The organism is Streptosporangium sp. NPDC006930, from assembly GCF_040635605.1.
Lineage (GTDB): Bacteria > Actinomycetota > Actinomycetes > Streptosporangiales > Streptosporangiaceae > Streptosporangium.
The window spans coordinates 169,672-211,169 of record NZ_JBEYID010000010.1 but is presented as its reverse complement, the minus strand read 5'-3'; the positions used below and the strand labels follow the sequence as shown (position 1 = coordinate 211,169).

Sequence of the window (41,498 nt, the reverse complement as noted above, 5' to 3'; positions counted from 1 at the left end):
CCCCTTGCCCGGGTGGGGGGGGGGGGGGGGGGCCCCCCCCCCCCCCCGCCGCGGGGGGCGCGGGGGGGGCCCCCCCCCGCCCGCACCCCCGCGACCGGACCGCCCGCCGGGCGGTGGAGGGCACGGAGGCCGAAGGCCGGACTCGCGGCCCCCGGCGGACCCACCGGGCTCGCCGGGTTTCCGGCGGCGGTGGAGGCCGGGTGTTCTGGACCACGCGCCGCCGCGACAACCTGGTCGGATACCTGCTCGTCGCCCCGCAGCTCCTCGGCAGCCTGCTGTTCGTGCTCCTGCCGCTCGGACTCGTCCTGTGGTACAGCCTGCACGAGTGGAACGTGCTCGCCGGGACCTTCGAGTTCGTCGGCGGGGAGAACTACGACAGGCTGCTCGCCGACGCGAACCTGCGCGAGGTCCTCGCGGGGACCGCGCTGTTCTCCGTCGGGCTGGTCGTGCTCAACCTCGGCCTCGCCCTCCTCCTCGCGATCCTGCTCAACCAGCGGCTGCGCGGGACCACCTTCTTCCGCACGCTGTTCTTCTCGCCCGTGGTGGTCTCGCTCGTCGCCTGGACGATCGTGTGGCAGTTTCTCCTGCAGGACGACGGCGGACTCAACGGCCTGCTCGCCGTCGCCGGGGCCGACGGCCCCAACTGGCTGCGCGGCGAGGGCACCGCGATGCTCTCGGTGATCGTCGTACAGGTCCTCAAGAACGTCGGCCTCAACATGGTGCTGTTCCTCGCCGCCCTCCAAGGGGTGCCGGCCCAGTTGTACGAGGCCGCCGAACTGGACGGCGCCGGGGCGTGGACCCGCTTCCTGCGGATCACCGTCCCCCTGATCAGCCCGACCATCCTGCTCACCTCGATCATCACCGTGGTGGGGTCGCTGCAGGTGTTCGCGCAGATCGCGGTGCTCACCCAGGGCGGCCCGGGAATGTCGACGACCGTCCTCGTCTACTACCTGTACCAGCAGGCGTTCCAGTTCCATCACTTCGGATACGGCGCGACGCTGTCGGTCCTGCTGTTCGTGATCGTGGCGCTGCTCACCGTCGTGCAGTGGCGGATGCGCAGGAGGTGGGTCTTCAATGAGACGTGAGATACCGGTACGGCTGAAGACGCTCCTGTACGGCGTGCTGTGCGTGTTGTGCGTGCCGTTCGTCTTCCCGACCTGGTGGATGGTCACCTCGTCCCTCAAACCGGTCAGCGAGATCTTCGCCTTCCCGCCGAGGCTGCTGCCCGCCGACTGGGACTTCTCGGCCTACGGGCAGGTCTTCCGGCTCCAGCCCTTCGCAGGCCAGTATTTCAACAGCCTCTACATCGCCCTGGTCGTCACGGCGGGCACGATGGCGGTGGCCGCGATGGCCGGGTACGCCTTCGCGCGCATCCGCTTCCCCGGCCAGAACGTCCTCTTCGTCGTCGTACTGCTCGGGCTGCTCATCCCGAGCGAGGTCACGATCGTCCCGCTGTTCCAGATGTTCCACGGGCTCGGGCTGACCGACACCCACTGGCCGCTCATCCTGGTGCCGATCCTCGGCGCGCCCGGCGTGCTGGCCACCTTCATCATGAGGCAGTTCTTCATCAGCCTGCCCGGTGAGCTGGAGGAGGCCGCCCGGGTGGACGGGCTCGGCCGGTTCGGCACCTTCTACCGGGTCGCGCTGCCGCTGGCCCGCCCCGCGCTCGGTGCCGTCGCGATCTTCACGTTCCTGCACAGCTGGAACCTCTACCTCGAACCCATCGTGTACCTCTCCTCGCCGGAGAAGTTCACCCTCCCGCAGGCGCTGACCCAGTTCGTCGACGCCTACGGCGGGCCGATGTGGAACGTCCAGCTCGCCGCCGCCTCGATGACCGCCCTGCCGGTGCTCGTGGTGTTCGTGCTCGCGCAACGACAGTTCATCGAGGGCCTGGCCCACACCGGCCTGAAGGGCTGAGAAGGGCAGGTCAGGCCCGGGGGTCGACGTGGATCTTGGGGCCGGGACCGGAGCCCGCGGGGCGGGAACCGGAGAGGATCTCGCCCACCTCGTCGAGCCCGACGACGGCCGCCACGAGCGGCCGGGGGTCCACCGAGCCGGAGGCGTAGTGCTCGATCGCCCCGGCCAGGCCGGGCGAGGCGCTCAGAATGCCGACGGCCGTGATGTCCTTGAGCACCAGCAGGCGGGTGTCGACGGCGCTGGGGGTCGACGCCAGGCCGATGTAGACCACCCGCTTGCCGGGCTCCACCAGATCGACGGCGAGGGAGGGCAGGCCGGGGGCGTTGGAGGCGTCGATGACGGCGTCGAACGGGAGCCCGGGAAGCCGGTCGGCGGTCCACGCCCCGTGCACCCCGAGGGTGCGGGCGAACTCCAGCGACGGCTCCGACAGGCCCATGATGTGCACCTCCGCCCCGTGTGCCAGGGCGAACCCGGCGGCGAGCAGGCCGATCGTCCCCGGCCCCAGCACCAGCAACCGGTCGCCGGGGGCGAGGGCCGCGGCCTCGACGGCCCGCAACGCGTTGCCGCCCGGCTCGACCATGGCCCCGGCCACCGCGTCGACCGCGTCCGGCAGGGCGTGCAGCGCCGTGACCGGCACGGGCAGGCGCTCGGCGAGGGCGCCGGGCCAGCCGCCCCGGATGCCGATCTCGAAGCGGTCCTCGCACACGTGCTGCAGCCCGCCCAGGCAGCGGCGGCACCTGCCGCAGCCGAGCATGGTGTCGCCCGTGACGCGGGTGCCGATCCAGCCGCCGTCGACGCCCTCGCCGACCGAGGAGACCGTCCCGCACCACTCGTGGCCGAGCCGCATGGGATAGCGGGCGTGGTCCTCTTCGAGATAGGCCATGTCGCCGCTGAAGAACTCCATGTCGGTGCCGCACACCCCGGCCCGCTCCACGTCGACGACGACCTGTCCGGGGCCGGGAACCGGCGGATCGACGTCCAGCACGGCGAAGCGGCGGGGCCCGGTCACAACGAACGCTCTCACGGTTGGAACCTTCCAGACGGCACCGCCGGGCGGGGACAGAGGTAACAGAGGTACAAGAATCGGGCTCCGTAGACTACCGTTCGGCAAATGGGGCTGAAAACGTGACGGCGGAACGACGTAGCTCGCAGTGGTACGCGGGAAACGATCGCAACGCCTACATCCATCGAGCCTGGATGCGGCGAGGGTTGCCCTCGCACGCCTTCGACGGCCGTCCGCACATCGCCATCGCCAACACCGCCTCCGATCTCACACCGTGCAACTCCCATTTCGACGAGGTGGCCGAGGGCGTCAAACGGGGCGTCTGGGAGGCCGGCGGCGTCCCGATGAACCTGCCGGTCGTCTCGCTGGGCGAGACGCTGGTGAGGCCCACCGCGATGCTGTGGCGCAACATGGCCGCGATGGCGATCGAGGAGATGCTGCGGGCCAACCCGATCGACGGTGTGGTGCTGCTGGGCGGTTGCGACAAGAGCATCCCGTCCCTGCTGATGGCCGCGGCCTCGGTCGACCTGCCCGCGGTGGTGCTTCCCGGGGGGCCCATGCTCACCGGCACCTTCCGCGGAGCGCAGCTGGGCTGCGGCACGGACGTGTGGAGGCTCAGCGAGGAGGTCCGCGCGGGCACCCTGAGCGAGCAGGCGTTCCTGCGCTCGGAGTCGTCGATGATCCGCAGCAGGGGCCACTGCAACACCATGGGCACCGCCTCCACCATGGCCTGCGTCGCCGAGGCGCTCGGCACCACCATCCCCGGCATCGCGGGCACGCCCGCCCCCGACAGCCGTCTGCTGGAGGGCGCTCATGAGACGGGGCGGCTCGCCGTCGAACTCGTCGAGCGGGATCTGCGTCCCAGCGCCCTGCTGACCAGGGGATCGTTCCTCAACGCGATCGTGGCGCTGGCCGCCGTCGGCGGATCCACCAACGCGGTGGTGCACCTGCTGGCCATCGCGGGCCGGCTCGGCATAGAGCTCTCTCTCGACGACTTCGACCGCGCCGGCGCCGGGGTGCCGCTCCTGGCCGACCTGCAGCCGGCCGGCCGGCACCTGATGGAGGACCTCCACCGTGCGGGCGGGCTGCTGGCCGTGCTGCGCGAGGTGCGCGACCTGCTGGACCCGGAGGCGCTGACGGTGACGGGCAGGCCGCTCGCCGACCACCTGGACGAGGCGCGGATCTGGGACGAGACCGTCATCCGCCCGCGTGACCGGCCGCTGCAGGAGGCCGCGGGCATCGCCGTGCTGTACGGCGACCTGGCGCCGTCCGGAGCCGTCATCAAGCCCGCGGCGGCCTCGCCCGAGCTGATGCGCCACCGGGGCCGTGCCCTGGTCTTCGACAGCGTCGAGGACATGCACGCGCGGATCGACGATCCCGATCTCGACGTGGACCCCTCCACGGTGCTCGTGCTGCGCGGGTGCGGCCCCAAAGGCTACCCGGGGATGCCCGAGGTGGCCAACCTGCCCCTGCCGGCCAAGCTCCTGGAGCGCGGGGTGCGTGACATGGTGCGGATCTGCGACGGCAGGATGAGCGGCACGGCGTACGGGACGGTGGTCCTGCACGTGGCGCCCGAGGCCGCGGCGGGCGGCCCGCTCGGCCTGGTGCAGACCGGTGACCCGATCGTCCTGGACGTCGAGGCCAGGCGCCTGGACATCGACATCCCGCCGGAGGACCTGGCCAGGCGCCTGCCCTCGGAGACCATGCGGGAGGCGTTCGCCGCGCCCTCACGGGGCTGGGAACGCCTCTACGTCGACCACGTGATGCAGGCCAACCGGGGAGCCGATCTCGACTTCCTCGTCGGCTCCAGCGGTGACGCGGTCGCCCGCGAGTCCCACTGACGTCGCTGTCGCCGGTGACGTCACCGGCGGTGCCGACGCCGCGTGACGGGCCGGGCGCATCCGGTACCCGGCGGCCGGCCCGTGCTCCGTGCCGTTCCAGCCTCCCTCGGTCCCTGTCAGCCGCCGGTAGCGGGAGTAGGCGATCTCGTACGGTTCCCGCTGCCCCGAGGGAGAGAACGGCCGGGGTCTGAACGAGCGGCGGACCACCTCGCGCAACTCGGTGAGGGAGCCGATACGGCCCTCGGCCATCGCCTGGACCAGCAGGTTGCCCACGGCGGTCGCCTCCACGGGGCCCGCGAGCACCGGCCGTCCGGCGAAGTCGGCGACGAGCCGGCAGAGAGTGTCGCTGGAGGCCGCGCTCCCCACCAGGTGCACGGCCTCCACCCGCCGGTCGCTGAGGAACTCGGCCTGCTCCAGGGCCCACCGGTAGGAGCAGGCGAGGCTCTCCAGGACGCAGCGCACCGTCTGCGCGCGGTCGGCGGGCGGTGCCTGGCCGGTCGAGCGGCAGTAGGCCCCGATCCTGGCCGGCATGTCACCGGGTTCGAGGAACCACGGATGGCCGGGGTCGATCAGGGGACCGAAGGCGGGTGCCGCCGCGGCCTCGGCGACCAGATCCGCGTACGAGGTGCGCACCCCCCAGGCCCTGCGGCACTCCTGAAGCAGCAGCAGGCCGTTGAGGGTTCGGGTGAAGCGCACGGTCCCCATGACACCGCCCTCGTTGGTGAAGCCCGCCAGTCTCGCCTCCCGGCTCGTGACCGGCGCGTCGAGCTCCAGCCCGGCCAGCGAGCGGGGGCCGAAAGAGACATAGCCCACCGATCCGGACGAGACGGGAAGCGCCGCCGCCGCGGATGCGGCGTCGTGGCCCGCCACCGCGACGACCATGGGCGCGGCGCGGCCTCTCCCGTTCCGGTCGCCACCCCTCCTGCCGCTCCCACCGTTTCCTCCGCTCTCGCCGCGCAGCGGGCCGACGACCGTGCCGGGCTCGGTGAGCCGGTCGGCGAGCAGGTGGCGGGGCAGGCCCAGGCGGGTGACGATGCTGTTCGCCCAGCGGCCGGTCCTGACGTCCAGCAGCTGGCTGGTGCTCGCGATCGTCCGCTCGGTGAGCATCTCGCCGCTCAGCCAGAGCGTGAACAGGTCCGGCACCATCGTCAGGTGGTCGGCCGCGTCCAGGAGCGGGGAACCGGCGTGCGCCAGCAGCTGGCAGGCCGTGGTGCCGGGACCCGGATGGACACCGGTCAGCTCGTAGTGGTCCTGCCAGGAGACGAGTCCCGCCAGTCCGGAGGTGTAGGGGTCGCGATGGTGGCGAGGGTTGGCCAGCAGCCGCCCGTCGCGGTCGAGGAGCGCGAAGTCGCCGCCCCAGGCGGTCACGCCCACGCTGGTGAGGCGGTCGCGGGCGGCGGCCAGCGCGATGCCCCCGCGAGCCTGGGTGAGAAGTCCGAGCACGTCCCAGTACAGGCCGTCGAGAACGCGGACGGGCCGGTTGGCGAAACGGTGCACTTCACGCACCGAGAGCCGTTCACCATCGAATTCGCCGGTCAATACCCGGCCGTTCTCAGGTCCGAGATCCACGGCCACGTACACGGGCACGGGTGCAAGGATAACCGGAGAGACTTTACTGATACGGGAGATATATCAGAAACGGTAGGTGAGGCAGCTCACAGGTTCGTCTTTCTCCCCGGGTTCGGCCGCGAGGGTCTTTCCTGGAACCCTTCCCCGACGGTTTCACCCGGTGTGGTCAAGCGGTCCCCACCACTCGGGCGCGTACCGTCACCATTCCCGTCTGGCTCGATCTCGGTCGGCGTGGGCGAGAACGGCGGTGGCGGCGGGTCCGGCCACGGTGAGGACCGCAGTGACGATGTCGCGACGTTTACGCGACATGACGGTGATCCTCGTCTGATCCCTGTCCGATCCCTGTCCGATCCCTGTCCGATCCGTGAACCACTGATCCCCTCCTTATCTGGGCGGCCATTCGGCATACCGTCCGGGGCATTGTCCTTACATCCGTTTCCGGTACGGAGCCGCGGCGCCCACATGGGCCTCCGAGACGGCGGCAAAGGCCCATAATTCCTGCGATTTACCAGCATCGACAAAGACATCCCGGATTTCCGGACCGAGGTGACCGGGCACGATTGACAGCCGGCGAAGGACGGCCATCCGCCGCACCGTTTATCTCGGCCGCGAGGGGTAGTCGGGGGGCCACACACATCGTGACAAGGAGAGAGCCCGCACATGACGAGCGAAGGTCTGTGGAGCTATCGCGAGGGCGTCTACGGTCCCGACGAGACGATGAGCGTCATCGGCTTCGACGTGGAGGCCGTCGACGGCAAGGTCGGCCGAGTGGAGGAGGAGAGCAACATGACCGATGACAGCTACATCGTGGCCGACATCGGCTCCTGGCTCTCCGGCAGGAAGGTCGTGCTCCCGGCCAGCACGGTGACCGGGATCGACAAGGACGAGCGCAAGGTGCACATCTCGCAGACCAGGCAGGAGATCGAGGACGCGCCGGAGTACGACCCGGCGACCTACCGGCAGAGCGTCCACCGCCAGGAGTTGGGCGGTCACCACGCGTCCTCCCCGCCACGCGACCGGCTCACCGCCGACCTCAGCTGAAGCGGCCGACCGTCCAGCCGGATGATGCCGCGGGAGGCGGCGACCGTCACCGCGGCGGTGCGGTCGTCCACGCCAAGCTTGGCGAAGATGTGCAGCAGGTGGGTCTTGACGGTGGCCTCGCTGATGCACAGGTGGGCGGCGATGGCCTTGTTGCTCATCCCCTGGGCGACCGCACCGAGGACCTCGGCCTCCCGGCCACTGAGGGCATCGGGGGCGTCGGCCCGCGCCCACGACAGCACCCGGCTCGCGATCGTCGGCGACAGGGCGCTCTCCCCTCGCGCCGCCACCCGGATCGCGTCGAACAACTGCTCACGGCCGACGTCCTTGAGGAGATAGCCGATGGCTCCCGCGTCGATGGCGCGTGAGATGTCGCCGTCGGTGTCGTAGGCGGTCAAGACGATCACCTTGGCTCCCGGGTCGTCCTCGCGGATCCTGCTGATCGCGGTCGCGCCGTCGATCCCGGGCAGCTGCAGGTCCATCAGGGTGACGTCGGGCCTCAATTCGCGCGCCAGACGCACCGCGTCCGTGCCGGAGACCGCCTCGCCGACCACCTCCAGATCGTCCTGGGTGCCCAGGACCGCCCGGATGCCGTCGCGGACCAACGGGTGGTCGTCGGCGATCAGGACCCGGACGGTCATCGCGACCCGCTCAGCGCCACCGCGGAAAGGCTGGCCACCACCGTGGCGCCCGCCCCCGGGGCACTTTCCACGAGCAGCGTGCCGCCGAGTTGCTCCATCCTCTCCCGCATGATCGAAAGGCCGTGTCCCGAGGCGGCCCTGTCGGGAGCGAAACCGTCGCCGTCGTCGTGGACGTCAAGCACGACCAGGTCCTCCATGTACGACAGGGTCAGCGTGACCTGCTCGGCGCGGGCATGGCGGCGAACGTTGGCGACCGCCTCCTGTGCCACGCGCAGCAGCTCCGCCTGGACCCGTGCCTCGAGCGGCCGGAGCCTGCCGGTGATCACGGTGTGCGCGTGGACGCCGGTCTCGTCCGACAGCCTGCCGGACAGCCGCCGCAGGGCCTCCGGCAGGCCGCACTCGTCGAGTTGGCCGGGGCGCAGTGCTCTCACCACCCTGCGGCTTTCCGCCAGATTCTCCCGTGCCACCCGCAGCGCCTGGGTCAGGTGCTTGTTGTCCGGCAGGGTCTCCTGGGCCGCCTCGAGCAACATCGTCACGCTGGCGAACCCCTGGGTCAGGCTGTCGTGGATGTCACGGGCGAGCCGTTGCCGCTCGGCCGCCACGCCCGCCTGCCGTTCGGCCGCAGCCCGCGCCTCCTGCGCGACCTGCAGCCGGTCGAGGAGTCGCTTGCGCTCGGCACTCTGCCGGGACACCGAGCCGAAGTACCCGACCGCGGCGGCCGTGCTGGTCGCGATCAGCGCGGCGATGACGATCTCGGCCCAGGTGATCGACCCGGTCGCGTGGAAACGATGCCACAGCCAGCCCCCGGCGCACGACACCACCGCGACCAGCCCGACCCGCACGGCGTCCATGCAGTAGGGCACGAGGACGCTCAACGCGACCACCAGGAAGGAGGAGTCGATCGCGAACAGCCCCAGCCAGAGCAGTCCACCGCCGAGCACGTACGGCGTGGGCACGTCGTCCGGGGGCGGCGTGCGCAGCACGAACCACACCGCGTACCAGGCGGCCAGCCCGGCCACCAGCACCACCGGGAGCACCTGGCCCGCCTCCGTCAGAGGGCCGGCCGAGGTGAGCACCAGCCATGAGGCGAAGAAGGCGTGCTGCCACCGGCGTCGCGACCGCTCCCAGGACTCCACACCGCCGACGATAATCAACCTCCCGTCCGTTCGGCATCAACCGGTCGACTGATCACATGATCGGCGTTGCGATCGATGCGGGCGCCGCCCCGGCTGAACCAGACTCGACGCCGTGACCGCCATCCCCAGCCCGACCCAAGCCGTCTGGCACCTCGGCCCGTTCCCGATCCGCGCCTACGCCCTGCTGATGCTGCTCGCCGTCCTCGTCGGCATCTGGGTGACCCGGCGCCGCTGGGTCGCTCGCGGCGGCGAGCCCGGCGCGGTCGAGGACATCGCGACCTGGGCCGTGCCGCTAGGCCTGGTCGGCGCCCGGATCTACCACGTGGCCACCGACTGGCAGCAGTACTTCGGCCCCGGCGACGACCCGCTGCGCGCGTTCGCGATCTGGGAGGGCGGGATCAGCATCTGGGGCGCCGTCGCGGGCGGCGCGGTGGGCGCGTGGCTCGCCTGCCGTCGGCGCGGCATCGCGCTGCGCGACTTCGCCGACGCCGTCGCGCCGGGGATCGCGCTCGGGCAGGCGATCGCCCGATGGGGCAACTGGTTCAACCAGGAGCTGTACGGCGGGCCGACGACCCTGCCCTGGGCGCTGGAGATCGACCCCGCCCATCGGCCACCGGGTATGGAGTCCACCGCCACCTACCACCCGACCTTCCTTTACGAGTCGCTGTGGAACCTGGGCGTGGCCGGGTTCGTCATCTGGGCCGAACGACGGTTCCGGCTCGACCGCGGCCGGACATTCGCGCTCTACGCCGCCGCCTACAGTGCGGGTCGCGCCTGGATCGAGTGGCTCCGCATCGATCCCGCCCCCCACATCCTCGGTCTGCGCCTCAACAACTGGACCGCCCTGCTCGTCTGCACGGCCGCGGTCGCATACCTCGCCGCCACCGGAAAGGCCGCTCCGGCGGATCGGTAGGAGGTGGCCGATGCGTCGGCGGCCGCTCCACGGCCGGATCGGCTCCAAGAGGCCCCAGAATGTGATCTGGCGTCCGCGGAACCGAACTTCCGGAAAGGGAAACCTGATGAAGATTGTCCTCGACGACCTCTCCGGTCCGGAGATCGCCGGTTTTCTCGACGAGCACGTCCAGGAGATGCGAGCCGTCACACCCCTGAAGAGCAAGCACGCCCTCGATCTGGACGGGCTTCGCCGGCCCGAGGTCACCTTCTGGTCGGTCATGGACGGTGACAACCTGGTGGGCTGCGGCGCGATCAAGAGACTGGACGCGGGGCACGCCGAGGTGAAGTCGATGCGCACCGCGCCGGCACGCAAGCGCAGCGGGACGGCGTCCCTGCTGCTGGAGCACATCATCGCCGAGGCCGGACGCATGGGATTCACCCGGCTGAGCCTTGAGACCGGGGCGAGCGAGTTCTTCCTGCCAGCACGGAGGCTGTACGAGAAGTTCGGCTTCGAGTACTGCGAGCCGTTCGCGGACTACGAGTACGACCCGTACAGCGTGTTCATGACGAAGAAGCTCTGAAAATCCCGAGTCACGGGTCGTGGTGATCGATTGTTCCTGCCGGCGCGGCCCGGATTCCCGAGAGTCGCCCGAGCCTGGGGCGCGCCCCGCTGAACCAGCCCGTATCCAGGTGCGTAGCTGGGGGTGTCAGAGGCGTGAACATCCGTCAGCAGGAGGCCCCAGTTGGCCGGTTCCACCCACCGCCGAGCGCACAGTGCCGCGCACAGCCCGTCGTACTTCTCGCTCATCCGGGCCGCGCCGGAGCGGGCGGAGGAGTTGGTCGACTTCTGCATCCCCTGCAATCCGTACTTCCCGACCCCGGAGGCCTTCGGTGTCCTGGAGCGCAACCTCGGTACGATCCTGAAGTTCTATCCCAGCGACGCCGACACGATCACCGCCGAGCTCTGCGGGGTGCTGGGCCTGAACCCGCAGACCGTCGTGATGGGCAACGGGTCGACGGAACTCCTCACCTGGATCGACCACCTGCTGGTCAGGGAGAGTCTCGCGGTGCCGATCCCCACGTTCGGCCGCTGGACCGACCAGCCGATGGAGACCGGCAAGCGCGTGGACATGTATCCGCTGCCGGAGAACCAGGGATTCGCGCTGGACGTGGACGCCTTCGTCAACTTCGTCAGGCATCGCGGCTCCCGGGTGGCGGTCATCTGCAACCCGAACAACCCCGACGGGGGCTACCTGCGCCGCCACGAGGTGATCGCCCTGCTCGACAGGCTCGTCGACCTGGACCTGGTCGTGGTGGACGAGTCGTTCATCGACTTCGTCGACGCCGAGCCGTATCCGAGCGTCGCGAACGAGGCCGCGATACGGCCGAACGTGATCGTGCTGAAGAGCCTCGGTAAGAACTTCGGGCTGCACGGCATCCGCTTCGGCTACATGGTGGCGAACCCCGCCCTGGCGGACAGGGTGCGGCGCGCCCTGCCCAGGTGGAACCTGAACTCCTTCGCCGAGACCGTGGTCTTCATGATCCGCCGGTACATGTCCGAGTATCTGGACAGTCTGCGGCTGGTCGCCCTGGACCGCGAGTCGATGCGCCACCAGCTGACCCGGGTCCCCGGCCTCACCGTCTTCCCCTCCCAGGGCAACTTCCTGCTGGTACGGCTTCCCGGGGGCAGGGACGGCGCCGCCCTGCGCGACCAGCTGCTCGACGAGCACAACCTGTTCGTCCGCGAGTGCGGCAACAAGCTCGGTATGACCAGCCAGTTCATGCGCCTGGTGGTCCGCCCCGAGCAGGACGTGCGGCGCCTGATCAGCGGGCTGTACGCGGTCCTGTACGAGAGCGGGAACAGGTCGCTGAGCTCCGTGCCCCCGCCCCTTCCCGCGCCGACCCCGATCCCGACGCCCACACCCCTGTACGACCCGCTGCCCGCGTCTCCCTCGACGCAGACGCAGACGCCCCTGTACGAGGGCGACCGCCGCTTCGACATGCTGTCGTCGGCCCTGCCGCCCTCCTTCTGAGACGCCCGCGCCGACCGCCCGAGTTTCCGGCTCCTCACGACCGGGTGCTCCTTTTGCGGATGATGACCGCGAACGCGGGGACGCCGAGCAGGAGAAGCCGGGTCCTGCCCGGAGCGACGCCGAGTGAGGCGGCGATCTCGCGCCCGAAGGCCAGCGCGTCCAGGGCGGGGGAGGTGGCCCAGCACACCGCCAGGCCGATCCCCGCCACCGCCGCGCAGAGAACAACGGTGTTCCAGCTCGCCGAGGCGAAGGCGCCCGCCGTCAGGACGGCCGCGGCCCCCGATCCCAGACCGAGGATGAGGGACGATGAAACGGTTCTTCCTGACCGCCGTGAGCCGGGAGGCGACGGGATCGGAGCGCAGGAAGCCCATCTTGGCCTCGGCGCTGTCGCCGTCACCGCCACGGGTGAGGTCGGCCGCCACGTTCTCGCCGCGCTCCGGGACACCGAAGATCTTCGCGATGTCGCCGATCTCACCAAAGACGGCGTCGAAGGTGACGGAGGAGGGAGCCCATTGTAAAAATGGGAACGGTTTTCATGATGGGCGACTGTGCGGCACCGGGGGAGGGAGGGGGAGGGAGGGCTCTCGTGTCCAGGCGTCCGAAAAGGGGTGCCGGACCGTGGCCGGGAGACGCACTCGGTGTTCACCATGTGACGTATCGCGCAATATGCGAGGTGTTGACCACTTTATGTCATCAAGCACTTACCCGGCGCGGGAATCGTGGAATGCGTCTCGCGGGGGAGGTAATCAATGGTCGCGTCCTCTTTCGGTCGGCCGTATCCGCGGGCTGTCGCACCTTTGTCGAAGATGGACCGCTCCCATTTCGGGAAATGCCGAGGGAGAGCCGAGGGGAAGGGGTGTCGCGGACCCGCCGGGCGGTGAGGACCGGGGTGTCCGGGTGGTCGCGGCCTGCGTCCGAAGGCGTTCCGCGTCCGCGAGAGCAGGGAGAATCCACGAGGCCCGGCGAGCGGCGTGAAATTTGCTCGAATCCGTTTCGTGAGAAATCTTCAGATGAAATGTGTGCCGCCAGGTTGATTTCTGACCCATAATCGCCGTCAAGAACATGTGAATCGTGAAAAGGGAGCGCTGCGTTGTACGGCAGAACCTCTCCGCTGTTCATCGGCCGGAAGCGGGAACTCGACTTTCTCGCGGAGGCGTGGAGGGAGGCCGGACGCCGTGACGCGCGGATCGTGGGTGTCCGAGGGGCGTCCGGGATCGGCAAGACCGAGCTGGTCGAGCGCTTTCTGCATACCGTGCCCGGCGTGCGGACCGTTCGCGCCTTCGGTGACGAGGACGCGCTCGCCCACCCGTGGGGCGTCCTGGAGCAGATCGCCGAGCAGTTGCCGACCCCGGTGCTCGCCAGGACGCTGGCGGGCCAGGCCGAGGCCGCCTTCATCGGCCAGGCCCTCGCGGCGGAACTCGCCGCCGCCGACGCGCTGATCGTGGTCGTCGACGACGCGCACTGCGGCGACCGGCAGTCGATGGCCGCGCTCCGCCTGGCGGCCCGGCGCCTGCGCAACGCCCAGGTCATGCTCCTGGTCGTCCACCAGGCTCCGGGGTACGCGACGGGAGCGGTGCCGGACGCGCCCCGCCTGGAACTCCACGAGGGCTGGGCCCGCATCTTCGACTCGCCACAGGGGCGCCTGCTCCAGGTCGAAGGGCTCCCCGCCGACGATCTCGTGCGGCTCGCCGTCGCGACCGGCCACGACGGGCTCACCCCCTCCGGCGCGAGAAGGCTGCACGAGCACACCGACGGCAACGCGCTGCACTCACTCCTCCTGCTGGACCAGGTGGAGATGCACTCGATCAACTTCGGCAACGGCCCGTTGCCCGCCCCTCGGGGCATGACGCAGGCCGTCGTGGCGAGGCTGGCGTCGTGTGACCGCCGTACCCGCGAGGTCGTCGGTGCGGCGGCGGTGCTCGGCCGCCGCTTCGGCCTGACCGACCTGCGAGCCCTGGCCGGCGTCGCCGACGCCACGACCCCCCTCGCGGAGGCCGTCGGCGCCGGGCTGGTGAAGGAGATCCCCGGGACGGCGGGGCAGGAGTTCGCGTTCACTACCCTGCTCGTCTGGGACGGCATCTACTACGACTCCGGCATCGAGCGCCGCCGCGCCCTGCACCGCAGCGCCGCACTGCTCGGTGGCCCCGGCGCGCTGTGGCACGGGATCGCGGCGTCCGGAGGCGGTACGGACGGCGAGCTCGCCGAGCTGGCCCAGGAGGAGGCCCGGTTCCTGCTGGCGCGGGGCAGGCTTCCCCTCGCCGCGGTGTACGCCCGCCACGCGGTGGAACTGACACCGCCGGGACCGGACAGGGTGGCCCGCCTGCTGACGGCCGTGGAGACCCTGCTGGTCTCCGGCGACGCCACCGTCGCCCGGCGCTACGAGAGCGAGATCCTCGTCGCGCCACGGGGTCCCTGGCGCGACTACGTCGCCGGCTACCAGGCACTGATCTCCGGGCGCGTCGCGGAGGCGAAGCTGCTGCTGGTCCAGGCGCTGGGCGCCGCCGAGCGCGACGGGGCGGAGAACCCGCACGCGCCCGCCGACCTGCGGGCGCGCATCGCGGCCCAGCTCGCGATCATCGGGGTGGTCGAGATCTCCTACCCCGAGATGGTCGAGTACGGCACGGCCGCCGTCGCGGCGGGCAGTCACGAGCCATGGGTGCGCGCGTTCGCCTGGTTCGCCCGGTCCCTGGGCTGGACCCTGGCCGGACGGGCCGAGGAGGCGCTGGCGTCCCTGACGGACGCCGACCTGCCGGGGTCGGTGGCCGGGCTGGACGGGCTGGTGGCCCGCGGGATGATCCGGCTGTGGACCGACGATCTCGATGGCGCGTCCGCCGACCTGCGTGACGGCGTCGCGCGGGCCACGCGCGGCGAGGCGCTGCGGGTCGGCCAGGCACTCGGTTTCCTGGGCGAGGTCGAGTACCGCCGGGGCAGGCTCGACGACGCCGTCCAGTTCACCAGGCTCGCCGTCGGTGATGCCGAGGAGAACGAGCGGGTCTGGGACTACGCGCTCCTGCACTCCTTGGCGTGTTTCCCCCAGGCGGCCAGGGGCGAGTGGGACCAGGCGCGCGAGCACGCCCGCCAGGCCGCGGAGTGGGCGCCGATCGTCGAGAGCAGGGTGAGCCTCGCCTACGCGGCGGGTGCGCGTGCGGCGATCGCCCAGGCCCAGGGGGACGCCCGGCGGCTGCTCGGCGCGGCCGAGGCCATCGAGTCGCACTACGACTCCCTGGAGCCGGGAACCCACCTGTTCGGCCCGGTCTGCGCCGACGCGCTCTCCCAGTTGGGCCGGGTCGAGGAGGCCGAGGCCGCGCTGGGCGTCTTCAGCGACAGGGCCGCCTCCAGCGGGCGCCGCTCGACCCTGATGTCCATCGCGAGGGTCAGGGGCCAGATCGCCGCGGCGAGGGGAGACCACACGGGCGCCGTACGCGAGTGCGAGGAGGCCCTCGCGCTCGCCCGCGAGGTGGGTCTGCCGATCGAGGCGGGAAGGATCGACCTGGTGATGACGCGCTCCCAGCACGCCAGGGGGCGTCACGCCGAGGCGGAACGGCTGCTTCGGCGGGCACTGGTCGCCTTCAACCGCACCGGCGCCGCGGCCTACGCCGCCCTCGCGCTGAAGACGGCCGGGGAGCTCAGGCTCTCCGTGGACGGCCCCAACGCCGCCTTCGGCAGCCTCACCGGGGCCGAGCGCGAGGTCGTGGCGATGGTCTGCGAGGGCATGACGACCCGTCAGATCGCGCAGCGGCGCTCGGTGACGATCAGTACCGTGGAGACGCAGCTGAACCGCATCTACGCGAAGCTGAACGTGACCAACCGGATCGAGCTCCGCGCCGTCCTGTCCGACCCCGGGGATTGACCGGCAGCCGGGACCGGGCACCCGGCTCGCGGGAGCGGCATACCGGCGGCGCGGCCGGGCCGGTGTGGGTGAAGCGGGCATGTCAAGGTCCGTCGTGCCATCCGTAGGGGTGGTACCTGGACGCCTTCCGCTCTCCCGGCGACTACCGTGGGCGCCGCCAGAGCGCCGGGAGAGCGGTGCCGCAGAAGGAGGCCGGAATGCGGTTGACCATCGACGTCCAGAGGACCGCCACCGGTCACATCGCCGGGACGGTCGCGTCCGACGACTCCGCGCAGCCCGTCCCCTTCCACGGTGTCATCGAGTTGGTCACCCTCCTGGAAACCCACCTGGACGGATGACCGCACGAGGGGATGCCGCGGCCCTGCGGGGCTGGAGATCGTCGTCCATGGAGTGCACGCCAGGGGGAGAACATCGGATGGGCATCACATCGCACCTCGGAAGAGGACACCGGCGCCACGGACCTGAGCCGGGCCGGGCGCACCGCCGGCCGCGGGCCGGGACGGTACCGCGGGCACTTCTCGCCGTACGGGACGCACAGAACGTGCCGGTCGTGCGTCCCGAGGGGGACGGTCGCGTGGGATCGGCCGGGGCGGTCGCGTGAACGCCACCATGACGGCCTTCGTGCCGCCGACCGACGGCGGTCACGACCTGCTGGACAACTGGATACGGCCGATCTGCGCGAGGCTGGGGATTCGCCTCGCGGTCGCTCTTCCCGGCGCAGGCCAGACCACCGCGCTCGCGGCGCAGCGGGCGTCGACCTTCGTCGTGTGGGACTGTTCGGTCGAGGGGCCGGAGGACGTCTACACGGCCTTCAACATGCGCGCCAAACTCGACCCCGGCAGCATCGTCCTCAGCCGCACCCCGCTGCCGCGCAACGTGCTGACCCGCGCCAGCCACGCCCCCGTCCACGGTGAGATTCTGGAAAACCCGGAGCTGGGCGTGTGGCTGGAGCGGCGTCTGCGCCGCGTGCTGGGCGCGGTCAGGACACCCGCGCCACGCCTGCCCGAACCTCGGGCGCACTACTGGATGTTCGACGAGCCGGCCGACTACTTCCTCAGCTTCCACGGCGAGCGCCGGCGGGAGGCGGGGGAGTGGCGCGAGGCCTTCGAGAAGGCCCACTCGGTCACCGTGCGGATGGTGTCGCCTCGCGAGTACTCCTACCCGGCCGAGGTGGTCACGCGGCAGCAGATGTGGGAGGGCGTGGCGCGGCTGATGTACGAGATCGTCACGACGGGCAGGGCGATCGTCCATCCCACCCCGGACTACTTCGCATCGTTCTGGACGGTGAGCGAGCTGCTGGCCACGCTGTGGCTGCTGCCGCGCGGTTCCACACCTCCCATGATCACCTCCGCGTACGCCGCCCGCCCCTCGGGTGGCATCCGGCGGATGGAGCACCTCACCGCCCGTGCCGTCCTGGGCGTCCCCCTCCTGAGCGACGCTCACGCCGACCGCTTCGCCAGGCTCGTCAACCACGCCGATCCGATCACCACCGTCCCGCAGGTCCGGAGACCTCTCGGGGGCGGGAGAAGAACCGTCACCGGGGTGGTGAGGAACGTCGGCCACCGCGACCCCGACCTGGCGTCCTCACGGTTCTGGGACGAGGTGCGAGTGCCCTGCCCGATCTGCGCTCCCAAGGGCAGGCGCGCGACGAAGGTCGACTGGGACCGGCACATGGACCTGTCGTGGAACGAACGGGGGGTGGACCAGTACGGCTATTTCACCGCCCGCCGCGAGGACCTCGGCGCGGGAGGGATCCGCTGCCCCGGGTGCCGTACCCACCTGCGGTTCGTCAACGACCACGGCGTCCGCACGCTCTGGACACCGGTCGCCGAAGGGGAGACGGAAAGGGAGCGGCCGGTCATCCGGCGCGACCCCGTCTGGCAGGTGCTGCCGGACGGCCCGCGGGAGGCGGAAACGCTTCCGGGGAAGAAAGGGCTCGGGGCCCTCCTCGACTTCCGGGACAGAGGGTTTCCCGCCGGGACGAGGTGGGTTTCCGCGCGAGGTCTCGTCTAGGGGCGAGAAGCCCCTCGGGGAGTCGTCACCCCCGAAATCGGAGCGTTCCAAAACAGCTGAAGATCTGGTCATCGTCACCGACGGGCTCGGTTCGATGAAAGGAGGCGAGGTGGATCCCGTTGACACCGTTCAAGTTCAAGGAGAGTTCTCATGCTCAAGGAGAAGGGATGGACGTCACCCCTTTCCGGTCCGCGGACCGGAGCACCCCGGTGAGACCGTGGTGAAGGTGGAGGACGGCGGTGCGTCCGCAGAGCGCGAGCGCCGTCGGGCCCTGTCGCTGAGCCGCCGCTCCAGCGTGCTCGGAGCGGCAGGGCGTCATGGGGAGGCGCTCGCCGCGAGCGAGGAGGCCCTCGCGGTCGTCCGGTGGCTGGCCGCGGACGACCGTGACACCTACCTTCCCGACCTGGCCCTGTGCCTGGCCGGGGCGGCGACGCGGTACGTCAGGCTGGGCCGCAGGCACGAGGCGGTCGAGGTGGGCTGCGAGGCGGTGGCCGTCAGGCGCGAGCTGGCGCTGGCGCGTCCCGACGACTACCTGCCCCATCTCGCGGGTTCGCTGAACGGCCTCGCCTGCGACCTGGGTCGCATCGGCAGGCCGGAGGCCGCCCTGGACGCCGCCCGCGAGGCGGTCGACATCTACCGGGATCTCGCCGCGCGGAACCCGGTCGCGCACGAGCCCGGTCTCGCCATGGCGCTGCACACCCTGGCCCAGCGGACGGCGTCGCTGGGGCGGCTGGAGGAGGCCGTGCTCCACAGCGCGAGAGCCGTCTCCATCCGGCGCAGGTTCGCCACGGAGAACCCGCCTGCCGGTGCGGTGGCCTTCGCCACCGCGCTGCACGGCCTCGGGTGGCTGCTCGCCGCGCTGGGCAGACGCGAGGAGGCCATCGCCGCCTACGCGGAGTCGGTGACGATCCGCCGCCGGCTCACCCTGTCGGAGGACGTCCAGGCCGCCGACCACGGCTACCTCGCCGCCGTGGCGGGGGAGTGGGCGGACCTTCTCATGGACGCGGGCCGCCTCCCGGCGGCCATGGAACCGCTGGAGATCGCCAGAGCCGCCTCCGTGCACGCCGGCGACATCGAACGGGCCGGCCGTCTGGCCGCCCTGATGGAACGTGCGAGCATCCGCGTCTGAGCCTTCGCTTCCCGTACGGAACCGGGAGGCCGGTTCCCTCGGGGAGGGGAGCGCGGTGGTGGGGGCGGGATTCGCGTCCCGCGCGGGGAGGAGGGGACTCGCGCGGGCCGGGGTCCGCGTGCGGGAGGGGAGACCCGCACGCGGACCGGGGGGTGAGCTTCACGACCCCGGCCCAGATGACCCCTCCGTCATCCGGGCCGGGGTCCTACCCGGCGGTGAGCCGGGTGCTGTGGTGGTCGTGAGCCGGGATCGTCCTCGCCCTCGTCACGCGAAGCATCCCCGTCACGCGAAGCATCCCCCCACGCCCTGGCGTGCGCCCCGGTTGAAAGCGCCCAGGCGTTGCGCGGCGGTGCCGTGGTCGCTCACGTCGGTCCAGGGGGTGTCGTCGGCGTGTGCCCGCAGGGCCGCCGCGATCTCCTCGGTGTCGCCGGTCTCGAAGAACAGGATGCCGTCCTCCGCGGCTCCGAAGAGCGTGGCTCCGGCGAGGCAGTCGGCCTGGAGTTCGAGCTGCCGGGACAGCAGGCGCTGGGGGATGCGGGCCTGGACGGCATGACCCCATTCGTGCGCGATGATCAGATAGACCCAGGCGTCGCCCTGCCGGTATCCCATTCGCATGAGGTCGACGTCCCAGGCGACGAAGTCGTAGGGCGGCCAGCAGTACAGGGCGTTGTCATCGGGAAGGGGGTATCCCCGGCATGTCGGCGTGTTGCCCCACGCGCCGTCGTACGCGCCGAGAACGCGCGGAGGCGAATACCCGCCGGGAAAGAAATCCGACCAGTGTGTCGCCCAGAAACGGTTGATGACGTACCGCGCGCTGCGGATGTCCTCGTTGATGTCGTCGAGGCTTCTCGCGGCGGAGGCACCCACCGGGATGTTCGCGCCTGTCGTGGCGGTCGCGGTGCCCGCAGTGCCCACGATGCCCGCGAGCAGCACGCCGGTGAGCAGTACGGCGAGCGCGAGGCGGGTGGTTCTCCATCGTGAAGCGGCCATGGGCTTCTCCCCCGTCGCTGGCAGCCACATACCGGATGTAATGGTCTATCGCCGGGTTTTTTCGCAGGGCAGCGTCACCATCAGTTCCTCCCGAAGAAACCGTCGTCTTCAGGCGACGGGGGAATCGGGAGCGGGAGGGCCACCCAGACCCGAGCGTGTAGTGGCCTGACGGGTTCACGCATTCCGCGTCGCCTCTTTCCGGTGTTCGATACGGTGGGAACAAAGGTTCGAGCGAGGGGGGTGTGGTGCGTAGGTCGTTGAAGTTCCTGCTGCGCCCCACCGCCCGCCAGGCCGTCGCGTTGACGGCCTGCCTGGATGATCACCGTGCCTTGTACAACGCCGCGCTGGAGCACCGCCGCACCGCCTACGCCAAGGCGAAGGCGAAGGCGAAGGCGAGCATCCGCTACGACGTGCCCGCCGAGCCTCTGCCCGCGACCGGCGCCTCCGTCGGGATCGACCTGGGCGTGGCGTCGCTGGTCACCACTTCCGACGGTGAGCACCTGGCCAACCCGCGCCACCTGGCTGCCTGCGCCGACCGTCTCGCCGCCGCCCAGCGCGACCTCGCCCGCAAGAAACGCGGCTCTGCGCGGCGCCGCAAGGCGGTGGCCCGCGTCGCCGCCCTGCACGGGACGGTCCGCCGCCAGCGCCTGGACGGCGTGCACAAGGCCGCCCTCGCGCTGGTCGGCGACTACGACGTGATCGTGCACGAGGACCTGCGGATCGCGAACCTGACCCGCTCGGCCTCCGGCACGCTCGAAGCACCGGGCAGCAACGTGGCGGCCAAGTCCGGTCTCAATCGCAGCATCCTGGACGCGGGCTGGGGGGTGTTCCTGACGATCCTGTCGCACAAGGCTGAAAGCGCCGGTCGAGAGCTGATCGCGGTGAATCCCGCCAACACCTCCCGCACGTGCACCGCCTGCGGCCACGTTGCGAAGGAGAACCGCCCCACCCAGGCCGAGTTTCACTGCCGGCGGTGCGCACACGTCGCGCACGCCGACGTGAACGCGGCCAAGAACATTCTCAGGGCAGGGCTTGCCCTTCGCGATGTCGCGCAAGCGGCTTAACGAGAAGCCGCTCCCTTCAGGGAGCGGAGGAGTCACACGAGGAAAGGTAATACAGGAGAGGCATTATCGCGAGATCATATGAAATATCGTGCTAATTCATCTCTGGATTCGATGAATTAGAGGCACGTCATAATCATCGCGAGGAGATCCCGGGCGCCCCTCCCGCGACCATGCTTCCCAAGCGGAGACGATCGCTCCCCCGACGGGGACGACGGTCCGCGACCGGGCCCGGCGGACGGCGGGAACCTGCGAGAGGTCGCGTCAGCCCGCCGGGGGAGTGGAGCTCTCGCGGATGACGAGGTCGGTGGAGAGCTCGACCCGGCGGGGCTCGGGGGACTCACCACGGGAGATGCCCAGGGCCATGCGGGCGGCGACGAAGGCCATCTCCTCCAAAGGCTGACGGACCGTGGTGAGCGGCGGCCAGGCGGACCTGGAGAGAGGAAGGTCGTCGAATCCGACGACGCTCAGGTCGTCGGGGACGCGCAACCCGCGCTGCCTGGCGACCTCGAAGACGCCGAAGGCCTGCAGGTCACAGCCGGCGAAGATGGCGGTGGGCGGGTCGGGCAGTGAGAGCAGGGTGTGGCCGTGGTCGTGGCCGGAGCCGACGAGAAAGTCGCCGTGCAGGATCAGCGCGGGGTCGACCTCGACCCCCGCCGTCTCCAGCGCGGCACGGTAGCCGTCTATGCGGGCACGGCTGCACAGCACGTCGGGCGGACCGCCGATCATGCCGATCCTGCGGTGGCCGAGCTCCAGGAGATGCCGGGTGGCGGTCAGGCCGCCCTGCCAGTTGGTCGCGCCCACCGAGGCCACCCCGGGAGCGGGCTCGCCCTCGGGATCGACGACCACGAAGGGGATCGATCGGGAGTTGAGCCGGTCGTAGCGCTGCGCCGAGAGGTGGGAGCCGACGATGATCACACCGTCGGTGCGGCGGGCGGCCAGCCGGTCGAGCCAGTCGCGACCGGGGCCCGCGTGGGTGTGCAGGACGGAGATGACGATGCTGGCCCCTGCCTCCGCGGCCGCCTTCTCGGCCCCGCGGACGAGCTCCATCGCCCACGGGCTCTCCAACTCGGCGAAGATCAGGTCGATCAGGCCCGCCGGGCCGTCGGAACCGGTCGTGCGCCGGATGTAGCCGTGCTCGCGCAGCAGCCGCTCGACCCGCTTGCGGGTCTCGGGCGACACCTCGGCCCTGCCGTTGATCACCTTCGAGACCGTCGGTGCGGAGACACCTGCCTCCTCGGCGATGCGGGCGATCGTCACCCGGGGCTTACCTGGCATGCCCGGCAGCATATCCGAAACCTTTCGGAGTGCGGCCGGTGGCCTGGGAATACGCTTCTTCGTCTCCTAACGGACTCTCGCGCGATACCCCTCCGGAGCCTGATCGTTATCGGAGGGTGGAAAATTTTTGTGACGGCCGGAAATATTCTTCGCCGCCGTCGGGCGGCCGGGCCGATCGGGCGAGCCGGACGCGGCACAGGGCCCGTGCCTGCAGGAGCCGGTCGACGTGGTCGCCCTGCGCGAACAGGGGCATGGCACAGGGCCTGCGCCCGCAGGAGCCGGTCGCGCCGCGCTGTCACCGTCCGGCTTCCCCTTCGGCGACAGTTATTTACTTACCACAAGGAAGAGAGGATTCTTTTTATATAGTTTCATACAGGCTTGGAAGGGAGATCCGGCATGGCTGGGGATGAGGTCACGCGGTTGCGTGCCCTGCGGGCGAAGATGGACGGCACCTATGGCGAGGCCGGATGGCGCCAGGAGCTCACCCAGGCGATCCTGCGCCGGTGCGCGGACGAGAATTTCCCGGGCACCGCGAGCCGGACGGATCTCGACGAGGCGGCCGAACACGCGGGCTGGCTCCTCGCCCACGACTGCGACCAATGGTCCTTCGCCCTGGTGGGACGGGTGCACGAGATCCGCTGGGAGGAGTTCGGGGATCCCGCCGATCGCGACGTCGCCATCACCATGCTCTGTGAGGCGGACGACCTTCGCGAGGAGAACGCCTGGTTCAGCGCCGCCGACCACGAGGCCCTCGCCGAGCTGCTGCTGAGCCGCCACGCGGACCGGGGCGTGCCCTACGACCTGGACCTCGCGGTAGACAGGCTCAGGGCGGCCCTGCGCGAGTGCGACGACAGGTGGTCGGCCCTCTATCTGCGCTACCGGCTGGGCACGACGCTGGCTCTGCGCGCCACCCGGCCGGGGGCGGGCACCGATCTCGGCGAGGCCGTCGCCCTGCTCGAAGACGTGCTTCCCCACCTGCCGGAGGGCGACCCGGCCACACACCAGGCGACGTTCGCCCTGGGCGGGCTCCTGCGGAGCAGGGGGATCGCCAACGGCAGCGCCGCCGACCTGGAGCGGGCGGCGGGGCACTTCGGCCTGTTCCTGGAGGCCGTTTCCGACGACGACCCGCTCTGGCCCAAGGCGGCGGACGACCTGGCCAGCACGCTCACCCACCTTGGCCGACCCGCTGGGTCCAGCCGTGGGGAAAGGCGAGTCCACCGTACGGGGTCGCGTGGCACCCGTCGTGGAGAACCGTGACCGACGGGTCCACCGGACAGGCCGGGACGGCACGGTCAGTCATCCTCCCACAGGCGGTCCTCCGGGGTGCTTGACGTGGGCTCGCCAACCCGCGCGGCCACGGACCGGGCCTCGGCCAGCAGCGGGTGCCCGTCGCCCAGGGGCGGGCGGCCGTGAGCCAGCGGGCGGCGGTCGAGCAGGGGGGCAAGCAGGGGCGCCACCTCCTCCACCTTTCCCGAGCCCATCCGGCACAGCGCGAGTTCCAGGCGCCCGGCGAGAACCAGCGGGTGTGAGGCGTCCAGCACGTCCTCTCCCATGGCGACGAGCGCCGCGCTCGTGGCCTCCGCCTCGTCCTCCAGGCCGAGGGCGTACGCGGCACGGGCGGCGAGCAGCAGCCGCTCGGCCTGGCCGGGGAAGTCGTCGTCCATGTCGCGCTCGTCCTTCGCGAGGGAGGCGAGCACCCGCGCCGCCCCGGCCGCGTCGCCCAGGGCCAGCTGCGCGGCGGCCTGGGCGCGACGCACCGGTCGTTCGGCCGGGAGCGTACGCAGGGCGGCGAGCGCTTGGGCGGGCTCGCCCGAGGCGGTGAGGGCCATGGCGCGGACCAGCGTCGCCTCGGCGCCCAGCCGGGGTGAGACCTGCCGGGCGAACCACTCCGTGGTGACGGTGACCCCGGTGAGCAGCCGCACCGCCTGTGCGGGGAACCCCGAGGTCAGCTCGATCTCCGCCAGAAGCACCGTGTCGTACTGGGGCCAGTAGCCCTCGGGCGGCAGGTGCTGCGTCCGCAGCCGGAGCGCCTCGGTCAGGTGGTGACGCGCCTGCGCGGGCTGGCCCGCCGCGAGCAGGGCCTCGGCGAGGGTCACCCTGGCCGAGGCGGTGTTGACGTTGTCGGGACCGAGGCGCTGCTCGCGGTCGGCGAGCGTCGCCTCGGCCAGGGTCACGCCGGTGACGATCCGGCCCGCGCGGGAGGCGGCCCTGGCCATCGCCTGCCGGGTGAGCGTGAACCCCCGCCACGCCGGGGCGACCCCGGTGGCGGGGACACCTTTGACGCGCTGCTCGCTCACCTTCGTCAGCTCGCGCAGGCCCTCGCAGGGACGGCCGGCCTCCACCAGCACCTCCGCGAGGTTGTGCCGGGCCCGCGCGCCGAGCGACGTCGCGTCCGCGGAGGCGGGAAGCTCGCCCGCCACCCGCAGCGACCGCTCGAAGCACGACCTCGCGCCCGGCAGGTCGCCCAGGCGCAGCAGGGCGATGCCCTGCCTGCTGGTCACGTCGCACAGGGTGCGCGGGTCGAAGTCACCGGCCGCCAGCAGGTCGGCCAGCTCGCCGCCGACCTCCGCCGCCCGCGCCAGCAGAGGGCTGCCGTCGAGCAGCACCTGCAGGACCACCTCCAGAGCACGGCTCCTGGCACGGCCGCCGGAGTCCATCCGCTCGGTGAGCTCGGCGGACCGTTCGGCGGTGTGCAGCCGCTCGGCCCACTCCCCGGCCAGTGGGAACAGGTCGCGGGCGAACCAGTGCGCGCAGAGCGCGGTCGCCTGGTGCTCCACCGCTCCCTCGGGGTCGTCGGCCATCGACCGGAAGGCGAGTTCGGACAGGCGCTCGGCACTCGCCGCGGCCCACCCCGCGGACGGGACGGCGACCGTGAGCGCGGCGAGCTCCAGCCGGGGCTCCAGAAATCGCGCGTACGCGGTGACGCGGCCCTCCCACCCCGTGGCGGCGGTGGCGCCGTAGACCTCCGCCGTCTCCCACACCGGCTGATTCTGCCCGGCCGACGGGCGCTTCTCGGAGGTGGAGATGTCACCGATGCCCAGGCGCACCTGGGCCAGCATGAGGCGCTCCACCTGGTGAAAGCGCGCCACCCTGCGCAGTGCCGCCGTGACCAGGCGCTGCGCGTCGAGCAGGGAGCGCGGCGGCTCGGGCGCGACGTCGCCCGAGGTGAACTCGTCGAAGGCGTGCTTGACCGCGAGGGCCACCAGCACCCGCCGGCTCCTGACCTCGTTGTACAGCCAGACGGCGCTGCGGCCCCTGTCGCCCTCGGTGCCCCGCGGCAGCCGGACCCGCTCGGCGACGTCCTCGGCCCTCACCTGGTGGTAGTCGCCGCCCCGGAAGGCGTCGGCCGATGCCGCCGCGATGGCCGCGAGCCTGCGTTCCTGTGCCGACACCCTCGCTCCCTTCGGATCCGCACATGAATATATCTCACTATGGTTGAGGAGGCTCTTGATTGATGAGTTGACTATCGCAGTGGGCATCCCGATGTCACGCCTGGCATTGCAGATCACGCTCGGGCATCCGGAGACGCCGCCACATGGGGCACCGTGGGAGCGGCGAGATCCCCAGGTGATCGCGTGGTGCCCCGGACGAGGCCGGAGTGGGGCGAGAGGGCGGAGCGGCCGGTCGTCGTGAAACGGGTCGCCTACGGACGGGCCTCTACGGACGGGCCTTTACGAGCGGGGGCGCCCGTTCCCGGATTCCCGCCGGCGCCCGCGCAGGGCTCCCACGAGCGTCCTGGCGATCGTGACGGCCGCCGTACCCGCCGCGCCGACCAGGGGTTCTCGCTCCTCGGCCGCGGTGGGGCCGGGGTCGGGATGTACGGGATCCGCCCGCCCGGCGCGGACGGCCTCCAGTTGCGCGGCGAACGCCAGCCCCAGGAAGAGGGCGATCGAGCTGAGAAACGACCACAGCAGCAGCGCCATGACGGCCGTGAGCGGTCCGTACGTGGCACCGAAGGTGCCGCTGCTCTCGGTGTAGAAGGCGAGCAGGAGGGTGAAGACCGTCCACAGGACGAGCGAGACCAGGGCGCCGAACGCCAGCCAGGTGTGGCCGGGCTGTCTCCTGCGCGGCGCGGCGCGGAACAACACCGAGGTCGACAGCAATGCGAGGAGGAAGCCGAGCGGCCAGCGCACCAGGTCGAACGCCTCCCTGGCGCCGTCGCTCCAGTCGTAGACCTGCGCCAGGGCCCTGCCGATGGCGCCGCCTCCGACCATCACCACGAAACCGGCGGTCATGAAGGCGCCGGCCGTCAGCGCCATCAGCAGGGCCCTGCCGTACTTGCGGTGGAAGGGGCGGTCCCGCTCTACGCCGTAGATGCGGTTCGCCCCCCGCTCCACCTGGGCCATGGCGCTGGTCAGCGAGGAAACGGCGGTGGCCAGGCCGAGCCAGAGCGCGATGGCACCCCCGGTACGGCCCGCCTGCCGGTGGCTGTCGGAGAGCACGTCCTTGACCGCCTCCACCCCCGCCCCCGGTGCGAGCTTGCTCAGGACCAGCTCCAGCACCTCGCCGGGATGCTCCTGCTTGATCACCGAGCTCAGCCCGACCAGCGCGATCGCGCCGGGGATGATCGACAGGCAGATCTGGAACGCCAGGGCCCTGGCGTTGGTCATGCCCTCGCCGTATCTGAACCTGCTGAAGGAGTCGCGGACCAGATGCCAGCGGCCGTATTCGCGCAGGGCGGCCCAGGCGTGGTCGGCCGAGAGCTCTTCACCGTTCATGGTCCGCGTCTGCGGGACCTTCGTCCCCGAGACGCTGGCGGCGCGCTCGCACGCCGAGTACGACGACAGCCTCGACCTGATCGAGATGGTCAAGGAGGACCTGGTCGCGGAGCGGATCGCGATCGCCTCCTATACGGAGATCGTCAACTGGCTCGGCAACGACGACGTGACGACCAGGCGCGTCTTCGAGGACCTGCTGGCGCAGGAAGAGGAGCACGCCGACGATCTGAAGAGCCTGCTGGAGAGGCTTCCCGGCGCCCTGAGCCAGGGCCGGGACGCGTAGGGCGCGAACACGAGCGGGCACCCGAGGCCGGGGACCCGCTCGTGTTCGCGCCGGTCGGCGTCCTGCGCGGCCCCTCGCGAGGGGCCGCGGGGGCCCGCCGGTCAGTCGGCCGTACAGGACACCTCGGGGACGGGGGAGCCCGGCCCCGAGGCGAGGAAGCCGAAGACCGTGGTCGCGCCCGGTGCCAGGGAGCCGTTCCAGGCGGCGTTCCGCGCCGAGACGGCGACTCCCGGCTGGGTCACGGTCGCGTTCCACGCCTGGTTGATCTGCCGCCCGGTGAACGTCCAGTTCGCCGTCCAGCCGTTGATGGCCACCAGGCCGGTGTTCTTGACGGTCACCTCGCCCTGGAAGCCGCCCGACCACTGGTTGGCCGTCCGGTAGACGGCGGTGCAACCACCGCCCGCCGTGGGAGTGACGGTCGGCGTCGGAGTGATCGTCGGGGTCGGGGTGGTGGTCGGCCCGGAGCCGAGCAGGGCGGCCAGCGCGGGGAACCACCGGTCGGCGATCTTCTGGTCGCCCGACGCGTTGGGGTGTACCCCGTCGTAGGTGTCGTAGCCGGTGGTGAAGCCCGTCCACTGGTCGACCACGATCACCGGTGACCGCGCGGTGGTCTTGCTCGCGGCCCATCCGGGAATCGCCGCGTTGAGCGCGGTGACCCGCTGCGCGCACTCACCGCACGTGCCGGGGTTCATCGGGATGATCTGGGCGACGAGGACCTTCATGTCGGGGTTGCTCGCCCGCATCTGGTCCACCAGCTTGCCGTACGCGGACAGGATGGTGGCGGTCGGGCGGTTGCTCCAGACGTCGTTGGTGCCGAAGTGCATCATCACGATGTCGGGTCTGGTCGCCGAGAGCCAGCCGGGAAGCTGGTTCTGGTCGGCGACGTTGGTGACCAGCGCCCCGCCGTGTCCCTCGTTGTCCCCGTCGTGCGCGACGCCGCAGCCCTGGGGCGGCAGGGTGCCGACGAAGTCGATGCCGGTGTGCCCCGCGTTCACGAGGCGGTTCCACAGGAGGGCGCGCCAGCATCCGGGGGAGCCGGTGATGGAGTCCCCGAGTGCCATGATCCTGGTGGCCGCCGCCTGTGCGGGGACCGCGGTGCCCGCCAGCAGGAGTCCCAGGGTCACGACCGCCGCCATCGCGGTCGCCAGAACCGTGAGAATCGTGCCGCCTCCGCGTGCCGTTCTTCGCATCTTCTGCTCCCGCCTCGGTCTCGCCTGGCTGCGGGCCGATGCTAGGTGTCCCGGGCGGGGGGCCGGAAGCCATCCGTATCCGCAGGGCCCTGACCTGCGCGATCCTCGCCGAGAGGGTGTAACTTTCACCCCGCTCTGGTGTCTCGCGGCCTGCTGTGTCCTTCGTGCCTTCCGGGCGGGGCCGTGTCCGGGGCCGCTGGGCGGCCTCACGCCCCGGTGAGATCGCCCCCCCTCCCCACGCGGGCCGGATCTTCGCCGTGCGGACCGGATCGCCCGCTCCACACGGGGCCGACGATGATCGGCGCGGGGTGAAGCCTCGGCGGGCAGCCGGTGAAGGAAAGCTACAGAGAGCATCACAAGAGTGGAGATAATTGACGCCGACGGCAGGGCGAACGTATTGTCCGGACAACGCCACACCTCGGTATTAGTGCCCTGACCTCGAAGAACACCCAACGGAGCGTTCATGAAGCGACTAGCAGCGGCAGCGGTCTCCCTCTGCCTCGCAGCCGCCACCGCGGCGTGCGGCGGCAACACAGCCGACTCCGCCAGCTCCGCCGGTGAGGTCTTCACCACGATCGACGCGCTCAAGCCGGGCATCGACGCGAACGCGCCGGTCAACCCGTACAACCCCAAGGGCAACGCCTTCCGGGGATTCAACGCCGAGTGGCTCGGGTGGACCAAGAATCACCTGACCGATCCGAACCGGTTCTACCCGGGGGTCGCACAGAGCTGGGAGATCCCCTCCGACCAGTCCTCGATCACCCTCAAACTCCGCCCGGACGGCAAGTGGTCCGACGGCGAGCCGATCACCGCGGAGGACGTGAGGTTCTCCATCGGCCTGGCCTACACCCAGGGTGGCACCGCCTACGCCCTCGACCCCTCCGCGGCCGGTACGGCCTCCGACATCAAGATCGTGGACGATCGGACTATCAAGATCACCCAGGCGGCGAAGAACCCGAGTTCCTCCTTCGTCCGCAGCGTCATGGAGACCGTCATCGTCCCGGAACACGTCTGGCGCGGTGTGCTGCCCGCCGACTTCTGGCAGAAGCTGAAGCTCGCGCAGAGCGACGCCCCCGGTGCGGAGGTGGCACGGGCGGGGATCACCAGCCTTGCGGACAAGGTGATCTCCTTCGCCCCGCCCAGGGACGTCTCGGCCGGGCCGTTCGTGCTGAAGCGCGTCAACCCGGGCGAGGCGCTGCTGGTCAAGAACGAGAACTTCTACAACGCGGCCAACGTCGCCGCCGACCAGGTGCGCATCCTCAACTACACCGGCAACGAGCAGGTCTGGAACTATCTGGTCTCCGGCAGGCTGGACAACGCGCCGTTCACCGCGGTCCCCGCGGGGGTGATGCGGCGGATCACCGAGACCCCGGGAAACACCATCGTGAGGGGATACTCGCCGGTCAGCATGGGACTCGCGTTCAACCAGTCCAGGAAGCCCTACGACAACGTGCACGTACGCCGGGCACTGGCGTACCTGATCGACCGTGCGCAGGTCACCAAGGTCGCCTCCCCCGAGGGTGGCGCCGCCTCGGTCACCACCTCCGGCCTGCACGAGGAGGCCGCGAAGGCGTGGCTGGGCGACGGCCTCGCCGCTCTGGACCCCTACCGGCACGACCCCGCCAGGGCCGAGAGCGAGCTGCGGGCCGCGGGGATGAGAAAGGTCGACGGCAGGTGGACGATGCCCGACGGCAGCCCCTGGAAGATGACCATCAACGTGCCCGCCTCCTTCTCCGACTGGCTGGCGGGCGCCAAGGCCGTCACCAGCCAGCTCAACGACGCCGGGATCGACGCGGAGGTCGTCACCACCGCCGACTACCCGCTCTACCTGGAGGAGATGGCGGCAGGGAAGTACGACCTCGGCTTCTGGCTGGTGGCGCTCGGCCCGGCTCCGTACAACATCTTCCAGCGCCTGTACGGCGCGCAGAACGGCTGGCAGCTCTTCGGCGGCAGGCTCAAGCACGTAGCCCCCGGCACGGAGGGCAACTGGATGGGCGGCGCCGAGATCATCGACGTCAAGGGCGTGGGCAGGGTCAATCCCGGCGAGCTGGCGGTGAAGCTGAACTCCGTGCCCGAGGCGGAGCAGCGGGGGATCGTCTCGACCCTCGCCAGGACCGCCAACCAGGACCTCCCGGTGATTCAGCTGTGGGACTACGTCAACACCCAGGTCGTCAACACCACCCGCTTCACCGGATTCCCCGGCGACGACAGCGACGCGCTGCGCCTTACCTCCGGGGTCTGGCTCCAGCTGGGCATGATCAAGAGGAAGAGCCAGATATGAGGGTCATCGCACGCCGCCTCGCGGGCCACCTCGTCCGTGGGCTCGCCATGATCCTGGTGGTCACCACGATCAGCTTCGTGATCATCAGGAACATCCCCGGGGACCCCATGCGGGCCCGCTACGAGAAGCTGGTCGAGCAGGGCATGTCGCCGGACCAGGCCGAACGCGCCGTCGCGGTGCTGTACGGGTTCATGCCGAAGGGCACGATGTGGGAGCAGTACGTCGACTACATGAGAGGTCTGCTCCACCTCGACCTCGGCCAGTCGCTGAGCGTTCCCGGCGCGGAGGTGACCACCCTGCTCGCCTCGGCGGCGACGTGGACGATCCTGCCGGTGCTCATCGGAACCCTGCTCAGCTTCGCGGTCGGCATCATCCTGGGCGTCTACGCGGCGATCAAGCGGTCGAGCAAGCTGGGGGACATCCTGGCCGTCTCGGGCTCGCTGCTGCACGGCCTGCCGCAGTACGTCCTCGCGCTGCTGCTGAGCGCGGTCTTCACGACACTGCTGCCGATCTTCCCCGCGAGCGGCACGGCGGACGTCACGCTCGAACCCGGCCTCAACGCCCCCTACATCGGCTCGCTGATCCAGTACGCCACGCTGCCGATCCTCACCTACGCGCTGGCCGGATACGGGGGCTGGATCCTGGCGATGAAGTCGAGCGTGGTCACCGTGCTGGGCGACGACTTCATCCTCGCCGCCGAGCTGCGCGGCATGAAGCGCGGCGTCATCTTCCGCTACGTGGCGCGCAACGCGATCCTGCCGCTGTTCACCATCCTCGCGCTCTCGCTGGGTCTGCTGTTCGGCGGCGCGATCTTCATCGAGCGAATCTTCACCTACCCGGGGCTCGGCCTGTTGCTGCTCAACAGCATCACCGACCGCGACTACGCGCTGATGGGCGGGGCCTTCCTGCTGATCACCGTGGCGATCGTCATCGCGAACATCGTCGCCGACATGCTCTACACCGCCATCGATCCACGGGTCCGTTCCGGACAGGAGGCGTCATGACCGGACGAATCAAGGGAGCCGCGGGAAACCGCCTCTCCGGCACGCGGGCGGCGGATCTCACGAGCCCGTACACCCGCACCGCGGGGGTGATCGCGTGACGGCACCGGTCATCACGGGTGGCGCCCCCGGCGCCCCCGGCACCCCGGGGACTCCGGGGATCTCCGGCACCCGCGCGACGCTGCGGCGCAACTTCCGGCGCGGCGTCTGGCGGGTCCTGCGGCGCAAGCCCAGCCGGATCGTGGGCGTGGCGATCCTGGCCATGTTCGCGTTCATGGGGATCTTCGGGCCACTGCTCTACCCCGCGCGGCTGCCGCGCGACGACAACGCGCTCTACGCCGCGCCGAGCCTCGCGCACCCCTTCGGCACCGACTTCGAGGGCACGGACGTGCTCGCCCTGGTGGTCACCGGCGCCCGGTACGTCCTGCTGACCGCGCTGGTCACCGCCGTGATCACGGTGGCCGTCGGCACCGCCGTCGGGCTCTTCGCGGGGTTCCGGCGCGGACGCTGGGACTCCGTGCTCATGCGGATCACCGACATGAAGCTCACCATCCCCGCCCTCCCGCTGCTGCTCGTCCTGTCGACCGTCTGGAAGTTCACCAGCGCGCTCGAGATGGGCCTGGTGCTCGGACTCCTCGGCTGGGGCGGTGTGGCGCGCGCCGTGCGGGCGCAGACCCTCTCGCTGCGCGAGCGCGGCTTCATCGAGGCGGCCAGAGGGCTCGGTCTGTCCGGCAGGCACATCGTCGGCAGGGAACTGCTGCCCAGCATGGCTCCCTTCATCGCGATGAACATGCTCATCGCGGTGACCGGCGCGGTGTACGCGCAGGTGGGCCTGTTCTTCCTGGGGGTCCTGCCGTTCGACGCCAACAACTGGGGCGTGATGCTCAACCTCGCCGTGTTCGGCGGCGGCGCGCTGACGACGACCACCGCGCTGCCGTACATGCTGGCGCCGCTGTTGGCGATCCTGCTGCTCACCCTGGGCATCGTCCTCGTCGTCGACGCCATGGACGAGATCTTCAACCCCCGGCTGCGGGAGGACTGAACAGATGTTCGCACGTTCGGAGAAGGTGTCCGTGACACCCGGCGAGCGGCTGGCCGCCGCCGTGAGAACCCTGAGCGCCCGGCGCACCCGGGGTGCCCGGAACCCGGAGGGCACCGAGGGCACCGCGAGCGCCGCGAGCGCCCAAGGCGCGGCGAACTCCCGCGAGGCGGGAAGGAGCGGCCCGCCCGGGGTGCGCGTCGACGACCTGTCCGTCGTCTACCGGACGTCGGCGGGAGAACTGCCCGCCGTGTCGGGGATCGACATCGAGTTGACGCCGGGGACGATCACCGGGGTGGTCGGCGAGTCGGGGTCGGGCAAGTCCACCCTGGCGCTGTCGCTGCTGAACGCGGTCCAGCCTCCCGGCAGGATCCGCTCGGGCCGCGTGGAGATCGACGGGCTCGGCAACGTCGTGGAGTTGCGGGGCGACGATCTGCGCAGGGCGCGGGGACGGCACATCGGGTACGTCTTCCAGGCGGCCCAGAACTCCCTCAACCCACTCAAGACGGTCGGCAAGCAACTCCTCGACCTGGGCCGTTCGCACGACATCCAGGATCTGAGGGAGCTGGTCAGGGACGCCAAGGACCTGCTCGGCAGGATGGGCCTGGACGGCGCGCGCGTGCTCGACTCCCACCAGCACGAGCTGTCCGGCGGGATGCGCCAGCGGGTCGGCATCATGTTCGCGCTGGTGCTCAACGCCCATCTCGTCGTGCTGGACGAGCCCACGACCGCGCTCGACATGATCAGCCAGGCCACGATCCTGCGGATCATCAGGGAGGTCCACGAGGAGCGCGGGCTCACCACGCTCGTCATCACCCACGACCTCGGCGTGGTGGCCGAGGTCGCCGACCGGCTGGCCGTCATGTACGGCGGGCGCGTGGTGGAGCAGGGACCGACCACCGAGGTGCTCGGCGCACCCCGCCACCCCTACACCCAGGGCCTGATCCGCGCCATCCCGCGCCTGGTCGGCGACATCGGGGAGGCGAGGGCACTGCCCGGCCGTCCGCCGACGCTTGGGACCGTCCCGTCGAGGGGATGCGTCTTCAGGGAACGTTGTGAGCTGCGCATGGACGTCTGCGAGACCGAGGAGCCGCCCGCCGTCACGCGCGGCGATTGGATCGTGGCCTGCCACGCCGTCGCCGCCCGCCACGCGGACGAGGACGACGAGGACGCGAACGCCGCGCGCACCGCGCACCGGACCGGCGACGGAGCCGTCGCGCACGCCGCGAACGGGACGGACGGCGGCGCCGGGAACGGGACGAAGAACGGGAACGAGGCCGCGAACACGAACGGGAACGCCCACGAGGACCGGGACGCGGTTTCGCGGGGGGCCGGAAGGTCCGCCGGGACACACGGGGCGAGGGAGAAAGCGTGATCACTGGACAGGGAGTCACGAAGACCTTCAAGCAGCGGGGCGGCATACTCGCCGGCCGGGAGGTGAAGGCGCTGCGCGGCGTCGACTTCGCCATCCCCAAGGGCGGGGCGGTGTCGTTCATCGGGGAGTCGGGCTGCGGCAAGACGACGCTGGGGCGGATCATCGCCGGACTGGAGAGCTACGACTCCGGAGAGATCGTCATCGACGGCACGCCCATGTCGTCGCTGCGCCCGAGGCAGCGCCAGCCCCACTTCCGCAGGATCCAGCTCATCCACCAGGACCCGTACTCGGCGCTCAACCCGACCCGCACGGTGCACCAGACGCTGGACGCGCCGCTGGCACTGCGAGCCGCGCAGACCGGCCGATCACGCTCGTGGGCGGACGGACGCGCCCAGGAACTGCTGGAACTGGTCGGTCTCGACCCCGGCTACGTGCTGCCGCGCTACCCCCACCAGCTCTCCGGCGGTATGCGCCAGCGGGTCGTCATCGCCCGTGCCCTCACCGTCGACCCCGAGATGCTCGTCGCCGACGAGGCCGTCTCCATGATCGACGTATCGCTGCGGCTGGGCATCCTCGCCCTGCTCAAGGACCTTCGCGAACGCCTCGGGGTGAGCGTGCTGTTCATCACCCACGACGTGGCGACCGCGCGCTACATCGGCGACGACGGCGAGCTGTACGTCATCTACCGGGGGCAGGTCGTCGAGCGTGGCCACGTCGAGACGATCATCTCCGCCCCGGTGCACCCGTACACCCAGTCGTTGCTGTCGGCCATCCCCGTGCTGCACGGCCTGGAGCGGCCGGGCGAGGAGCCGGTGACGCCGACCGGGGCGCTCGACGAGAGCCGCCTCGACGAGGGATGCCTGTTCGCCCGGCGCTGCCCGTTCCGTACCGGCCGCTGCGAGTCCGAGCACCCGCTGCTCGGCCACGGCGGCGGTACGCCCCAGGAGCACGCCTGCTTCCACCCCGCTCCACGCAACGTCGTCGCGATGCCGGTCGGTCACCCGTGAACCCGCTGAGAAAGAGACCCGGGGCGGGGCCGTGGAGTGTGGGCGAGGCGCCGAGGGCCACTGAGACGTCGAGGAGTCCGGAAGTGCCGGGAATCCGCGAGATATCCGGAACCCGTGCGGCGTCCGAGATCGGCGAGCTGTCCGGAACCCGCGAGCTGTCCGGGATCCGGGAGGCCGTCGCGGCCGACGCGGAGGCGCTCGCGGAGATCGCCGGGGCCGCTCTCACCCATGACGTGGGGGAGTCCGCGAGCCTGGTCGCCCGTCTCGCCACGCCGCCCGCGCACCGCTCCTGGACGGCGCTGGTGACGCGCGGTCTGGACGGTGTGGTGTTCGCCTCGATGTCGGCGCGTGACCCGCGGGCGGGCCATCTCGACCTGCTCGCGGTACGTCCCGAGGCTCGGGGAGCGGGCCTGGGCCGGGCGCTGGTCACCGCGGCCGAGGACTGGCTGCGCGACCGGGGGGCGACCGAGGTGCGCTTCGCCGGTAACCCGCCCTGCTACGCCTGGCCGGGCATCGACGTGCGCTACACCGCGGCGGCCTGCCTGGCCGAGAGCCTCGGCTACGAGCGCTACAACGTCGCCTGGAACATGACCGTCGACCTCGCCGGCGACCTGTCCGTCGACGACGACCTCACGCGGCTGGCGGCCTTGGGGGTCACCGTGCACGCCGTCGCCCCAGGGGACCGCGCCGCCGTGTCGGCCTTCGTCGAGGAGCAGTGGAACGCGAACTGGGCGTGGGAGGCGGAGCAGGCCGCCGGCTGCCACTACGCCGTCAGGGAAGGCGAGATCCTCGGTTTCGCCGCGTGGGGCGCGAGGCCCTCCTGGTTCGGCCCGATGGGCACCGCGCCGGCCGCGCGGGGCCTGGGGGTCGGTCGCGTGCTCGTACGCCGATGTCTCGCCGAGCAGCGGGCCACGGGCATGTCGAGCGCCCAGATCGGCTGGGTGGGGCCGCTGCGCTTCTACGCCAGGACGGTCGGCGCGCACGCCGAGCGGGTCTTCTGGCTCTATCGCCGTGGGCTGTCATGAGGGCCTGGGCACGCCGGGGTGACCCGACGTACGGGTTCCCGCCGGGTACGCGGCCGTAACTTCCTCGCTGTCAGATGATCATCTGGTTGACGGCAGTGAGACAGGACAACTAACGACATGGGACGTCATGAGTGATCAAGTAGCCACGCTGTCCACGCTTTCCACCGAGCAGAGCGATCCGCGCTACAGCCGGATCGACCTGCTCCCCACCGAGCAGGTGGCCAGGCTGATGAACGCCGCGGACACCGCGGTGCCCGCGGCGGTCGCCGAGGCGATTCCGGAGATCTCGGCCGCGGTGGACGCGGTCGTGGCCAGGATGAGGTCGGGTGGCCGCCTGTTCTACGTGGGCGCGGGGACGTCAGGCCGGTTGGCCGTGCTGGACGCCTCGGAATGCCCGCCGACCTTCGGTACCGACCCCGAGCTCGTCCAGGGTGTCATCGCGGGCGGCACCCCCGCGCTGACGCGTTCGGTCGAGGGCGCGGAGGACGACCGGGAGGGGGGAGCGGCAGCTCTGGCGGAACGGGGAGTGGGCGCGCTCGACGCGGTGGTGGGCGTCTCCGCGAGCGGTCGCGCGCCCTTCGTGCTCGGCGCGCTGGCCGAGGCGAGCCGCCGTGGAGCCCTGACCGTGGCCCTGTCGTGCAACGTCGCGACCCCGCTGTCGGCGGCCGCGCGGCATCCCATCGAGGTGATCGTCGGCCCGGAGGTGGTGACCGGCTCCACCAGGCTCAAGGCGGGGACCGCGCAGAAACTGGTCCTCAACATGATCTCCACGATCGCGATGGTCAGGCTGGGCCGTACCTACGGCAACACGATGATCGAGGTGTCGGCGATGAACTCCAAGCTGGCCGACCGGGCGGCCAGAATGGTGAGTGACATCACCGGGGCGGCACTCTCCGCCGCCCGTTCCGCGCTGGAGGCCGCCGGATGGCACGTGAAGGTCGCGGTGCTGATGATCGAGCACGGCCTCGACGCCGACGGTGCCCGGGTCCTGCTGGAGCGGCACGGTGACCATCTCGAGGCGGCGCTGGAGGCTGGACGGGCCAGGGGCGCCTGAACCTCCGGTGGAGGGGAAACCGGCACCGGAGGTGAGACCGGCGCCGGGCGCGGAGTCGGCTTCCTGCGCTGAGCCGGGACCGGGGCCGAGGACCGGAGGCGGGAACAATGTCCGAGCGTGACGAGGGTGCCCGGCTCACCGGGATCCTCGGGGCGGCCGTGCCGCGCGTCTGCTCGGCGGCGGTGGCCGCGATCGCCGTGGGCGGTGTCACGGTGGCCGCCGCCGCGGTGGGGGAGGCCGTGCGCTACTCGTCTGCCTCGGAGGAGCTCGCCGAGGACCGGCCGCCCGCCCTCCGCGACGCGGTCTTCGACCTCGCCTCGATCACCAAGCTCTTCACCACGGCCGTCATCCTGTCGCTGGCCGAGGACGGACTGCTCGGCCTGGACGAGCCCGTCGCGGACCGGTTGCCCGCCTGTTACGGCGGAGCGCCCGAGGTCACCCTGCGGCACCTGCTCACCCACACGGCGGGACTGCCGCCGGGGCGCAGAGCCCACGAGGAGATTCCCGGCGACGGCGAGCAGGTCCGCGCCAGGCGGATGGAAAGGATCCTCTCGACGCCGCCTATCGGTCCCGTGGGTGAGCGCTACCTCTATTCGGACGTCGGTCTGATCACGGCGGGCAGGGTGGCGGAGATCGCCGGCCGGGCCTGCCTGGACGAGCTCGTCCGCGTCCGGGTCATCGATCCGCTGGGCCTGCCCGACACCGGATATCGTCCCGCCGCGTCCCTGCTGCCCCGGATCGTCGCCACCGAGCACAAACCCGAGCGCCCGGGGCCCGGATGCGTGCGTGGCGAGGTCCACGACGAGACCGCGCACGGCCTGGGCGGGGTCGCCGGGCACGCCGGGATCTTCTCCACCGCCGACGACCTCGTACGCTTCGCCGAGGCGTTGCGCACCGGGGGAGCGCCGGTCCTGCGGCCCGGCGCGGTCGCGGAGCTCACCCGCGATCACGGCGTGAGGGGCGCCGACTTCCGCCACGGCCTGGGCGTGCGGATCGGCGATCCCGCGATCGTCGGCCCGCTGGCCGGCGCCTACGGCCACTCAGGCTTCACCGGCACCTCGCTCGTCGTCGATCCCGAACGCGCCCTCACCGTCGTCCTGCTGACCAACAACGTCCACCCCCTGCGTGGCCGCGCTGGCATCCGTGACCTGCGCCACGCGGTCGCCGCCGAGGCCCTGCGCCTGTCCTGAGCTCCCGTGACGAAGCGCGGGGCTCGCGGGCGGGGACGACTCCCGCGGGACGGGGCTGCGAGGACTCACGCGTGGCGGGGCCTGAGGCGGCGGGCGAGGAGCTCGCGCATGGCGCCCGTGTGGTCGGCCAGCCGGTCGAGGGACGACACCAGCTCGTCCGTCGCCGTCTCGCCCAGGACCGCGCGAAGCTCGGCGGTGACGGCGGCGCGCGCCGCACGGCCTGCCTCGACGGCGTCCCTGCCGTGCCCGGTCAGTTCGACGATGCGTGCCCGCTGGTCCTCCGGATCGGCCCTGCGGGTGAGGTAGCCGATCCGCTCCATTTCCGTCACCACCTTGGACGCGCCCTGCGGTGTCATGCCGAGCAGTCCCGCCAGGTCGCTGACGCGGGCCGGGCCGCCCAGCAGGTGCTGGAAGACGTAGCCGTGGACGGTGCGTACCTCGGTGTGGCCCGCCGCGGCCATGCGCCCGCGCACCTCGGCGTCGCAGGCGGCGGCCAGGGCGGTGAAGAGCAGGGAGAGGTCCCCGGCTGCGCCGGGGTCGACCGGGCTTGACGTCACGCGGCCCACCATCCAATACTCAACCATGGTTGCGCAACTAAGGTTTAGTAATCGAAGGAGGAGATCATGTTCTGCGATCCCGCGTTCGCCCCGGTCGTCGAGGCGCTCAGGGAGGGGCTCGGTCCCGGAGGCGCCGCCCTGGCCGTCACCGCGGGCGGCCGTCCTGTCGTGGACGTCTGGTTCGGTACGGTCGACGAGGGCGGCGTTCACCCATGGCGCCGCGACACGGTCGTCAACGTCTTCTCGGTCTCCAAGGGCGTCGTCGCGACCGTGGCCCTGCTGTGCGCGCAGCGCGGGCTTCTCGACCTCGACGCGCCCGTGGCACGCTACTGGCCCGAGTTCGCTTCGGAGGCCACCGTCGCCCAACTGCTCTCCCACCGCGCCGGGTTGCCCGCGGTCCGCTCGCCGCTGCCACCGGGAAGCCTCTACGACTGGTACGCCATGACGGGCGCGCTGGCCGTCGAGGAACCATGGTGGACACCGGGAGAGCGGCACGGATACCACGCGGTCACGTTCGGCTGGCTGGTCGGCGAACTGCTCCGCCGGGTCACCGGCAGAGAGATCCGGGACCTGGTCTCCGGAGAGCTCGGCGTTCCCGACCTCTCGATTGGGCTTCCCCGGAAGGACGCGCACCGGGCGGCGTTCGTGCTCCCGCCGGAAGGCCCGCCCACGCCCACGGATTCCCCGCTGGCCGAGGCGATGACGGACCCCGCCTCGGTCACCGCCAAGGCGTTCCTCAATCCGGCGGACCAGCTCGTACCCGGCCTGCCGAACACCGGGCGCTGGCGCGCCGCCCAGATCCCCGCCGCCAACGGCCACGCCTCCGCCAGAGCCCTGGCGACCCTGTACGGCGGGCTCCTGTCGGGCGATCTCCTCGCCCCCGGGATGCTGGCGCGCGCCACGACGGCGCACAGCGACGGGTTCGACGAGGTCCTGCGCGGCCGGACCCGCTTCGGCCTGGGATACATGCTCCCCAACGAGGTGCGTCCCTTCGCGCCCCGGGCGGAGGCGTTCGGGCACAGCGGGTCGGGCGGCTCGCTCGCCTTCGCCGATCCGGTGGCCGGTGTCGGGTTCGGCTACACGCCGAGCCGCACGATCATCGCCCCCGCCGGCCCCGACCCTCGCTGGCCCCCGATCCTGGAGGCGCTCTACGACTGCCTGTGATCGGGGCGTCCGAGCGCGGGGGGATGGGCCCGGAGCCGGTGAGATCACCGCGCCGTGCCCTGCCGTGACCGGGTGGCACCGGGCGGGCCCGCGTCCTCGTGAGGTGAAACGAGGAGAAGCGGCCGGGAGTGATCCGAATCTGGGCCGGCCCCGTGCGAAGCCGGGACGGGCTAGGAGGGCCTGTTCCGGCGGCGGTAGTCGGTCCTGAAGCCGTCGATGGCGTCTCTGGTGGCCCTCAGGGCCGCGTCGGAGGTCTCGAAGGTGCGCTGGGCGACGCCGACGAAGATGCAGTCGACGATGAGGAGCTGGCTGATCCGGCTGGCCAGGGCGCCCGGCCGGAAGGCGGTCTCCCTGCCCGCCGAGACCAGGACGTGGTCGGCGAGCTCGGCCAGGGAGGAGCGCGGGTTGTTGGTGATCGCCACCGTGGTGGCGCCCGCGCGCCGCGCGACGCGCACGGGCGCGAGCACGTCCGGGGTCTCGCCGGTGCAGCTCACCGCCACCGCGACGTCGTCGTCTCGCACCAGTGCCGCGCTGGTCAGCGCGAGGTGCGCGTCGGTGTAGGCGTGACCCGGCAGGCCGATCCGCATCAGCTTCTGCGCCATGTCGACCGCGACGAGCCCGGAGGCGCCGACCCCGTAGACGTCGACCCTGCGGGCCCCGGCCATCGCCTCCACCACCAGGCCCAGCCGGTCGGGGTTGAGCTGGGCCGCGGTGTCGGCCAGCGCCTCCGACTCGGCCCTCGCCACCTTCGCGATCACGTCGGTCAGCGGGTCGTCGGGGCCGAGGTCGCCGGGAACCAGCCGCTCGGGTTCGTTCCTGGCCACCGCCGCGGCCAGGGCGAAGCGCAGCTGCGAGTATCCGGCGAAGCCCAGGGCCCTCGCGGTGCGCACGATCGTGGCCTCGCTCGTACCGGAGGCCGCGCTGAACTCGGTGATGGTGCTGCGGGCCACGACGCCGGGGTCGTCGAGGATGAGACGCGCGATGGACTGGGCGGCGGGGGTGAGGGAGGGGAGGACAGCCCTCACCGTGGCCACCAGGTTCACGGGGGTGGGGCCGTCGAGGACGTTCATTAAGCGCCTTTCATGTCATAAATCAGCCTATTGGTCACCGGTCAACCAGCGGGCCACGGCGCGGGCCGAAGCCCGGGAGATGCCGTTCGTGGTCACGTACACGGCTCCTGTGGGGTCTCCGGGCATCCCGGTCTCGATCACCACGGTGTCG

The 41,498-nt window shown here is 71.2% G+C and carries 36 protein-coding genes (1 of these 36 running past the window's edge); 23 read left to right on the top strand and 13 right to left on the bottom strand.

The genetic code is table 11. The features are described from left to right. Positions 1-200 precede the first annotated feature (200 nt). On the top strand, positions 201-1,085 hold the full coding sequence (locus ABZ664_RS19805; RefSeq protein ID WP_362511427.1) for a sugar ABC transporter permease: 885 nt from the start codon (positions 201-203) through the stop codon (positions 1,083-1,085). After that, on the top strand, positions 1,075-1,917 hold the full coding sequence (locus ABZ664_RS19800; RefSeq protein ID WP_362511424.1) for a carbohydrate ABC transporter permease: 843 nt from the start codon (positions 1,075-1,077) through the stop codon (positions 1,915-1,917). Before ABZ664_RS19805 ends, ABZ664_RS19800 begins: the two co-directional genes overlap by 11 nt. A gap of 10 nt (positions 1,918-1,927) precedes the next feature. On the opposite strand, the gene ABZ664_RS19795 is transcribed toward ABZ664_RS19800, so the two are convergent. Continuing rightward, positions 1,928-2,941 carry an alcohol dehydrogenase catalytic domain-containing protein gene (locus ABZ664_RS19795; RefSeq protein ID WP_362511421.1) on the bottom strand — a complete coding sequence of 338 codons (1,014 nt, stop codon included), beginning with the start codon at positions 2,939-2,941 and terminating at the stop codon, positions 1,928-1,930. 101 nt (positions 2,942-3,042) lie between these two features. Here ABZ664_RS19795 and ABZ664_RS19790 point away from each other — a divergent pair, with 101 nt between their 5' ends. Continuing rightward, positions 3,043-4,761: an IlvD/Edd family dehydratase gene (locus ABZ664_RS19790; RefSeq protein ID WP_362511418.1), complete on the top strand. Its 1,719-nt coding sequence runs from the start codon at positions 3,043-3,045 to the stop codon at positions 4,759-4,761. Here the strand turns inward: ABZ664_RS19790 and ABZ664_RS19785 are convergent. Further along, entirely contained in the window at positions 4,648-6,267 is a 1,620-nt protein-coding gene (locus ABZ664_RS19785; RefSeq protein ID WP_362511415.1) for an FGGY-family carbohydrate kinase, read from the bottom strand. The two genes, ABZ664_RS19790 and ABZ664_RS19785, sit on opposite strands and share 114 nt — an antisense overlap. 723 nt (positions 6,268-6,990) lie before the next feature. On the opposite strand from ABZ664_RS19785, the gene ABZ664_RS19780 reads away from it, so the two are divergent. After that, entirely contained in the window at positions 6,991-7,371 is a 381-nt protein-coding gene (locus ABZ664_RS19780; protein WP_362511412.1) for a PRC-barrel domain containing protein, read from the top strand. Here ABZ664_RS19780 and ABZ664_RS19775 read toward each other — a convergent pair. Both ABZ664_RS19775 and ABZ664_RS19770 read right to left on the bottom strand, forming a co-directional pair. Next, the gene (locus tag ABZ664_RS19775) at positions 7,320-8,009 is read right to left on the bottom strand and encodes a response regulator transcription factor (RefSeq protein WP_362511409.1); all 690 of its coding nucleotides are present in this window, start codon (positions 8,007-8,009) and stop codon (positions 7,320-7,322) included. The two genes, ABZ664_RS19780 and ABZ664_RS19775, sit on opposite strands and share 52 nt — an antisense overlap. Further along, positions 8,006-9,145 carry a sensor histidine kinase gene (locus ABZ664_RS19770; RefSeq protein ID WP_362511406.1) on the bottom strand — a complete coding sequence of 380 codons (1,140 nt, stop codon included), beginning with the start codon at positions 9,143-9,145 and terminating at the stop codon, positions 8,006-8,008. The genes ABZ664_RS19775 and ABZ664_RS19770 overlap by 4 nt, the downstream gene beginning before the upstream one ends. Before the next feature lie 112 nt (positions 9,146-9,257). On the opposite strand from ABZ664_RS19770, the gene lgt reads away from it, so the two are divergent. The 3 genes from lgt to ABZ664_RS19755 all read left to right on the top strand — a co-directional run bounded on the left by lgt (position 9,258) and on the right by ABZ664_RS19755 (position 12,072). Next, a complete protein-coding gene (lgt, locus tag ABZ664_RS19765) occupies positions 9,258-10,058 on the top strand; it encodes a prolipoprotein diacylglyceryl transferase (RefSeq protein WP_362511402.1) in 801 nt (266 codons plus the stop codon). Between the two features lie 106 nt (positions 10,059-10,164). After that, positions 10,165-10,620, top strand: a complete 456-nt coding sequence (locus ABZ664_RS19760; protein ID WP_362511400.1) for a GNAT family N-acetyltransferase — start codon at positions 10,165-10,167, stop codon at positions 10,618-10,620. A gap of 162 nt (positions 10,621-10,782) precedes the next feature. Then, positions 10,783-12,072 carry a histidinol-phosphate transaminase gene (locus ABZ664_RS19755; protein WP_362511397.1) on the top strand — a complete coding sequence of 430 codons (1,290 nt, stop codon included), beginning with the start codon at positions 10,783-10,785 and terminating at the stop codon, positions 12,070-12,072. Positions 12,073-12,106: 34 nt separating this feature from the next. Here ABZ664_RS19755 and ABZ664_RS19750 read toward each other — a convergent pair whose 3' ends face one another. Beyond that, a complete protein-coding gene (locus ABZ664_RS19750) occupies positions 12,107-12,721 on the bottom strand; it encodes an iron chelate uptake ABC transporter family permease subunit (RefSeq protein WP_362511394.1) in 615 nt (204 codons plus the stop codon). A 441-nt stretch (positions 12,722-13,162) separates the two neighbouring features. Here ABZ664_RS19750 and ABZ664_RS19745 point away from each other — a divergent pair, with 441 nt between their 5' ends. From ABZ664_RS19745 to ABZ664_RS19730, 4 genes are all read left to right on the top strand, one after another. Next, on the top strand, positions 13,163-15,922 hold the full coding sequence (locus tag ABZ664_RS19745) for an AAA family ATPase (RefSeq protein ID WP_362511391.1): 2,760 nt from the start codon (positions 13,163-13,165) through the stop codon (positions 15,920-15,922). A gap of 197 nt (positions 15,923-16,119) precedes the next feature. Continuing rightward, entirely contained in the window at positions 16,120-16,260 is a 141-nt protein-coding gene (locus ABZ664_RS19740) for a hypothetical protein (protein ID WP_350946273.1), read from the top strand. Positions 16,261-16,519: 259 nt separating this feature from the next. Next, positions 16,520-17,935 (top strand): hypothetical protein, encoded by a 1,416-nt coding sequence (locus ABZ664_RS19735; RefSeq protein ID WP_362511387.1) that lies wholly within the window; start codon positions 16,520-16,522, stop codon positions 17,933-17,935. Positions 17,936-18,152: 217 nt separating this feature from the next. Continuing rightward, positions 18,153-19,064 carry a tetratricopeptide repeat protein gene (locus ABZ664_RS19730; protein ID WP_362511384.1) on the top strand — a complete coding sequence of 304 codons (912 nt, stop codon included), beginning with the start codon at positions 18,153-18,155 and terminating at the stop codon, positions 19,062-19,064. Between the two features lie 282 nt (positions 19,065-19,346). Here ABZ664_RS19730 and ABZ664_RS19725 read toward each other — a convergent pair whose 3' ends face one another. Continuing rightward, on the bottom strand, positions 19,347-20,054 hold the full coding sequence (locus tag ABZ664_RS19725) for a neutral zinc metallopeptidase (protein ID WP_362511381.1): 708 nt from the start codon (positions 20,052-20,054) through the stop codon (positions 19,347-19,349). 245 nt (positions 20,055-20,299) lie between these two features. Between ABZ664_RS19725 and ABZ664_RS19720 the strand changes: the two genes are divergently transcribed. Beyond that, a complete protein-coding gene (locus ABZ664_RS19720) occupies positions 20,300-21,118 on the top strand; it encodes a transposase (protein ID WP_362511378.1) in 819 nt (272 codons plus the stop codon). Between the two features lie 261 nt (positions 21,119-21,379). On the opposite strand, the gene ABZ664_RS19715 is transcribed toward ABZ664_RS19720, so the two are convergent. Then, complete coding sequence (locus tag ABZ664_RS19715; protein ID WP_362511375.1) at positions 21,380-22,393, bottom strand: LacI family DNA-binding transcriptional regulator; 1,014 nt, start codon at positions 22,391-22,393, stop codon at positions 21,380-21,382. Between the two features lie 396 nt (positions 22,394-22,789). On the opposite strand from ABZ664_RS19715, the gene ABZ664_RS19710 reads away from it, so the two are divergent. Continuing rightward, positions 22,790-23,650 carry a hypothetical protein gene (locus ABZ664_RS19710; RefSeq protein WP_362511372.1) on the top strand — a complete coding sequence of 287 codons (861 nt, stop codon included), beginning with the start codon at positions 22,790-22,792 and terminating at the stop codon, positions 23,648-23,650. Positions 23,651-23,685: 35 nt separating this feature from the next. On the opposite strand, the gene ABZ664_RS19705 is transcribed toward ABZ664_RS19710, so the two are convergent. Next, a complete protein-coding gene (locus tag ABZ664_RS19705; protein WP_362511369.1) occupies positions 23,686-25,785 on the bottom strand; it encodes a tetratricopeptide repeat protein in 2,100 nt (699 codons plus the stop codon). A 279-nt stretch (positions 25,786-26,064) separates the two neighbouring features. Beyond that, a complete protein-coding gene (locus ABZ664_RS19700; RefSeq protein WP_362511366.1) occupies positions 26,065-27,111 on the bottom strand; it encodes a YihY/virulence factor BrkB family protein in 1,047 nt (348 codons plus the stop codon). Here ABZ664_RS19700 and ABZ664_RS19695 point away from each other — a divergent pair. Continuing rightward, complete coding sequence (locus ABZ664_RS19695; RefSeq protein ID WP_362511363.1) at positions 27,110-27,394, top strand: ferritin-like domain-containing protein; 285 nt, start codon at positions 27,110-27,112, stop codon at positions 27,392-27,394. The genes ABZ664_RS19700 and ABZ664_RS19695 overlap by 2 nt on opposite strands. Positions 27,395-27,495: 101 nt before the next feature. On the opposite strand, the gene ABZ664_RS19690 is transcribed toward ABZ664_RS19695, so the two are convergent. Then, the gene (locus ABZ664_RS19690) at positions 27,496-28,584 is read right to left on the bottom strand and encodes a cellulose binding domain-containing protein (RefSeq protein WP_362511360.1); all 1,089 of its coding nucleotides are present in this window, start codon (positions 28,582-28,584) and stop codon (positions 27,496-27,498) included. Between the two features lie 463 nt (positions 28,585-29,047). Here ABZ664_RS19690 and ABZ664_RS19685 point away from each other — a divergent pair, with 463 nt between their 5' ends. The 8 genes from ABZ664_RS19685 (at position 29,048) to ABZ664_RS19650 (ending at position 38,556) form a co-directional block, all read left to right on the top strand. Next, positions 29,048-30,865: an ABC transporter substrate-binding protein gene (locus ABZ664_RS19685; protein WP_362511357.1), complete on the top strand. Its 1,818-nt coding sequence runs from the start codon at positions 29,048-29,050 to the stop codon at positions 30,863-30,865. Further along, entirely contained in the window at positions 30,862-31,869 is a 1,008-nt protein-coding gene (locus tag ABZ664_RS19680; RefSeq protein ID WP_362511355.1) for an ABC transporter permease, read from the top strand. The genes ABZ664_RS19685 and ABZ664_RS19680 overlap by 4 nt, the downstream gene beginning before the upstream one ends. Before the next feature lie 94 nt (positions 31,870-31,963). Next, positions 31,964-32,908, top strand: a complete 945-nt coding sequence (locus ABZ664_RS19675; protein ID WP_362511352.1) for an ABC transporter permease — start codon at positions 31,964-31,966, stop codon at positions 32,906-32,908. 4 nt (positions 32,909-32,912) lie between these two features. Next, a complete protein-coding gene (locus tag ABZ664_RS19670) occupies positions 32,913-34,280 on the top strand; it encodes an ABC transporter ATP-binding protein (protein ID WP_362511349.1) in 1,368 nt (455 codons plus the stop codon). Beyond that, on the top strand, positions 34,277-35,287 hold the full coding sequence (locus tag ABZ664_RS19665; RefSeq protein ID WP_362511345.1) for an ABC transporter ATP-binding protein: 1,011 nt from the start codon (positions 34,277-34,279) through the stop codon (positions 35,285-35,287). The genes ABZ664_RS19670 and ABZ664_RS19665 overlap by 4 nt, the downstream gene beginning before the upstream one ends. 83 nt (positions 35,288-35,370) lie before the next feature. Continuing rightward, a complete protein-coding gene (locus tag ABZ664_RS19660; protein WP_362511342.1) occupies positions 35,371-36,312 on the top strand; it encodes a GNAT family N-acetyltransferase in 942 nt (313 codons plus the stop codon). Between the two features lie 127 nt (positions 36,313-36,439). Continuing rightward, entirely contained in the window at positions 36,440-37,366 is a 927-nt protein-coding gene (gene murQ, locus ABZ664_RS19655; RefSeq protein ID WP_362511339.1) for an N-acetylmuramic acid 6-phosphate etherase, read from the top strand. Positions 37,367-37,473: 107 nt separating this feature from the next. Next, positions 37,474-38,556, top strand: coding sequence for a serine hydrolase domain-containing protein (locus ABZ664_RS19650; protein ID WP_362511336.1), 1,083 nt, complete (start codon positions 37,474-37,476; stop codon positions 38,554-38,556). 65 nt (positions 38,557-38,621) lie between these two features. Here ABZ664_RS19650 and ABZ664_RS19645 read toward each other — a convergent pair whose 3' ends face one another. Beyond that, on the bottom strand, positions 38,622-39,113 hold the full coding sequence (locus ABZ664_RS19645; RefSeq protein WP_362511333.1) for a MarR family winged helix-turn-helix transcriptional regulator: 492 nt from the start codon (positions 39,111-39,113) through the stop codon (positions 38,622-38,624). A gap of 66 nt (positions 39,114-39,179) precedes the next feature. Here ABZ664_RS19645 and ABZ664_RS19640 point away from each other — a divergent pair, with 66 nt between their 5' ends. Further along, positions 39,180-40,277 carry a serine hydrolase domain-containing protein gene (locus tag ABZ664_RS19640; RefSeq protein WP_362511330.1) on the top strand — a complete coding sequence of 366 codons (1,098 nt, stop codon included), beginning with the start codon at positions 39,180-39,182 and terminating at the stop codon, positions 40,275-40,277. A gap of 170 nt (positions 40,278-40,447) precedes the next feature. On the opposite strand, the gene ABZ664_RS19635 is transcribed toward ABZ664_RS19640, so the two are convergent. Both ABZ664_RS19635 and ABZ664_RS19630 read right to left on the bottom strand, forming a co-directional pair. Next, the gene (locus ABZ664_RS19635; protein WP_362511327.1) at positions 40,448-41,347 is read right to left on the bottom strand and encodes a MurR/RpiR family transcriptional regulator; all 900 of its coding nucleotides are present in this window, start codon (positions 41,345-41,347) and stop codon (positions 40,448-40,450) included. 27 nt (positions 41,348-41,374) lie between these two features. Then, positions 41,375-41,498: the end of a glycoside hydrolase family 3 N-terminal domain-containing protein gene (locus ABZ664_RS19630; protein ID WP_362511324.1), read on the bottom strand. The gene runs 1,382 nt beyond the window's last position; 124 of the gene's 1,506 nt are visible here — the last part of the coding sequence; the start codon falls outside the window, past its right edge; the stop codon is at positions 41,375-41,377.

Bases quoted from the DNA above. Each gene is read 5' to 3' on its own strand.
- ABZ664_RS19800 (WP_362511424.1), top strand. From the start codon at position 1,075: ATGAGACGTGAGATACCGGTACGGCTGAAGACGCTCCTGTACGGCGTG.
- ABZ664_RS19780 (WP_362511412.1), top strand. From the start codon at position 6,991: ATGACGAGCGAAGGTCTGTGGAGCTATCGCGAGGGCGTCTACGGTCCC.
- ABZ664_RS19775 (WP_362511409.1), bottom strand. From the start codon at position 8,009: ATGACCGTCCGGGTCCTGATCGCCGACGACCACCCGTTGGTCCGCGAC.
- ABZ664_RS19760 (WP_362511400.1), top strand. From the start codon at position 10,165: ATGAAGATTGTCCTCGACGACCTCTCCGGTCCGGAGATCGCCGGTTTT.
- ABZ664_RS19750 (WP_362511394.1), bottom strand. From the start codon at position 12,721: ATGGTGAACACCGAGTGCGTCTCCCGGCCACGGTCCGGCACCCCTTTT.
- ABZ664_RS19740 (WP_350946273.1), top strand. From the start codon at position 16,120: ATGCGGTTGACCATCGACGTCCAGAGGACCGCCACCGGTCACATCGCC.
- ABZ664_RS19725 (WP_362511381.1), bottom strand. From the start codon at position 20,054: ATGGCCGCTTCACGATGGAGAACCACCCGCCTCGCGCTCGCCGTACTG.
- ABZ664_RS19715 (WP_362511375.1), bottom strand. From the start codon at position 22,393: ATGCCAGGTAAGCCCCGGGTGACGATCGCCCGCATCGCCGAGGAGGCA.
- ABZ664_RS19710 (WP_362511372.1), top strand. From the start codon at position 22,790: ATGGCTGGGGATGAGGTCACGCGGTTGCGTGCCCTGCGGGCGAAGATG.
- ABZ664_RS19695 (WP_362511363.1), top strand. From the start codon at position 27,110: ATGGTCCGCGTCTGCGGGACCTTCGTCCCCGAGACGCTGGCGGCGCGC.
- ABZ664_RS19700 (WP_362511366.1), bottom strand. From the start codon at position 27,111: ATGAACGGTGAAGAGCTCTCGGCCGACCACGCCTGGGCCGCCCTGCGC.
- ABZ664_RS19690 (WP_362511360.1), bottom strand. From the start codon at position 28,584: ATGCGAAGAACGGCACGCGGAGGCGGCACGATTCTCACGGTTCTGGCG.
- ABZ664_RS19685 (WP_362511357.1), top strand. From the start codon at position 29,048: ATGAAGCGACTAGCAGCGGCAGCGGTCTCCCTCTGCCTCGCAGCCGCC.
- ABZ664_RS19680 (WP_362511355.1), top strand. From the start codon at position 30,862: ATGAGGGTCATCGCACGCCGCCTCGCGGGCCACCTCGTCCGTGGGCTC.
- ABZ664_RS19670 (WP_362511349.1), top strand. From the start codon at position 32,913: ATGTTCGCACGTTCGGAGAAGGTGTCCGTGACACCCGGCGAGCGGCTG.
- murQ (WP_362511339.1), top strand. From the start codon at position 36,440: ATGAGTGATCAAGTAGCCACGCTGTCCACGCTTTCCACCGAGCAGAGC.
- ABZ664_RS19650 (WP_362511336.1), top strand. From the start codon at position 37,474: ATGTCCGAGCGTGACGAGGGTGCCCGGCTCACCGGGATCCTCGGGGCG.
- ABZ664_RS19640 (WP_362511330.1), top strand. From the start codon at position 39,180: ATGTTCTGCGATCCCGCGTTCGCCCCGGTCGTCGAGGCGCTCAGGGAG.
- ABZ664_RS19635 (WP_362511327.1), bottom strand. From the start codon at position 41,347: ATGAACGTCCTCGACGGCCCCACCCCCGTGAACCTGGTGGCCACGGTG.